A 56,994-nucleotide genomic window follows, 5' to 3' on the forward strand; every position below is an offset into this window, starting at 1 on the left:
CGTGCGCGAGGGTTCCGAACGGACTCGACGGATAGAGCGGAATCGCCCCGTAGGTGGGCTTCATACCGACGATTCCCGAGAAGGCGGCGGGGATCCGCACGGACCCGCCGCCGTCCGTGCCGACCGACAACTGTCCCATCCCGAGCGCGACGGCGCTGGCTGATCCGCCACTCGACCCGCCGCTCGTTCGGGTCTCGTTCCATGCGTTCGTCGTGGCGCCGGTGAGCGGATTGTCAGTGACGCCCTTCCAGCCGAATTCGGGCGTCGTCGTCTTGCCGATCAGCACGGCTCCGGCCTCGCGGAGCCGCGCCACAGACGGGGCATCCTCATTCCAGTCCTGGTCGGGGTTCGACAACCGCGAGCCGCGGAGCGTCGGCCAGCCCTGCGTCAACAACAGGTCTTTGATGCTGGTCGGCACCCCATCGAGCGCGCCGGCCGGAGTGCCGCGATTCCACCGCGACTCGGAGTCACGCGCCTGCCGCAGTGCCTCTTCCTCATCGATCAGGCAGAACGCGTTGACCTCTGCGTCGAAGCGGGCGATGCGATCGAAGGCCGCTTCGGTGGCCTCGACCGGCGACACCGCCTTCGATCGGTAGGCGGCTACGAGGTCGGTCGCGGGCAGGTCTGCGAGATCATCCACGCCCTCAGTGTGAAGTCCACATGTTTGGATTGTCAACAATATGCATTGCTTGTCGTCGGGGCGGGCACGTAGAATGTCTAATTGTTGACAATCTGTTTCGGTGAGGAAACTCGATATGACCACTCTCAGCTCGACCGCGCAGCCCATCGGCGTCCACGAAGCCACCGCCCCGGAAGCCACGCTCAGCCCACTGCTGAAGCAAGCCACTCCCGTCGTGGTCGAGCGGGCACTCGGCAGTTGGATCTACGGCGCGGACGGAGCGGAGTACCTCGATTTCACCACGGGGATCGGTGTGACGAGCACCGGTCACTGCCACCCGCGTGTCGTGGCGGCCGCTCGGGAGCAGACCGGCCTGATCATCCACGCCCAATACACGACGGTGATGCACAAGCCGTTGCTCGTCCTCACCGAGAAGCTCGGTGAGGTGCTTCCCGAGGGTCTCGACAGCGTGTTCTACGCCAACTCGGGATCCGAAGCCGTCGAGGCCTCCATCCGCCTCGCGCGGATGGCCACCGGGCGGCCGAACATCATCGCGTTCCACGGCGGGTTCCACGGCCGTACCGTGGCCGCCGCGTCGCTCACGACGGCCGGCACCAAGTTCCGCGCCGGCTTCAGCCCGATCATGGGCGGCGTGCACATCGCGCCGTTCCCCCACGCCTTCCGCTACGGCTGGGATCTCGATACCGCGATCGACTTCGCGCTCACTGAGCTCGACTACCTGCTCCAGACGATCTCGAGTCCAGCTGACACTGCCGGATTCATCATCGAACCGGTGCTCGGCGACGGTGGGTACCTCCCGACGCCCCCGCGCTTCCTCGAAGGTCTCCGCGAGCGCGCGGATCGTCACGGCATCGTGTTGATCCTCGACGAGGTGCAGGCCGGCGTCGGGCGAACGGGTCGGTTCTGGGGGCACCAGCACAGCTCGATCGTCCCCGACGTGGTGATCACGGCGAAGGGGCTCGCGAGCGGGTTCCCGATTTCCGCGATCGCGGCGTCGACCGAGCTGATGTCGAAGGCATGGCCGGGTTCCCAGGGCGGAACGTACGGTGGCAACGCCGTGGCTGCTGCGGCGGCCGTGGCGACGTTGGACGTCGTCAGAGACGAGGGGCTGGTCGAGAACGCGAGGGAGCGGGGCGACCAATTACAGAAGGGACTGAAGGCGCTGACCGAGGCGAACCCGCTCGCGGGCGACGTTCGAGGTCTCGGCCTCATGCAGGCCGTCGAGTTCGTCAGCGAGACGGGAGCGCCGAACGCGGTGCTCGCAGGCGCGGTGCAGCAGGCGGCCATCGCCGAGAACCTGCTGCTGTTGACGTGCGGCGCCGCCGGCAATGTGGTCCGCGTCATCCCAGCCCTCACCGTCTCAGCCGACGAGATCGAGACCGGCCTCGGTCGATTCGGCGCCGCTCTGCGTGTTGCGCAACGGTCATGACGATCACCGCCGACGGCGGCCTGATCCGGCAGGTGGGGGCGCTCGGCATCGAACTCGACACGGCACCGCGCCGCGTGGCCGAGTACGCCTACGACGCCTCGAACTACCGCATCGAGCCACTCGGAGTCGCCTTCCCGCGCACCGCGTCCGAAGTCGCCGAGCTGCTGGCACTCTGTCACCGGCTTCGGGTGCCGGTCGTGAGCAGAGGCGGCGGCACGTCGATGGCCGGAGGCGCGATCGGCGCCGGCATCGTGCTCGACTTCTCGCGCCACATGAACGCCGTGCTGCGGGTCGATGCGGCAGCCGAAGAGGCCACCGCACAGCCGGGCATCGTGCTGACGACCCTGCAGCGGGAGGTGGCGCAGGCGACCGGCGACGCCATGACCTTCGCGCCTGACCCGTCCAGCAGATCCAGGGCCACCCTCGGCGGCGCCATCGCGAACGACGCGTGCGGCAACCACTCGGTGCGATACGGTCGCACCTCCGATCACGTCATTGCGCTCGACATCGTCACGGCAGACGGACTCATGCTCACCGCCACTCGCTCCGGTCTCGAGCCGACCATCGCCGGAGACCAACTCGCCGAACAGCGCGCCGCCGACCTGAACGACGAGCTGCGAGGCCTCGCCGCCGCCAACCTCAGTGCGTTCCGTCTCGAACTCGGGCGCATCCCGCGTCAGGTTTCGGGGTTCCACCTCGCTCACCTGCTGCCTGAGCACGACTTCGATGTGGTGCGAGCGCTGGTCGGCAGCGAGGGCACCTGTGCGGTCATCGTTGCGGCGACGGTGCGCCTCGTGCCGACGCCGGCCGCCGCGCTGCTGCTGACCCTCGGGTACGACGATGTCGTCGAAGCGGCCCGCGACGTCATGACCATCCTCGAGTTCTCTCCTGCAGCCGTCGAAGGCATCGACGAGGCCATCGTCGACACCATGCGGCACCTGCGCGGCGATGACTCCGTGCTGGGTCTGCCTGACGGCCGCGCCTGGCTGTATGTGGATCTCGACGGCGACGATCCCGCCGATGTCGCGGCCGAGGCCGGTGAACTGCTCGCGCGGCTCCGTGAGAACGGCAGGATGCGCGCCGGCCGGGTGGTCGAGGACCTCGTCGAGCGGGCATCGCTCTGGCGGGTGCGTGAAGACGGCGCCGGGCTCTCCGCGCGGCTGCACACCGGCGGCGAGTCGTGGCCAGGCTGGGAGGACTCCGCCGTGGCGCCCGAGCACCTGGCCGCATATCTGTCCGAATTCCGCGAGCTGCTCGAGCGATTCGAGCTGCACGGCGTGATGTACGGCCACTTCGGCGCGGGCTGCATGCACGTGCGCATCACCTTCGACCTACGCACCGACGCAGGGCGTGCGGTGATGGAGGCGTTCTGCTTGGCTGCCGCCGAACTCGTGGTCGAGCACGGCGGGTCGCTCTCGGGCGAGCACGGCGACGGCAGATCACGGAGTGAACTGCTGTCGGTCATGTACTCGCCGGCGATGCTCGAGGCCTTCGCCGCCTTCAAGTCCGCCTGGGATCCGGCCGGCATTCTGAATCCCGGCATTCTGGTCGATGCCGACGCACTCGCCGACAATCTCGCGCTCGACGGCGTTCCCGAGCGCGAATGGCGAACGAGCTTCGACCTGACCCCGCACACCGCGTCGCCGCATCAACGGGCGGTGGACCCGTTCGTGCATGCCGTGCAGGGCTGCGTCGGCATCGGTCGCTGCCGGTCGGAGGTCGGCGGCGTCATGTGCCCGAGTTACCGGGCGACCGGCGACGAGAAGGACTCGACCAGGGGCAGGTCGCGAGTCCTGCAGGAGATGGTACGTGGCGCGCGCAGCGTCGAGATGGGATGGCGGTCGGAAGATGTGCGCGAGGCCCTCGATCTCTGCCTGTCGTGCAAGGCGTGCTCGACCGATTGCCCGGTCGGCGTCGACATGGCCAGCTACAAGTCGGAGTTCTTCGATCATTACTACGAGCGGCGATTGCGCCCCCGCTCTCACTACTCGCTCGGGTGGTTGCCGGTCTGGTTGCGGTTCACGCCGCACGTGGCGCCGCTCTTGAACGTCATTCTCGCCTCGCCGCTCGGCAAGGTGGTCGCTGCGCTGGGCGGGCTGACCACCAAGCGCAGCCTGCCCCGCTTCGCCGGCGCGCGGCAGCTCCGGCGCGCGCTCGACCGCACGCAACACGTGGCCGACCCCGAGATCGTGCTCGTCATCGACAGCTTCACGAAGGGGTTCCGGCCAGAGGTGGCCGGAGCCGCCCGACGGGTGCTGAACAGCAGCGGCAACACGGTCGAGTGCAACGCCGAGGTGTGCTGCGGCCTCACGATGATCTCCACCGGCCAACTCGACGCAGCCAAGCAGCGATTGGCGAAGGCAGCGCAGGCCCTCGACGACGACACCGACCGACCCATCGTGGTGATCGAGCCGAGCTGCGCCGCGGCCTTCCGCAAAGACCTTCCCGAGCTGGTGCACACCGACGCCGCCCGTCGCGTCGCTCGTCGCATCCGCAGCTTCGCCGGCATGATGGCCGAGCTCGTCGAAGCGGGATGGCAGCCCGACTGGCGTGACGGCCGGGCCCCGAAGGAGGTGACAGTGCAGACCCACTGCCACGAGTACGCGGTGTTCGGGGCGAAGAGTCAGGTCACGGCGCTGCACGCGATCGGTGTGGAGAGCGTTCGAGAAGCGACCGGATGCTGCGGGGTTGCCGGCAACTTCGGATTCGAGCCGGAGCACTTCGACATCAGCATGCAGATCGCCGAACAGGCGCTCATCCCCGCACTGCGCCGAACCGCCGCCGAGACGCCGGTGCTCGCCGACGGATTCAGCTGCCAGATGCAGCTCATGCAGGTTGCGAAAGAGCAAACCGGCATGCACCTCGCGGAACTCGTCGATGCCGGCACGATGCCCACCACGGCGGCGCCTTCGGCACCGTCGACCCCACCATCACGACCCCCCTTCGACAAAGGACGATCATGACCCTGTTGACAGCTCCGACCGACGCCCGCTCGGTCATCGATGCCCTGCACACCGGCCTCTTCCTGAACGGTGAGTGGGTCGACGCCGAGCACGGCAAGACCTTCTCCGTCGAGAATCCGGCGACGGGAGAAGTGCTCACCCGGGTCGCCGACGGTTCGGTTGCCGATGCCGGTCGGGCGATTCAGGCGGCCGGCGATGCCCAAGCCGATTGGGCGAGGACGGCGCCACGCGCCCGGAGTGAGATCCTGCGGCGGGCATACGAACTCATCATCGAACGCAGCGAGGAGCTCGCGGCCATCATGACCGCCGAAATGGGTAAGCCTCTCGCGGAGGCCCGCGGCGAGGTGGCGTACGGCGCCGAGTTCTTCCGCTGGTTCTCAGAAGAGGCGGTGCGGATCAACGGCGACTACACGACCACCGGCGACGGCAGGAATCGCATCCTGGTCTCACGCGTTCCCGTCGGACCCTGCGTGCTCGTCACGCCGTGGAACTTCCCGTTGGCCATGGGTACTCGCAAGATCGGGCCGGCCGTCGCCGCGGGATGCACGATGGTGTTCAAGCCCGCGGCGCAGACGCCGCTGACCTCGCTCGCACTCGTGCAGATCCTGCTGGAGGCCGGCCTGCCGGCGGGGGTGCTGAACGTGGTGACGACGTCGAACTCATCCTCCGTGGTCAGCACCTGGATGAGCAGCGGCATCGCTCGCAAGGTGAGCTTCACCGGATCGACCGAGGTGGGGAAGATCCTGCTCAGGCAGGCGGCCGAGAATGTGATGCGGTCGTCGATGGAGCTCGGCGGCAACGCCCCGTTCATCGTCTGCGCGGATGCGGACGTCGATCGCGCTGTGGACGGGGCGATGACGGCCAAGCTGCGCAACATGGGGGAGGCGTGCACGGCGGCGAACCGCTTTCTGGTGCATCGATCGGTCGCCGCAGAGTTCACCGAGAAGCTTGCGAAGCGGATGGCGGTGCTCCGTGTAGGTGATGGCAGCGAACCCGGCACGGACATCGGTCCGCTCGTCGACCAGGCCGGGCTCGACAAGGTGCAGTCGTTCGTCGACGACGCGGTCGAACGTGGCGCGTCGGTCGCCATCGGCGGCAGTCGCCCCGACAGGCCCGGCTACTTCTACCCGCCGACCGTGCTTGCCGACGTCAGCGCCGACGCTGCGCTGATGACGGCGGAGATCTTCGGCCCGGTTGCTCCGGTCATCCCGTTCGATGACGAGGCCGATGCCGTTCGCATCGCCAACGACACCGAGTGGGGGCTTGTCGGTTACCTCTTCACCCAGGACATCGACCGCGCCCTTCGCCTCAGCGACGAACTCGAGGTGGGCATGGTCGGCTTGAATTCCGGCCTTGTCTCGAACCCGGCGGCGCCGTTCGGCGGCATCAAGCAGTCCGGGCTCGGTCGGGAGGGCGGTAGGTCCGGCATCGACGAGTTCCTCGAACAGAAGTACGTGGCGATTCCGCGCTCGCGAACCTGAACCACGCTCAGGAATCTGAAACACTGATGTCGATCCAAGGAGGACATGATGGCGGGTGAAGTAGGACTGTCGGCTCTTGAGGGGCGACCGACCTCTGTCTTGATCGCAGACCAGTTGCGCGAACGAATCATCGATGGCTCGTTCCGGCCCGGCGAGCAGATTCGGGAGTCGGTGCTCGTCGATCAGCTGCAGGTCTCACGTGGTCCGGTGCGGGAGGCGCTGCAGCGGCTGAGCCAAGAGGGCCTGCTGGTCAGCCACCGCAACCGTGGCGTGTTCGTGCTCGACCTGAGTGTGACCGATGTCGCTGAGATCTACGCCGCTCGAGAAGCGATCGAGCTCGCCGCTGCCCGGGGCATCCTCGCCCAGGAGCCGAGTGCAGTGGCAGCGGTGGCCCGACCGCTCAAGAAGATCATCGGACGCATGGTACCGCTGGTCGAAGCGAGCGACTGGCGGCGACTGGCCGAACTCGATCTCGGCTTTCACCTGACCTTCGTCAAGGGGGCGAAGAACTCGCGCCTGTCGCGGATCTATTCGACGCTCGCGGCAGAATCCCGCATCTGCATCGTCAACCTCGAAGGGTCGTACCCGCATGCGCATGACCTCGTCGAAGAGCACCGACAGCTCGTAGACCTGCTCGTCGCAGGAGACGGGCCGCGATTGCGCAAGGCGATCCGAGCCCACATGCGGTCGGCGGTCTCGGACCTGACCAAGTCGATGCTGGCCGATCAACCGAGTAGTGCATAGCTCTCGGTCGTCCCGGACGACGTCGGCGCTTGCGTGCCGGAAACGAGCCGCGATACGCTAATTGTCAACAATCTACAATGACGTAGCCGAGAGGACCGGATCCAGTGAGCATCTCCGAAAGGGAATACCGCGAGCGCCTCGCGCGAGTGCGCGCACGAATGGACAGCCGCGGACTCGACGCCCTGATCGTCTCCGATCCCGCCAATCTCTACTACCTGACCGGGTACAACGCGTGGTCGTTCTATACGCCGCAGTTCCTGTTCGTGCCCGCCACCGGAACGATGCTGCTCTTCACGCGAGCGATGGATGCCAATGGTGCGATCAGAACCGCGGTGTTGCCTCGCGACGTGATCTTCGGCTACCCAGAGGAACTCGTGCACCGGGCGAGCGTGCACCCCTTCGGCTGGGTGGGCGGGAAGCTTCGTGAACTGGGTGCCGTCGCCGAGCTCGGCACGGGCGCCCAGATCGGGCTCGAGCTCGACTCGCACTTCTTCTCACCGAAGGCGTACCTCGCGCTCATCGGCGGACTGCCCGAGTGGGATTTCGTCGACAGTCACGAGCTCGTCAACTGGGTGCGGCTGGTCAAGTCCCCGGCAGAGATCGACCTGATGCGCGCGGCCGCACAGGTGTCGACCGCAGCGATGCGCACCGCAATCGACATGATCCGAGTCGGGGTTCGCCAGTGCGACGCGGCCGCTGCGATCAGCCGGGCGCAGATCGCAGGCACCGAGGAGTTCGGCGGGGACTATCCCGCGATCGTGCCGATGATGCCGACCGGCGAGGCCGCCGACACCCCCCATCTGACGTGGAGCGAGGAACGCTTCGTCGCCGATGAAGGCGTCATCGTCGAACTCGCCGGCGCGTACCGGCGCTACCACGTTCCGCTGGCCAGGACCATCATGCCTGGCAGGCCGTCCGCGCAACTGCTCAGGGTGGCAGGGGCGGCGGGCGAGGGGATCGCGGCCGTGCTCGACGCAGTCGAGCCCGGAGCCCCGGCTCGCGAGCTCTCCGTCGCGTGGGACGCGGTGCTGGCCCGATACGAACTGAGCAAGCCATCGCGCATCGGGTATTCGATCGGGATCGGCTATCCGCCCGATTGGGGGGAGCGCACTGTCAGCCTGCGCAACGAAGACGACACCGTATTGGAGGAGAACATGACCTTCCACCTGATCTGCGGCATGTGGATGGACGGCTACGGATACGAGGTTTCCGAGTCATTCCGAGTCTCGGCCGATGGGGCCGAGACATTCACCGACCTGCCACGTGACCTGATCAGCGTCGGGAGCACAGCATGACCGCGACGCTCCTGCCCTACGCCGCCCGTGTTTCCAGGCTGACCGGCTCGGTGATCGATTCGAGCACGGCATTGCTCGCCTCCCAGCCGCATGACATCGTGCGCTTCGCCATGGGCTCCCCGGCAGACGAGGCCGTTCCTCTGGAGATCTTCAGATCGATCTCGGCGTCGACACTCGACCACAGCAGCTATACGTACGGAGCCACACAGGGGGAGCCCGAGCTGTTGGAAGCGCTCGTGGACTATCTGGGGGGCACATCCGAGCCGACCACCCACGAGCGCGTCACGATCACGTCCGGCGGAATGCAGGGCCTCGATCTGGCCTGCAAGATCTTCGTCGACCCCGACGATCTCGTCATCGTGGAGAGTCCCACCTACACCAACGGCAGTGCGACCGCTGCGAGTTACCGCGCCAAGCTGCTCGAAGCCCCAACGGATGAGAACGGCCTGATCGTCGAAGCGCTGCCGGAGCTCGTCGAGCGGGCCGGCCGAACACCGAAGGCGATCTACGTCATCCCGAACTTCCAGAACCCATCCGGTACGACACTCTCAGCGCCGCGGCGAGAACTCCTGCTCGACCTCGCACACCGCTGGAACAGCGTCATCATCGATGACGACCCCTACGGCCTGCTGCGGTTCGCCGGCGATGACCTGCCGAGCTTTCAGAGCCTCAGTCCGTCGGACCCGCTGCTGTTCTCGGTGCGCACCTTCTCGAAGATCCTGGCCCCGGGGCTGCGGGTCGGCTGGGTCGACACCGACCCGTCCATCCGCCGGCTCGTGATCAACGCCAAGCAATCGATGGACACGTGCGCCAACGTGCCCTCCCAGCAGCTGGTCTCCGAGTTCATCCGGCGCGGCGGTCTCAGCGATCACCTCACGGCTATCAAAGCCCTCTACCGGGAACGGAAGGGCGTGATGACCGAGAGCCTCCGGCGCAACCTCGGAGACCGGATCGCGATGACCGACCCTGAAGGCGGATTCTTCCTCTGGGTCTCGCTGCGCGGTGAGGATGCCGCGACCTCGACGACGGCCCTGTTCGACATCGCGCTCGCCGAAGGTGTCGCGTTCATCCCCGGGCCGGCGCTGTCGGCGAGCGGGAAGTTCGACGACTCCCTGCGGTTGTGCTTCGCCACGTCCGATCCCGAGCGCATCGAAGAGGGCGTGCAGCGCCTGGCTCGGGCGCTCGACATCGCGCGATCGCTGCGGTGAGCGCCGTGCTGAGCCTCCCCGCCGAGGCGGAACGACGAGTTGTCGACAACCTCGATGTCGAGGCGCTGCAGCAGCTCGCCGCCGATCTGGTGGCCGCCGGGGGCGAGAACCCCGGTTCCACCGAAGCCGCGACCGTAGCTGTGCTTCGCGCTGCCTGCGAACAGCACGGCTTCACCGTTGAGGTGACCGATGTCGCGCCCGGCCGTGCGAATCTCACGGCGACCCTCGCGGGAGGCTCCGGCCCCGGCCTGCTCTTTCTCGGTCATTCCGATGTGGTCCCGGCCGGCGACGGCTGGCGCACCGACCCGTTCGAACCCGTGGTCCGTGACGGGCGCCTCTTCGGTCGAGGCTCTGCGGACATGAAGGGCGGTCTGGCCTCGGTCGTGCTGGCGATGTCGGCGATCAACCGCAGCGACGTCGCCCTGCGCGGCCCGGTCCAGCTCGTCTGCACCGTCGATGAGGAAGACCTCGGTTTCGGCATCCGTGCCTACGCGCCCACAGCGCCCCGCGGCGTGTTCGCGGCCTGCGTGGTGGCCGAGCCCACCGACCTCAACACGGTGGTCGGATGCCGCGGCGACAGTTATCTGACGCTCGCGGTGAGCGGCGCGGCCGCCCACTCCGGTCGCCCCGACGACGGACGGAATGCCATTGCCGCCGCTGCTCGCGTGCTCGAGCTGGTCAGGGCGGATCACGACGCACTCAGACTCGCGCCCGACCCCCTTCTCGGCACCGGCACATGGAGCATCGGCACGATCACCGGTGGCACCGGCACCTCGATCGTCGCGGCAGAGTGCACCGTCACGCTCGACCGGCGCCTCATGCCGGATGAGGACGCCGACCTGATCGCCGACCGGCTGCGGGCGCAGATCGGCGCGACCGGCCTCGAAGACGACGGCTTCGTGATCGACCTCGCCATCGAGATGGAGATGCCGGGATTCAGGACGGATGCCGAGCATCCACTCGTCGTCGAAGCCGTCGGCGCGATTGCGGATGCCGGTGGCCGCAGCGAGATCACCGGTTGGACGGCCGCCTGCGACGGCGGCTTCATCGCCAGAGATGTCGGCGTGCCCTGCATCGTGCTCGGCCCGGGCGGGTTGAACGACCAGGCGCACCAGGCCAACGAATCGGTCGGACTCGACGAGTTGCGCGTCGCCGCGCTCGCCTACGCACTCCTCGCACTGCGAATGGTGGGGGAGCGGTGAGCGCCGAACGGCCGGTGCTGGTCGTCCTGTACCGGGATGATCTTCCCGATGTCATGCCTCGCCTCGAGGAACTCGCCGAGGTCCGTTGCACGAAGGCCGACGGGCTCGCCGAAGCGATCAGCGGCGCAGAGATCCTGCTGCTCTGGGACTTCTTCTCCTCGGCGGTCGAAGAGGTATGGGAGCATGCCGACGCCCTGAAGTGGATCCACGTGGCCGCCGCAGGAGTCGACAAGCTGCTCTTCGACGGGCTCGCCGGGTCCGATGTGATCGTGACCAATTCACGCGGAATCTTCGATCGACCGATCGCCGAGTTCGTGCTCGCGAGTATCCTCGCGATGGCCAAGGACATCCCCGGGTCTCTCCGTCGACAGCAGGATGCCCGCTGGGAGCATCGCGAGACGGAACGCATCGACGACGCGAGGGTGCTCATCGTCGGCACAGGATCGATCGGACGCGAGACGGCGCGACTCCTGAGGGCGGTGGGCATGCTCGTCGAAGGCGTCGGACGCACCCGTCGCTCGGGCGATCCCGACTTCGGCACGGTCCATTCCTCCGACCGACTGGTTTCCGTCGTCCACGACAGCGACTACGTCGTGCTGATCGCGCCGCTCACGGAGAGCACCAGGGGAATGGTCGATGCCGACGTGCTCAGCGCCATGAAACCGACCGCCCGGCTCGTCAATGTCGGACGAGGTGAACTCGTCGACGACGATGCTCTGGAGGTCGCGCTCCGCACGCATGCGATCGCCGGCGCTTGTCTCGATGTCTTCAGCGTTGAGCCGCTCCCCGCCACCAGCCCGCTCTGGGGGCTCGAGAACGCCATGATCTCCTCGCACTTGAGCGGCGATGCAGTGGGCTGGCTTCACCGGCTCTCCGCGCTGTTCGCGGCGAATCTCGATCGATACGTGCATGGGGCGGAGTTGGAGAACGTGGTCGACAAGAAGCTCGGATTCGTTCCCTCCCGACGTGACTAACGGAACAGTTCGCCGAGATTCTCCAGGCGCGGCGGATGCCCCGCGATCCTGAGCCCCTCCCAAACCGTGACCTGGTTCGCCGTCAGCACGATCTTGCCCGCAGCGACCTCCAGGTCGTCGATCCACCGCAACGAATGCATGGCGGTGTCGGGGATGAGGATCGCGTCGGCTCCGGGGTGGTCGGCCGCCGATGCCATTGCGATCACGTCGTCTTTGCCGAGCAGTCCGACTTCGCCGGCCGTTGCGATACCGCTGCTGCGGAACGAGACGACATCCACACCGGAATCGGCGAGAAATCGGGTGAAGTGCCGGGCCAGGTCATCGGGGTAGCTCGCCGCAACGGCCACCCGACCGACTCCCAACGATCTGCACGCTTCGGCGAATGCGATCGACGTCGAAGAGACCGGCACGCCCACCGCGGTGCTCACCTCGTTCGCCTGATCGTGCGCACCGCGCCAGCCGTATACGAAGCTGCCCGACGTGCACGCCCACATCACCGATTCCGGCTCATGCACGGCAAGTCGGCGCGCACCGTCGAGCAGGTTCTCCGAACCTCCGACCGCGATGAGTTCATCGACGAGGTGGGCGACATCACCGCCGGCAGTTCGCACGAGGGGCAATCGCAGCGCCTCCGGCGCGACGTGCTCGAGATACTCGAAGTCGTCGTCGGCGCCGAGGCCGGGGTAGAGCAGGCCGACGATGGGGGCTCGCGATTGATCTGTCACTGCTCCTCGATCCGTTCCGAAATCGTCATCGAATTGTAGCCGAAGATTGTTGACAATCCTACATGAAGACAATACATTCCTACCTGAAGCACCGAGCGCTCCACCGCGGTGTCCGCTCCGGCGGGCGCCCCCACACGGCCCAGAGCCGGGCCTCGACGATCGGAATCAACGATGAACCGAATCACCACACGACGCACCACCGTTCTGCGCACGATCGGAGCGACCGCGGCCGGACTGCTCCTCGCCGGCGGCCTTGCCGCCTGCTCCACCGTCACACCGGGCGGGGGCGGAGAGAGCGGCTCCGAGACCGTCAACACCCTCGACCGGGGCATGGAGCAGGGATACCTGCGCGTCGGCATCGCGAACGAACCGCCGTACACCCAGGTCAACGCCGACGGGTCGGTGCACGGCGCGGCGCCCGACGTGCTCCGAGCGGTTCTGCAGACCATGGGCGTGGAGGAGATCCAAGGCGTCGTCACGCCGTACGAAGCGATGATCCCCGGTCTCAACGCAGACCGGTGGGACGTGATCGCGGCCGGGCTGTTCATGAAGCAATCACGGTGCGAAGCAGTTGCGTACTCCGAGCCCGTCATCGTCTCGACGGAGTCCTTCGGCGTCCCCGCGGGCAACCCGAAGGACATCACGACCATCGCAGACATCTCCGCGAACACCGAACTCAAGATCGCGGTGCTCACCGGCGGGTTCGAGGAAGGCATCCTGAAGACCGCGAGCATCCCGGAGGGCCAGATCGTGCTGGTCAAAGACTCGCGAAGTGGCATGGAGGCCGTGACCGCCAACCGGGCCGACGCCTTCCTGCTTCCCACACTGTCGCTGAACGCGTTGGTCGAGCAGGACCCGAGCATCGAGGTGACCGAACCGATCGAAGACGCTCCGCGCACCGGCTCGGGCGCTGCATTCCGCAAGGAAGACACCGAGTTGCTCGAGGCCTACAACACGGCACTGGCCGAGTTCAAGAAGACGCCCGAATTCGCGAAGATCCTGACCGACTGGGGTTTCGATCCGACAGTGGTCGAGGGCGTCACCACCGAGGAACTCTGCAAGACGGAGGGCTGATCCGCCACCACCCTCATCACGCACCGGGGCACGGTGCGCCCGAAGCGCCGTGCCCCGCTCGTGGACCCAGTGAAAGGCTGGTAATGGATTGCTCTCCGTCCTTGATTTCGCCCCCCTCCTGCTGCAGGGACTGCTCGTCACCATTCTGGTCACTGTGCTCGGAGCGCTGCTGACCGTCGTCGTGGCGTTCACCGCCGGGTTGAGCGGGCTGTCGAAGCACTGGTTCCTGCGGTGGCCCTCTTCGATCTTCGTCGAGTTCTTTCGTGGCTCGGGACTGCTCGTGCAGATGTTCTGGTTCTTCTACGCGTTGCCGTTCCTCGGCATCCAACTCGCCCCGTTGCTCGCCGGCGTACTGGCCCTCGGGCTGAACGAGGGCGCCTACGCTGCCGAGGTCGTTCGCGGCACGATCAGGTCGCGCGCGAAAGGCCAGACCGAGGCTGCGATCGCGCTCGGCATGAGCCCGTCGCTCCGGATGCGTCGCATCCTCATCCCGCAATCGATCCCGGCCATGCTTCCGGCATTCGGAAACGTCATGGTCGACCTGCTGAAGAACACTTCGCTGGTCTCGCTCGTCACCGTCGCCGACCTCACCTGGCGCGCGTTCAACGCACGAACGGTGACCGGTCAGACCGTGACGCTCTTCCTGACGATCCTGGTGCTGTACTACATCATGTCGCTCCTGATCGGCTGGCTCACGAGATGGCTCGAGCGGCGCTTCGCCCTCGACCGCAAGTCGCTCGCGAAGGCCAAGCCGTTGAAGAGCCTGGTGGGAGGGATCTCCTCGTGAACATATGGGACAACGCCTTCGCGATCGAGATCATCCCGATCCTGCTGCAGGGTCTCTGGCTGACGGTTCAGATCACCTTCTTCTCCTTCCTGATCAGTCTCGTCGTCGGTCTGCTCGTCGCCATCATCCGATTCTTGAGAATCCCGGTGGTCTCACACATCTTCGACTTCTACGTCTCCTTCATCCGCGGCACCCCACTCCTGGTGCAGGCCTACGTCGCGTACTTCGTGCTCCCGCAGGTGGGGCTGACCTTCGAGGTGCTGGCCACGGGCATCGTGGTACTCGGCCTGAACTACAGCGCCTACACGGCCGAGGTCTACCGGGCGGGCATCGAGCAGCTTCCCAAGGGGCAGTGGGAGGCGGCGCGTGCCTTGAGCCTTCCGCCGCTGCGCACCTGGTTCAGGATCGTCGTCCCACAGGCAGTGCGGCCGATCATTCCAGTGCTCGGCAACTACCTGATCATGATGTTCAAAGACTCGGCGATCCTCTCCTCCATCACGATCATCGAACTGATGGGCACCGCCCTGCAGATCGGCAGCAACTTCTATCGATATCTCGAACCCATCACGATTGCGGGCCTGATGTACCTCATCATCAGCTTCCCGTGTTCGCTACTGATCAGACGACTGGAGCATCGTTTTGTCCCCACACACTGAGACACTCAGAGCCCTGAATTCCGAAGACGGCACTCGAGACGTCGAGATCTCGTTCGACGGCGTGAGCAAGGCCTGGGGTGAGAACCAAGTGCTGCGCGGCCTCGACTTCGACGTGCGTGCGGGCGAGAAGGTCTCCATCATCGGACCGTCCGGGTCGGGCAAGACGACCATCCTGCGCATTCTGATGACCCTCGAGACTCCCGACGTGGGGGTCGTCTGCGTCGGCGGCGACGTGCTCTGGGATGCGAAACCCGGTGTCAAGAACAAGGAGACCAGGCAGACGATCGCGACCCGCCGCAAGGTGGGCATGGTATTCCAGCAGTTCAACCTCTTTCCGCACATGACCGTGCTCGAGAACGTCATCGAAGCCCCGATCCACGTGCTGGGACTCTCGAAGGCGGATGCGACGGAGCGGGCGACCGACCTGCTCGAGCTCGTCGGCCTGCAAGACCACATGAGGCACACACCGCCCGAACTGTCGGGCGGTCAGCAGCAGCGTGTGGCAATCGCCAGAGCGCTCGCGATGCGGCCGAGGGTGATGCTCTTCGACGAACCGACCTCTGCGCTCGACCCCGAACTCATCGGTGAGGTGCTGAACGTCATCAGACGTCTCGCCACCACCACTGACATGACCATGCTCATGGTCACCCACGAGATGCGGTTCGCGCAGGAGATCTCCGACCGCGTGGTGATGTTCGACAAGGGCGTCGTCGTCGAACAGGGGCCACCCGAGCAGTTGTTCAAGAACCCGCAGCACGAGCGCACGCAGCGGTTCCTGAAGGCGGTCAACCCCTATTGATCAGGTGCCACCCGGGTTGATCAGGTGCTGCCCCGGCCCGACCGCGGCGAGGCCGCACTGCGTCAGGACCGCCCACATCGTGGCCTGATTCGCGCTGATGATCGGCTTGCCGAGTTCGTGTTCGAGGGGGGTGATCAGATCGTACGTCGGCAGGTTCGTGCATGAGACGACGATCGCCTCCGCCGCGTCGGAGTTCGCCTCCCTGATCAGGTCGGCGGTACGTGCGTAGGGCACCGTCCACATCCGCGAGTCCAGGTCGAGCTGACGGATGCCGGTCACGGCGACTCCTGCCTCGACCAGGAAGCTCTCCAGCCGGGCCGTGATCGTCGCGTCGTACGGAGTTGCGACGGCGACGCGGCGGATTCGGAGGTGTCCGAGCGCGGCAAGGATCGCGCCCGACGCCGTGATGCCCGGCGCGCCGCCGGCCTCGCTGAGCGCAGCGGCAGCCGCTCGCTCTCCCGCGCGCCCATGCACGAAGCTGCCCGAGGTGCAGGCGAAGGCATAGGCCACCGGCTCGATGGCCTTGAGCTGTTCGGTCGCGCACCTGATACCCGTGATGTCGCCGAGCAGCTCGACCATCTCGAGGGAGACGGCGAGCGGGAGATACGACGTCCTGGCGAAGAACAGGGCAGCCTCGTCGGGCACCCAACGCCAGAGTTCGGCGTCGAGAGCCATGTCGTGCGGGGCGACCACGCCGATCGGCACGCGTCGGGGTGGGCCGGTCGGAATGTCGCCGCGACCCATCGTGCTGCCCATGTTCCCACTCCTGAGGCCGGCGCTGATTGTTGACAATCCTACGTTTCCGAACATACTCTCTGGGGGACAGGATCACCAAGAGCGGAAGGCATTCCATGGCTCGCCACATCACGGTCACGCTCGAATCCCGGGGCGTCAGTGCGCTCGCCTGTCTCCTCGACGAGGAGGCTCCGCGCACCGCGTCCGCCGTCTGGAACGCGTTGCCGCTGTCTTCGCCCGTCTTCCACGGCAAGTACGCGCGCAACGAGATCTACCATCTCGTTCCGGCGTTCGCAGAGACCGAGCCCGGACGCGAGAACTCGACGGTCACGCCGATTCCCGGCGACCTGTGCTACTTCCAGTTCGACGCTGATGTGCTGGCGACACCGTCGCACGCCTACGGCGGCGGCGAAGTCCCGACCGAGAAGCACGGCATCATCGACCTCGCACTGTTCTACGGCCGAAACAACCTGTTGATCAACGGAGATCAGGGTTGGGTCCCCGGCAACGTCTTCGGAACGGTCGTCGAGGGGCTCGACGAGATGGCGGTGGCCTGCCAGGACATCTGGATGGGCGGCGCGCGCGGGGAATCCCTCACGTTCGCACGTTCCGACCGAACCTGACCGCTGCGGCCTCCAGAAACGCCGGCCCGGATGTCGAGCGGGGCGTGCAATCGCGGCGCGTGACTGTAATGATTGCTTACCAACGCAGGCGGAGCTCGCCCCCTCCACCCCCTCGACGAGCACCGCGGCCGACCCGAGCGCCGATCGAGAGTGCTCACCGCCGAGCAATGGAGCACGATGAGCCGACGAAGCGAACGTGAGGAGAGCCGGAAACGCCGTCGCCGGACGAGCAGGATCGTTGCCGCGACGGTCGCAGTGGTGGCGCTCGTCGGCGGGGTCGGCGCCGTCGGCACCGCCTGGGCGACGGGCGGCCTCGGCGAATGGATGGACCCGACCGCCGAGTGCGTGGAGCCCATCGAGCTGACGGTGCTCACCGACCGGGCGATCGCGGCCACGGTACAGGCCGTCGCCGCGGAGTACGACGCGAGCGAGACGGCGTGCTCGCACACCGAGGTGGTCGCGCAGGAGTCCGCGGACACGGCGGCGGTGCTCGCCTCGGGCAACGCCACCGACGTCGACGCATGGATTCCCGACTCCCCGGTCTGGCTCGTGCGCATGGCGAGCATGGCGCGCTCACTCGGACGCCCCGTGCCCGACATCGCGCTCGAGCGGTCGATCGCGACCAGCCCGATCGTCTTCGCGGTGCCCGTCAGCCGGGCCGAGGAGTTCGCGGGCCGGGATCTGAGCTGGAAGGGGCTGCTCACCGACGAGTTCGCGGCGATCCTGCCAGACCCCGAAGCGTCCTCGGCAAGCCTGAACGCGCTCCAGTCGCTCGAGAGCCGGGTCGACATCGCGCAGCCGCGCCAGTTCCAGAACGCGATGATCCGGCTGAACGCCGAGGTGCCCGCGAACGCCGATGCCGCCTTCGCCGCCCTCAGCGTGAGCGATCCGGGAACCGTGGCGATCGCGAGCGAGCAGCAGGTCGCCCTGCACAATCGCAAGACCGGCGCCGACCCGCTGCTCGCCCTCTACCCGAGCGACGGGAGCCTCGCCCTCAGCTACCCGTTCCTGCGCCTGCTCGACGAGAGCGAGCTCGCCAAGAACCTGCCGGGCGCCGACGAGCAGGCGGGCGACGCCGACCCCGAGTCGGCCGAACTCGCTCGCCGCGCTCGCGAACTCGGTGCGCTGAAGATCGCGCTCTGGGAGGCGACCGCCCGCTTCGCGGGCGACGGTTTCCGCGACGGGCTCGGCGGCGGCGAACTCGAACAGGACGGCGTGGTCGAGGACCCCGTCGAGGTCAGTTCGGCGGCGGCATCCGCTCAGGTGGCGATTCTGCGCACGTGGGGCGTCGTGAGCGTGCGCTCGCGCATCCTGACCGTGATCGACCTGTCGGGGTCGATGGAGGAGCCGACCGTGTCGGGGCAGCGGCGCATCGACGTGCTGCAGCAGGCGGCCGCCGCGACGCTCTCGCAGTTCTCGGGGCAGGTCGACCTCGGTGTGTGGGGCTTCTCGACGCTGCGTGCGGGAGCCCAGGACTGGGAGTCGCTCGCGCCGATCGACCAGCTCTCGAGCGACGCGCATCGCCAGCTGCTGAACGAGGTCATCGCCTCGCTGCCCACGCGGCTCGGCGGTGCGACGGGGCTCTACGACACGACGCTCGCGGCGGTGCAGAGCGTGCTCGAGAGCTACGACCCTGCGAAGGTCAACTCGGTGCTGCTCCTCACCGACGGCCGCAACGAAGACGAGAACGGCATCTCCGGAGAGCAGCTCCTCGCCGAACTCGCCGCGCTGCAGGATCCGGAGCGGCCCGTGCCGGTGACGCTCGTCGGCATCGGCCCCGACACCGATCTCGAGTCCATGCGGCGGATCGCCGAGGCGACCGGTGGCGCGGCCTACTCGGCGGCACGCCCCGAGGACCTCACCGTGGTGTTGAACGATGCGCTCTCGCAACGGGCCTGCCGGCCGAACTGCTGAGGGCGCGCACGCTAGCGTGAGGAGCATGCACGAGGCCCAGAGAGCAGATGCCGCGCCCCGCCGTCAGACCGTCGGCGAACTCGGCGAAGACGCCGTGCTGGCGCGCATCCTGCCCCGGCTGCGCCCGGCTTCCGCGGCCCTCCTCGGCCCCGGTGACGATGCCGCGGTGATCGCCGCGGCCGACGGGCGTTTCGTCGTGACCGCGGACCTCATGGTGCACGGGCCCGACTTCCGGCTCGCCTGGTCGACGCCGTTCGACCTCGGCTGGAAGGCGGCCGCCACGAATCTGACGGATGTCGCGGCCATGGGTGCCCGCCCGACCGCGCTCGTCGTGGCGATCGCCGCACCGCCCTCGCTCGACGCCTCGGTGCTCGACGGCATCGCCGACGGGCTTCGTGAGGGCCTCGAGGCGCTCGCGCCCGGTGCCGGCGTGGTCGGCGGCGACCTCTCGGCCTCCTCGGTGCTGACACTCGCGGTGACGGCGTTCGGCGACCTCGAAGGGAGGCCGCCGGTCACTCGCAGCGGCGCGCGCCCGGGCGACGTGGTGGCGCACGCCGGTGCTCGCGGCGACGCAGCACGCGGCCTCGCCCTGCTCTTCGATGAGGCGACGGATGCCTCGGGCGAACCCGACGCCGCGGCAGCCGAGGCGGCGCGCGCCCGGCACCCGGGGCTGATCGCCGCCCAGCTGGCACCCTCGCCGCCCGTCGCCGCAGGAACGGCCGCCGCGATCGCCGGCGCCACGGCCATGCTCGACGTCTCCGACGGTCTCGCGCGGGATGCGCGTCGCATCGCGCAGGCGAGCGGCGTCGGCATCGACTTCTCGGCCGCCGCGCTCGGGCCGGAGTTGCGGCTTGCGCTCGCGGGCGGTGAAGACCACGGCCTGCTCGCGACGTTCCCGGCCGGCGCGGCGCTGCCGGAGCCGTTCGAGGCCATCGGGCGTGTGACGGATGCCGCGGGGCTGCTCTTCGTCGACGGCATCGCGATCGACTCGGCAGGATGGGATCCCTACTCGGGCTGGGACGGCCGGTCGGGCTGAGCCGTGCGGGCGGGCCGAGCGGTGGTCGCCCACCAGAGCGACGTCTCGCCGTAGTCGCGGCGACGCTCGACCTCGATGCCGGCCGGCCACGAGGGCTCGGGGGAGCGGGAGCTGCGCTCGACCATCACGACGGCTTCGGCCGCGAGGAGCGGGGCGAGCAGTTCGAGGTCGCGTGCAAGGGCGCGCTCGCCGAGGTCGTAGGGCGGATCGATGAACGCGAGGTCGACGCCTGCTGCGGCCGTCTCGAGGTACGCCGCCACCGGGCGCACGGCAACGCGGAGATGCGGTCGCGGTCCGCCCCTCGCCGCCTTCAGCAGCGACTCGACGTTGGCCCGGCAGATGTCGGCCGCGGGCCTGGCCCGTTCGACGAGCACGACATCGGTCGCGCCGCGGCTCGCCGCCTCGAGCCCGAGGGCGCCGGAGCCGGCATACAGGTCGAGCACGCGAGCGCCGTCGAGGGCATCGCGAGCCTCGAGTGCGGAGAAGATCGCCTCCCGCACGCGGTCGCTCGTGGGGCGGGTGCCGGAGCGCGGCACCCGGAGGGTGAGGGAGCCGGCGAATCCGGCGATGATGCGGGTCATGCTCAGGGCAGCATAACGGCCGGGCTCTGCGCACTGCCATGATGGACGGGTGGATGACTCGACCGACCAGGTGCCCGCCGAACCGTCCCGACACCGCGGCGCCGAACAGCAGATGATCGACCGGCTCTGGGACTTCGGGGACCCTGCGGCCAGCGAGGAGCGGTTCCGGGAGGCCGCAGACGACGACGACAACTCGGCGCACCTTCGCGCGGTGATGACGACCCAACTCGCCAGGGCGCTCGGCATCCAGGGCCGCTCCGACGAGGCGCTCGCCGCGCTCGAGCGCGTCGCCGTCGGGCCCTCGGCAGGCCTGGTCGGTGCGGATGCCGCGGAGCTGCGAGCACGTGTGGCGATCGAGTGGGGCCGGCTCGCGGCATCCGCTGCCCGCCCGGCCGACGCCGTACCCGAACTCACCCGCGGGGTGCGCGAGGCCGCGCTCGCCGGGTCGACATTCCTCGTGCTCGACGCGCTGCACATGCTGGCACTGAACGACGCCGGCCACGAGGAGGAATGGGCGGCCGAGGGGTTCGACGTGCTCGACGGGGTGCGCGACGCACGCCAGCTTCGCTGGGGCATCGCCCTGCACAACAACCTCGGCTGGACCATGCACGACGCAGGCAGGGCCGAGGCGGCCCTCGCGCACTTCGAGCAGGCCGTCGAGGCCGCCGACCGCTACGGCACGGCCGAGCAGCGCCACGTCGCCCGCTGGTCGGTCGCACGGTGCCTGCGCGGACTCGGGCGCACCGGGGAGGCACTCGCGTTGCAGCGCGAACTCGCAGCCGCCCGACCAGACGACCCGTACGTGCAGGCCGAACTCGCCGCACTGACGGAGGCTGAGTCTACGATCGAGGCATGACCGAGCGGCGCGGCACCGAGCGGCGTGACCATACGGCCGGTGACGAGATCGCTCCCGGGTCGTTCACGCTCGATTCCCGCCTGTCGGGCGCACTCGGCGGCCGAACGGCGAAGGCGTTCGAGCGGGGCTTCGGGCATCGCACGGTCGGCGACCTGCTCGCGCACTACCCGCGGCGCTACGCCATGCGCGGCGAGCTCACCGCCCTGGCGACCTTGCCGCTCGACGAGAACATCACGATCATCGCCGAGGTGATCGAGGTGGGCGAGCGATCGATGCGCGCCCGCCGCGGTTCGATCGTCGAGGCGAAGATCACCGACGGCACCGGCGTGCTGACGCTCACGTTCTTCAACCAGCGCTGGCGCGCCGCCGACCTCCGCCCGGGGCGGCGCGGCATCTTCGCCGGCAAGGTGAGCGACTACAAGGGGCAGCGCCAGCTCGCTCACCCCGACTACGAACTGTTCGATGACGCGACGCCGCTCGAGGCGGGCGACGCCGCGGCCAAACGCTGGGCCGAGTCGCCGATCCCGATCTACCCGGCGACGGCGACGCTCGCGAGCTGGCAGATCGCGAAGGCGATCGCGCTCGTGCTCGATGGGCTCGCCCCCCTCGACGACCCGCTTCCGGCCTCCGTGCGTCAGGCGAAGTCGCTCCTCGCCCATGCCGACGCGCTCGAACTCGTGCACCGGCCTGAACGCGACGGCGATTGGAAGCGTGCGCGCGGCACGCTTCGCTTCACCGAGGCGTTCGTGCTGCAGACAGCGCTGCTCGAGCGCCGTGCCGAACTGCGCACGCACACGACGGCAGCCCGGCAGCCCGTGCCGGGGGGCCTGCTCGAACGATTCGACGCTGCGCTGGCGTTCACCCTCACCGGCGATCAGCTCGAGGTCGGCGGCGAGATCGCCCGCGACCTCGGCGAGCCCGTGCCGATGAACCGGCTCGTGCAGGGCGAGGTGGGCTCCGGCAAGACCGTCGTGGCCCTTCGCGCGATGCTCGCCGTCGCCGACTCCGGCGGTCAGTCGGCGCTGCTGGCACCGACCGAGGTGCTCGCCGGCCAGCACTTGCGATCGATCGCGAAGATGCTCGGCCCCGATCTGGCGGCTGAACTCATGCCGACCCTGCTCACGGGTCAACTGCCCGTCGCAGAACGCAAGAAGGCGCTCCTGCGCGCCGCCGCCGGGCAGTCCCGCATCGTCGTCGGCACGCACGCACTGCTCGGCGACAACGTCTCATTCGCCGACCTCGGGCTCGTCGTCGTCGACGAGCAGCACCGATTCGGCGTCGAGCAGCGCGAGGCGCTGCGACTGAAGGGCCAGAGCCCTCCGCACGTGCTCGTGCTCACGGCCACGCCGATTCCGCGCACCGTGGCGATGACCGTCTTCGGCGACCTCGACGTGTCGACGATCCGCGAACTTCCGGCCGGGCGCGCGGGCATCACCTCGCAGGTCGTTCCGCTCTCGATCAGGCCGGCCTGGCGGCCGCGCGTCTGGGAACGACTCGCCGAAGAGCTCGCGCTCGGCCGGCAGGGGTTCGTCGTGTGTCCGGCCATCGAAGCGAAGGTCGTCGAAGACGAGGGGCCCGGCGCCCCAGACGGCCGGCCCGAAGCGAGCGGCGAGGTCGCCCCGGCGGCGAACGCGGCGCCCGTGGCATCCGTCGCCGTCGTGCTCGCCGAGCTTCGCGCCGACCCGCGATTCGCCGAGGTGCGCATCGCGCCGCTGCACGGCCGCATGCCGGCCGACGAGAAAGACGCGGCGATGCGCGCGTTCTCGGCCGGGCAGATCGACGTGCTCGTCGCGACCACGGTCATCGAGGTCGGCGTCGACGTGCCGAACGCGAGCGCCATGGTCGTCGTCGACGCCGACCGCTTCGGCGTCTCGCAGCTGCACCAACTCCGGGGCAGGGTCGGCCGGGGCTCCGTGCCCGGCCTCTGCCTGCTCGTGACCGCGGCGGTGCCGGGGTCGCTCGCCCTGCAGCGCGTCGAAGCCGTGGCCGCGACGCTCGACGGCTTCGAACTCGCGCAGGCCGACCTCGAGCTGCGGCAGGAGGGCGACGTGCTCGGCGCGACGCAATCGGGGGGTCGGTCGTCGTTGAAGCTGCTGAGGGTGGCCCGCGACGGCGACCTCATCGCCGAAGCGCGCGACATGGCGCAGGAAGTGCTCGCAGAGGGTGGGGGTCTCGCGGCGCAACCCGCGCTCGAGGCTGCGGTGCGCCGCCGGCTCGACGAGGAGGCGAGCGGATACCTGAGCAAGGGCTGAGACTCTCCTCGGCCGGGCCCGCGGTGCCGTGGGCGCAGTACGCTGGGGCGTATGCAGCGGATCGCCGTCGTTCCCGGATCATTCGACCCCGTCACGCTCGGGCACCTCGATGTCATCGAGCGAGCGGCGGGTCTCTACGACGAACTGCACGTCGTCGTCGTGCACAACCCCGACAAGTCGGCGTTGTTGCCGATCGCCCAGCGGGTCTCCCTCATCGAACGCGCGATCACCGACGCCGGCATTCCGGGGCACATCGTCGTGGCGTCGTGGAGCATGGGCCTCCTCGTCGACTACTGCACCGACGTCGGCGCCTCCGTGCTGGTCAAGGGCGTTCGATCACAGCTCGACATCGCGTACGAGACGCCGATGGCGATCGTCAACCGCCACCTCGCGGGGGTCGAGACGGTGTTCCTCCTGCCCGACCCGGCGAACGCCCACGTCTCGAGTTCCCTCGTGCGTCAGGTGTCGGCCCTCGGCGGCGACGTCACTCCCTACGTGCCCGCCGCCGTGTCCGAGTACCTCCAGGCGGCGATGACGCCATGACCGACACCACGGTCGTGGCGGCGACGATGGGCATCGACGAGGTCGGTGCGCGTGCTGCCGCCGTCGTGGCGAACGTCGAGGCGGTCATCGCCGGCAAGCGCGACGCCGTCACGAGCGCGCTCACCGTGCTGCTCGCCGAAGGACACCTCCTCATCGAAGACGTGCCCGGCGTGGGAAAGACCATGCTCGCCAAGACCCTCGCCCGCTCGGTCGACGCCTCGGTCAGCCGCATCCAGTTCACCCCAGACCTCCTGCCGAGCGACGTCACCGGCGTCTCGGTGTTCGATCAGGCGAGTCGCCGGTTCGAGTTCAAGCACGGTCCCGTCTTCGCCAACATCGTGATCGGCGACGAGATCAACCGTGCGAGCCCGAAGACCCAGTCGGCGCTGCTCGAGTGCATGGAGGAGCGCCAGGTCACCGCCGACGGCATGACCTACCGGCTCGACCCGCCGTTCACGGTCGTCGCGACGCAGAACCCGGTCGAGATGGAGGGCACCTACCCGTTGCCCGAGGCGCAGCGCGACCGGTTCATGGCCCGCATCTCGATGGGATATCCCTCGGCGACCGACGAGCTGGCGATGCTCTCGACCCGGGAGACCTCGAGCCCGCTCGACGCACTCGAGCCCGTCGTCACCCTCGCCGAGCTTCGCGGCATGATCGGGGCCGTGCAGCACGTCTTCACGTCGCAGCCGGTCAAGGAGTACGCCGTCGACCTGGCACGGGCGACGCGCGAAGACCGCCAGTTGCGGCTCGGCGCGAGCCCGCGAGCCACCCTGCAGCTCATCCGGGCAGCGAAGGCCCATGCGGCCATGCACGGGCGCGATTTCGTGCTGCCAGACGACGTCGACGCGCTCGCGGTGCCCGTGCTCGCGCACCGTCTCGTGCCGACGAGCCGCGCCGTCGGCGCTCACGACCGCGACAGCGGGCCGCTCATCGACGCCATCGTGCGCCGCATCGTGGGGGAGACGCCGATTCCGGTCGGCAGCGCACGAAGGAACTGACATGTGGCGCCCTCGTCCCGTTCGAGTCGCGATCTGGCCGCGACTGACCCGGCGCGGTGCCACGCTCGTGATCGTCGGGGCGCTGCTCCTCGCGGTCTCCCTGTGGTTCGACTCCCGCGACGTGCTCGTGCTCGCCTTCGTCGGCATCGCCATGCCGGGTGTTGCCGCGCTCTTCGTGGTGCTGCGCAAGCCGAGCCTCGCCGTGACGCGCCGGTTCGCCCCACCCGTCGTCGGCGCCGGCACGTCGACGCAGGTCGCACTCGTCATCAAGAACCGATCGCGACGCACCTTCGACGGCGCGCACTGGCGTGACGGCGTGCCGACGACGCTGACGGCTGCACCCGAGGCGATCCTCCCGGCGATGGGGCCGTATGAATCGATGCTCCCGTCGGGTGACGACACGGTGCGTGTCGAGTACCGGCTCCGTATGCCCCGACGCGGCGTCTACCCGATCGGTCCGCTGCGCGTCGGCATCACCGATCCGTTCGGGCTCGCTCGGGTCGATCGCGACGTCGGCACTGCACACGAGGTCGTGGTCACGCCGCGCGTGACGCCGCTCGACACCGCGCTCGGCACGACCGCGAGCGTCGACGGGGTGCTGAACGGCCTGCAGCTGCGGACCCACCCGAACTCCGACGAGCTCATCGCGCGCGAGTACCGGTACGGCGATCCGATGCGCCGGGTGAACTGGCCGGCGACCGCGCGTCGCGGCGAGCTCATGGTGCGAGAAGAGGAGCAGCGCGGCGACCCTGAGGCGCGCATCCTCCTCGACACGACCCTCGCCGGTCGCGACCGGCAGGCTCACCGCCGCGAGAACGACGATGCACCCCACTTCGGCTTCGAACTCGGCGTCGAGATCACGGCATCGATCGGCGTGCACCTGCTCGAGCGGGGGTACCGGGTGCGGTGCGACCGGGTCGACGACCCCGAGCGAAGCCTCGCCGCCGACGGATCGGGTGCCGGCTATCGGCTGCCAGGCGGCGATCGACTGCTGCTCGAAGATCTGGCCCGCCTGGGAGGCCCGGCGCTTCAGGCGGGTGGCGGTACCGACCGGTCCGCCGCCCCCACCGGCACGGGCACGGGAACGGACGCGGGGCCGAGGCCGCGCGGCCGCGACGCACGCACCCCGGGCTTCGCGGTGCTCGTCGACCCCGACGAGCACGACGCGCATGCCCTCGTGGCACTTCGCTCGAGCTTCGAGCCCGCGGTGGCGTTCGCGACGCAGGGCGTCGCCGGCGGCATCGTCGAGGCCCTCGAGAAGGCCGACTGGCGTGTCGTTCGGGTGCGCAGGGCCGCGGAGATCGACGCCGGATGGTCGGGGACGACCGGGCCGCAGGCGTCACCCGAGCGCACCACCGCCCGCGGGCCGGCAGACGATGGCGCGGTGACCGATGCGTCCTGACCCCGTGCCCCTCTCCCGTGCTCAGCGGCTCCTCCTCGCCGCAGCCTCGTTCCTCCTGCTCGCGACCGCTGCGATGGCGCTCGGCCCGCTCATCGCTGGCAGCGGATGGTGGTGGCTCTGCGCCTTCGTCGCGGGCGGGGTGCTGTTCGCGGGAACTGCGCTCCGGGCACTGCGCACCCCGGCCTCCCTCGTGCCCGTGCTCGAACTCGTCGTGCTGCTGCTGCTGCTCACGCTCGTGTTCGGCGGCACTTCGAGCATCGCCCTCGTCATCCCGACCCAGGGCACCTTCGAGGTGTTCGACGGCCTCCTGTCGGGTGCGCAACGCACGATCGAGCAGCAGTCGGTGCCCGCCATCCCGGTGCCGCCGTTGCTGTTCGCCCTGGCGCTCGGCATCGGGCTGCTCGCGTTCGTCACCGACATCCTCGTGCAGACGCTGCGCGTACCCGCGCTCGCCGCAGTGCCCGCGCTCGTGCCCATCCTCGTGCCGGGCTTCATCATCGAGGCAGGGGCCGAGGGGCCGACGCTCGTGCTCACGGCAGCGGCGTACCTGCTGCTGCTCCGCGTCGACGTTCGCGTGCGACGACGAGCACGTTTCCTCGCCGGTGACGAGGGCGACGACGCCCCGACCGTCGTGCCGCCCAAGCGCGTGCCCATCGTCTCGACGCTCGGTGCGTCGCTCGGGCTCGCCGCCGTCGGCCTCCTGACGGCATCGGTGCTCGCCGCATCGACGCCGAGCGTCTCGACGAGCCTGCTGCTCGGCACACCAGGCCAGGGCACGCTGTTCGCGCGCGGAGTGAGCCCGTTCATCGACCTCGGGAGAGACCTCCGGCGCCCGGAGCCACGGCCGGCGTTCCACTACTTCGCCCGCGATGCCGACCGGCCCTACTTCACCCTGCTCACGCTCGACCGATTCGAGGGCGAGGTCTGGGGAGTGGGCGACCGGGCCGTCGACGGTGACAACACGGTCGACGCGATGCCGCGGCCCGACGGGCTCTCCGAGGAGGTCGAGACCTCGGAGCATCCGATCGAGGTGATCGTCGACGAGGTACGCACCACGTGGTTGCCGGTGCCGTACCCGGCCACGCGCATCGAGGGCCTCAGCGGCTCCTGGTTCTGGGACGCCGGCTCACTCGCGGTGCGCAGCGTCGACACGAACACCGGCGGCCAGCGGTACCAGGTCACCCGGCTCGAGGTGGAACCCACCGTGGCGCAGCTGCGCGGCGCATCCGCCATGGTGCCGCCCGGGCTCGAGGTCAACCTCACGCTGCCCGACGATGCTCCGCCGATCATCGCAGAGACCGCGGCATCCGTCACCGCAGGGACCGCGTCGAAGTACGACGCCGCGGTCGCGATCCAGTCGTACCTGCGTTCGTCGCCGTTCGACTACTCGACCGAGGCACCCGTCACCGACGGTTACGACGGCGGGGGTTTCGACGTCATCGCGCAGTTCCTCGAGACCAAGGCCGGCTACTGCGTGCACTTCGCCTCGACGATGGCGGTGCTCGCGCGAGAGGCCGGCATCCCCTCGCGCATCTCGCTGGGGTACACCCAGGGCTCGCCGTCGCAGGAACGCGTCGACGGCGTGCAGCGGGTCGAGGTCGATTCGCACGACCTGCACGCGTGGCCCGAACTGTACTTCGAGGGCGTCGGGTGGGTGCCGTTCGAGCCGACCCCCGGGCGCGGCAGCGTGCCCGAGTACTCGCGGCCCGGAGCCGGCGACGGCACCGGTGCCGCCGTTCCGAATTCGGCTCCGGCAACTCCGGGGGCGAGCGGCCGACCCGATCGCGAGCTCGACAGCGGGCTCGCCGACCAGTCGGGCGGTGGCGCGACCGTCGACTCGTGGTGGCAGCGCGGTGTCGCTCTCGGAATCGTCGTGGTGCTCGTGCTGCTCCTTCCGGCGGCGCTGCGACTCGGCCAGCGATGGACCCGCCGCCGCCGCATCGCGAGCGGACAACGACCGGCGGATGCCGCGTGGGACGAGGTCATCGCGACGGCACGCGACCTCGGAGCCGGAGGCGACGTCGCCGTGACGCCCCGTGCCTTCGCGGCCGCGGCCGCCGAGCGCGAGGCGTTCGGCGGGGCCGAGCCCCTGTCGTCGCTCCTCGCCCTGCGCGATGCCGTCGAACGCGAGCGGTACGGGCCCGGTGCCGGCCCGGCGCCCCGGGCTTCCGAGCTGGAGGCGAACCTCGCGAATGTGCGCGCGGCGCTCCGCCACGACGCGGCACCGGCAGCGCGCGCACGCGCGGTGCTCGTGCCCAGATCGCTCTTCGACGCCGCGCGACGGCCGTTCGGCGAACGCCCACCTGCCGGCGCGTAGAATCGTCGCTCGTGGACACCAAGCATTCTCCGTTCCGAGTGAACGTGCGAGACCTCGTCAACCGGCCGGGCGAGATGCGCGAGCACGCATTCGCCGTCGCGGCCGGCGACCGGATGGGTGAGGGACTCGTCTCGGTCAAGGCCGGTTCCGAACTCGATCTCGAGGTTCGTCTCGAGTCGGTGCACGAGGGCATCCTCGTCACCGCAGAGGTCGACGCCGTCGCCGAGGGGGAGTGCGGTCGCTGCCTGATCGACATCGCACTGCCGGTCGAAGTCGAGTTCCAGGAACTCTTCGGGTATCATTCTGGGGAAGCCATCGAGTTTGAGGTTCAAGACGACCACGTGGATCTTGAACCGATCATCCGAGATGCGGTAGTGCTGGCACTGCCGTTCCAGCCGGTGTGCCGACCGGACTGCCCGGGTCTCGACCCCGAGACCGGGCTCCGACTGGCCGATCATCCGGAACTCGTCACCCCTGAGCACAGCGATCCACGCTGGTCCGCGCTCGCCGGGTTCCAGGCTTCCGAAGACAACGACGCGGATGACGCATCCGACGCCGACCAGCAGAGAGAAGAGAGATAGTCATGGCTGTTCCGAAGCGGAAGAAGTCACGCTCCAACACCCACGCGCGCCGTTCGCAGTGGAAGGCCGAGGTTCCCACGCTGGTCAAGACCGTGGAGAACGGCAAGGTCACCTACAGCCTCCCGCACCGCGCGAAGGTCGTCGAGGATGCCGCCGGCACCCCGCTCTTCCTCGAGTACAAGGGCCGCAAGGTCGCCGACGTCTAGTCGGCCCCAGGCACCCGAACGACCGGTCGTGACGCGAACGGAGCTCACCGGGGCTGAGGATCGCACGCTCGAGCAACTGCAGCAACGCCTGCAGACCTCGATCGATCCCGCCCTGCTCCTCCTCGCGCTCACGCACCGGTCTTTCGCGTACGAGAACGGCGGTATCCCGACGAACGAGCGCCTGGAGTTCCTCGGCGACTCGATCCTCGGGCAGGCCGTGACGGTCAAGCTCTTCCGCGATCACCCCGATCTCGACGAGGGTGAGCTCGCGAAGCGGCGGGCGAGTCTGGTCTCGAGCGTGGCACTCGCCGAGGTCGGTCGCGAGATCGGCGTCGGACCCTTCATCCGGCTCGGCCGGGGCGAGACGATGACCGGCGGCGCCGACAAGCCGTCGATCCTCGCAGACACCGTCGAGGCCATCATCGGCGCGGTCTATCTCGACGCAGGCGGCGATGCCGCGACCGCGCTCGTGTTGCGCCTCGTGGCACCACTGATGAACGACCCGGCACGGTTCGGTGCCGCCATGGACCCGAAGACGAGCCTGCAGGAGATCGCGGCGCGTCGCGGCGCCACTGCACCCGTCTACGCCGTGGCCGAGAGCGGCCCCGACCACCACAAGCACTTCGTCGCCACCGTGACCGTGGGCGACCTCGTCGAGGCGTCGGGCGAGGGCTCGAGCAAGAAGCAGGCCGAGATGGCCGCGGCGCTCGAAGCCTGGACCGTGCTGAACTCGCACTGACGTGCCCGAACTGCCCGAAGTCGAGGTGGTGCGGGCCGGACTCGCTCCGGCCGTCACCGGCGCCGTCGTGTCGGCGGTCGAGGTGCTCGAACCTCGTTCGCTGAAGCGGCACGACGCGGCATCCGGCGATTTCGAAGCGCTGCTGACGGGTGCGCGCATCGAGGCGGCCGTGCGCCGCGGCAAGTTCCTCTGGCTGCCGCTGTCGGGCGATGAGCGACGTTCGGGCCGTGCGGTCGTCGGACACCTCGGCATGAGCGGTCAGATGCTGCTGCGAACGCCCGACCACCCCAGCACCGATGCCCACGCCCGAGTGCGACTGCACCTCGAGCATGCCGAGCACGGCGAACTGCGCGTCGATTTCGTCGACCAGCGCATCTTCGGTTCGCTCGCGATCGACCGCCTCGTTCCCACGGCCGATGGCGAGGTCGGCGGCTTCTCCGACGGCGTTTCGGGGGAGTGGGCGCGGCAGGTTCCGGCACAGGTCGCTCACATCGCGCGCGACCCGCTCGATCCGGCGTTCTCCGACCGCGCCTTCTTCGCGGCCCTCGCCAAGCGGGGCACGGCGATCAAGCGCGTGCTGCTCGATCAGGGGGTCGTCAGCGGCATCGGCAACATCTACGCCGACGAGTCGCTCTGGGCGGTGCGGCTGCACGGCGGGCAGCCTGCGCGCTCGCTCTCCCGGCGGCGCGCCCGCGACCTGCTCGGTGCGGTGCGCGAGGTGCTCGGCAAGGCGCTCGCCGAGGGCGGCACGAGTTTCGACGCCCAGTACGTGAACGTCAACGGGGCATCCGGTACTTCACAAGCAAACCTCAATGTCTATGGGCGTCAGGGACTGCCATGCAAGCGCTGCGGAGCCCAGATCGTGCGTGAGCGTTTCATGAACCGCTCGAGCCATTTTTGCCGCTCCTGCCAGCGAAAGCGGTAGCGGATACCTGGTACTTGCAACTCCGATCTTCGGTCGGACGGCTCGCCTCGACTCACTGCACGTCAATGCGCAGAGCTTCGAAACGCTGCACGTGACTTCGAGGTGTGTGGGCACGATCGTAGCCCGGCGCTCAGCGAAGGGAACCGGCCCGACGTAGCTGTCGGCCGGAGACTGGAAACTACGGACGATGCCTGAGCTCCCTGAAGTCGAGGTCGTGCGCCGAGGACTCGACGATCATGTCCGTGGCCGGACGATCGCGGCGGCCGTCATTCGACACACGCGGGCCGCGCGTCGGCACGTGGCGGGTCCTGAGGATCTGGCGGCACGGATAGTTGGTGCGACGGTCACGGGGACTGCGCGTCGCGGCAAGTACCTCTGGCTAATGCTGGATGATCGGGACGCGCTGCTTATGCATCTGGGGATGAGCGGGCAGATGCTGATCACGTCGTCTGATACGGCGATCGCTCCGCACGAGCGGGCGCGGTTCACCTTCGAGGATGGTGGCAGCGATCTGCGCTTCGACGATCAACGCACGTTCGGTCACCTGATGTACGACGAGGGCGGTGCGAAGTTGCCGTCGCCGATCGCCCATATCGCGCGGGATCCGTTCGACCCGGAGTTTGATCAAGCGGCGACGGTCGCGCGGCGAAGGGGTCGACCTTGTCCCAGGCGATGATCGACATCGAGATCAGGGGCACCAGGGCGATGCCTCCGAGCAGCCCGGCCGCGCCGACGACCTTCTGCGCAACGCGCCGGGGCCCGGCGGGCACACATCCGCGCGCAAGCCGTCGAACATCGGTCGCCAGCAGCAGGCAGCGTGAGCCCAATGGCAAGCAGCTCGTGCTCGCGCCCTATGCACGGAAGCCCTTTCCTGCCGCCCTCAACCGGCGCCCGGGCGCTTCTTTGCGGACGAGCCCGATGCGTTGGTGGAGGAGCTACGCCGTGACGAAGCGATCCAGACGGCCGATACGCTGCTGTTGACAGTGCTGACACAGCTTGGGGTGAGCTATAACGCTCATCTGTTGGAGGCGCTAGTGACGCATGTAGCGCCTGCCCTCGGCGTGGGGCTGTCGCAGGTCAGTCGGCCATGCCGTGGCATCGACTGCCAAGAACGGTTCGTTGGGAACGGTGCCGGGGGTGACCCCGGCGAAGGCCACGACCTCTCGATGCAGATGCGCCTGGTCGGTGTAGCCACAGTCCGCAGCAACCAGAGCCGGCCGATGCCCGGCTACCAGCCGATGGGCGGCGATATCGAATCGAACCAACCTCGCGGCCTGTTTCGGCGGCAGTCCGATCTGTGACTGGAACCGAGACCAGAGCCGCTTTCGACTCCATCCCAGCTCGGCTGCCAGCCGGTCGACTCGGATATCCCCGCCGCCGAGGCGCATCTGCTCCCAGGCCCATTGCACCTGCGGATCGACCAGCCTCTGCTCGGCCCAGCGATCGGCGAGCGCGGTGTCGGCGATCGCGAACCGCTCTGGCCAGGAGCGGGCATCGGTCAGTCGTTCACCGATCCGGACCGCCTCCGCTCCCCAAAGGTCGTCCAAGGACACCAGGCCACCGGCGATGTCGGCCAGCCTGACGCCCAGCAGAGATTCGGCGACGAGAGGCGAGAGGCGTACCTGTATAGCGTCGATGTTCTCCCCGCGCACTCTCACCGCGCCGCCGAGACCGAGGCCGGCTACCAGACTTCCCCGGTGCCGTCGCCCGGAGGCGTCATCCACGAGCGGCGGTTCCGCACCGAAATCCAACACCAGCGTCACGGTCGGATGCGCGACCAGGCGATGGCCCGTAGGTGGCATGTCTCGATCGGAGAAACCCGCCATCCAGACACCGCGAATCCGACTCGGCTGCTCAGGCCGGGCGACATCCCAAACCATTGTCGGGGTTCCGGAAGCGGTGAACCGCATCACCTGAGTCTACCGAAGGAACATTCGTACAAGCCTGGGTACGCGGGAGTCGCGAGAGTGGTCCCATGACGACTCAGAGAGAAACCTCCGACATCCTTCACGTGATCCAAGACGGATCACCAGACGCCCCCGCGCTCGTGCTGGTCCATGGCACCGGTGCTTCGGGCCGCTCATGGGACGCGCTCGTCCCGAGGCTGGCCGGCGTTCACCGGGTGATCCGGCCGGACCTGCTCGGTCATGGCTGCTCACCGGTCCCCGCCAGCGGTGATTACGGGATCACCGACCAGGCGTGGTGGCTGGCACGGACCCTGGACCACATCGGCATCGAACAGGCGGTCCTGATCGGGCACTCCACCGGAGGGGCCGTGGCCACCGCGCTGGCGGAGTTGCGCCCCGAGATCATCTCCGCGCTGACGCTGATCAACACCGGACCTCATGTGAATGCCTATATCGCTCCTGATCTGGCCATCGACCGGGCGCAGTGGCCGGAGTTGAGCGACGCGCAGATCCGCCAGGCCATGACCTCCGCGTTCAGCCGCCCCGACTTCGAGGTTCCCCAGCAGATGGTGGACGATGTGCGTGCGGTGAGCTTCGACGCCTTCGTCGGGACGACCCGCGCCTCGTTGGCCTATCTCGCCGAACGGCCCCTGCCGGAGCGATTGACCAGGCTCGGCATGTCGCTCATGGTGGTCTTCGGGGCGGAAGACCGACGATGGCGATCCTCCTCGGCTGCCGATTATCGTGCCGTGCCGGGTGCCGAGGTCCGGTTGCTGCCCGGCATCGGGCATACGCCGATTGTTGAGGAACCGGCGGCGATCGAATCGCTCATCCTGCCTTTCGTCGCTGCCCACGCGATGCCGACTGTCAGCGCCGGAGACTGACCTGCCATTTACCAGCTCCGGCGTTTGCGGCTGCAGCGTTCGCCCACCATCATGGCGAGGTCAGGAAGGACTCGTCGGCACCGTGCAACTCCTGCACGTCGCAATAGTCGGTGCTGACCTCGAAGGCCGCCCGCGTGAGCCGACGGAGCGTTCACGCCGGCTCGGACACAATCGTCAACGGACCCTCGTCCGGGGAGGGCGGCTCGAAGTGGTCGATCTACCGCCGGGCCACGTCGGCCGGGAGCGGGAACCCGTCGGGCTGCGCGGCGGATCGCCTCTCGACCCGGGCCAGCGCAGTGCCTGGGTCGGTCGCGACCAGCACGGTCTCGGGCACCACGCGGGTCGGCGCGAGGACCGACCTCCACTCCTCACGCATCCGCCGCGACCAGAACGATAGGTCCAGCACCACGTCGTGGCCGCGGCGCACCAGGTCGAGCAGGCGATCTCGCAGGTCCTCCACGATCGCGGACTCCGCGTCCGGCGGGAGCGGCATCGCTCGGTGCCCACGCTCCCACGCCTCGCGGTCGATCGAGAGCAGCTGGAAGCCCTCTGCCTCGAGCCGGCGAGCGTAAGTCGACTTCCCCGAGCCCGCCGGACCGCACATGAACACCGCTCTGGCCATCCCAGTCATCCCCTCGGGCGAGGGATCGACAGGCTGGCCGGGATCAGCGCGCACACCAGCGCGGTCCAGACGATCATGTAGAGGGTGAACGGGAGCCCGCCGTCTCCGGCGATCACACGCATCCCGAAGAGCAGCGACATGCCGGCCAGGAAGGCCGCCGCCACGATGACCGGCAGCGTACGGAGCCATCGGTTCCAGCGGTGCGTGACGGGCCCCAGCGGCAGCAAGACGAGCACGGCGATCAGGACCGCGACCGCGGCATTGCCCCACTGCGCGGCCGAGATCTCCGCCGCACCGCCGTACTCGGCGGCGTCCTCGGGGGTGACCGCCGGGCCGCCGTGGACGCCGAGCCGGCCCTGCATGGCGTGATGAGCCTTGGAGACGATGTAGGGGAGCGCCCAGCACGCCGCTGCGACCGCGACGACTCTGCCGGGCGTCCGGCTCGTGACGCGTCGCTTGTCGTCGAGGGCGGACATCGGCCGCGCGGTTCGTTCGGGACGCATGAGGTGCCTGCCTTCCTGATTGTCGGAGCATCGAGTCGGGTGATCACCGGGAGCTGCAGGGTGCCGCGAGCGGCACGTACTTCCGGTCTCCGGTGCGGGCCACGGCGTCGAGGAGCGCCCCGGCGCGGGCGAGCCTTCGAGCGCGTGCGGGATGGCCCTGCCTGCGGGCGAGTGCGCGCCCGAGGTCGCGATTAAGGGCCGTGAGGGCTGGAAGCGGCCGAACGGCCAGGGTGATCCTGGCGCTCGCGCCGTCCCCGTCGAGCTCGAGGTGCTGGAACTCGTGGATCTCGACGCCGCCGACCCATGCCCTCGAAGTCAGGAAGGCTTCCCCGTCCCCGCGCAGGTCGCGCTCGTACAGGTAGTCCGACACGACCTCGAACACTGCCTCCAGGAGCTGCCCGATCTCGCCCGGGCCGCGGAACCGGAGCTGGTCGGTCAGCGGCGAGACGAGCTCGCCATGAGGTGCGACAACGGCCACCGCTGCGTCGAAATCACGCGCTGCGCCGGCCTGCTTCCATGCGTCGATCGAGTCCACCGATACTGCCTTCGTGACCGCTGAGCAGAGTTCCAGCAACGCCGCCTCGTCGTCCGGGCCACATCGGCAACCCTTCGCTCGTGAGTGTCACCGAGCCTTGTCTTGCCTCCCGGAACCCGACTTGAAGAAGAAAATACCATACTGTTTCGTATAGAAGCACCGACGGACCATCGCATCCCGAGGGGGATCCCGCGTGATCGAAGGCCCGAGCACACGAATCGACCTGCCGAATGTGGCCGGCCTGCGCAGGCAGGCGGGCACCGTGGGGGCCGTCGCGCTGTTCGGCGTCGGCGTCGTCCACACGGTCACCAACACGGTCGCGTTCGCCCTCGCCGGCTGGGATGGGTCGTGGCCGCTGTTCCTGCTGTTCAATCCCGGCCTGAGCGCCGTGCTCATCGCGATCGCCGTCGTCGTCTGGCGGGATGTCCGTCAGTGCCGCCCGCGCTGGCCGGCACGCGTCGTCATGGGTCCCGGGGCGCTGTTCTGCACCGTCAAGCTCATCAACGTGCTGCGCGTCGACCCAGCGGCGATCTGGATCCCGATCGGGCCCGGCCCCTGGGTGCTGGTCGGCGCACCCGCCCTGCTCGCAGCCGCCCTCCCCGCCGGCGGGAGCCGAACCCACCGCGAGCCGGATCCCGCGACCGCTGACGTCTCCGGCTGATCGCCGATCACGCAGTCCTCGACGACGACACGAAGGAGCACCGAATGCCCACGATCTTCAGCCACAAGCCGACGCTTCGCGGCGACCGCGTCACCCTGCGCCCGATCCGGGCCAGCGACGCCGACCCGCTCGACGCGATCATGCGCCACGACCCCGAGATCGCGATCCTGACCGGATCGGTGCACTCCCTCGACGAACCGGTCACCAATCCGCCGATCGATCGGATGCGCGAGACCTACGGCCAGTGGAGCACAGCGGACGACCGGCTCGTCCTCGCCGTGATCGACAACGACGACGGCGACTGCCGAGTGCTCGGCGAGGTCGTGCTCAACGAATGGGACGAGGAGAACCTGTCCTGCGGCTTCCGCACTCTCATCGGCGCGGCCGGATGCGGGCGCGGACTCGGTACCGAGGCGACCCGGCTGATCGTCGCGTACGGCCTGCAGGAACTCGGTCTGCACCGCATCGCGCTGCAAGTCTACGCCTTCAACCCTCGCGCACGGCACGTGTACGAGAAGGTCGGCTTCCGGCACGAGGGCACCGGCCGCGACGCGCTCCGGTTCGACGGCGGATGGGTCGACGTCGACTACATGGCCGCCCTTTCCACCGACCCTGAGCCCGGACTTGGGATGTGTCTTCGAGCACTCACTGAACGCGTACGGAGGCGCCGGCCGACCCTGCCCGCGATGCGGCACGCCGATGGTGCGCGAGCAGTTCATGAACCGCGGTTCGCATTTCTGCCCCAACTGCCAGCGGGTCAGGACGGCGCGTCAGCGGACTCCGGGCTGATCGTCGACGCGCTGCCAGGTGGCTTCGAGGCCGCATCGGATGAAGCCGAGGGCGATGTTGATCGCGAGCATGTGCTCGTTCTCGTCGGCGTTCCACGTGTAGACGACGGTGCGCTCGGGTGAGGTCGCGGCGAGCCGCTCCAGGTTCGCGAGCTTCACGAGCATGCCGAGTCCGTTGCCGCGGTGCGCACCGACGACGAGGGTGTCGGACTGATACGCGAACCTGCGACCGAGCGGCAGCTCGAGCTCCGTGTATCCCGCGATCTCGCCGCCCTCCGTCACCGCCGCGGCCACGAGCAGCGTCGCGTCGCCGTCGATCGACTCCGACTCGTGTTCGCGAACGCGAGCGGCGTCCCAGCGTTCCTCGTCGATCGTGACGCCGCCAGCGGGCACGTCGAGCACCATGCGTTCGCGAGCGGCGGCATAGGCGTCGACGAGATCGCCCGGAGTGCGATCGGTCCAGCACTCGATGCGGTAGCCGCCGGCGTTCGCACGCGCCGCACGAGACTCGAGCTCTCGGTGGACCTCGCCGAGGCGACCTGCCACGGTGAGACTGCTCACCCGTTCGAGCTGAGCGAGTGCATAGCCGCGGGCAGAGGCGAAGCGCGCCGTGGCGACGGATGCCGCGAGCCCGGCGTCTCCGTCAGGGGCGCGCAGCACGGGCCCGTCGACGGAGCCGCTCTCGGTGTCGGGATGATCCGAGTACCCGACCACGGTCGACCGGCCCAGACGTCGAGCCACGTCTTCTGCTGCGTCGAGCAGCCTCGAACCGATGCCTCGCCTGCGATGCGACGGGAGCACGCCGAGGGTGAGTTCGACCGTGGCGGCCTCCTCGTCACGCTCCCAGCCGAGGCTGGCCCTTCCGACCATCGTGTCGCCGTCCCATGCGCCGAAGAGCGCGTGCCCGCGATGGACGTCGTTGCGGTGCCGCCCGAGCAGCTCGGCGGCGCTCTCTGCGAAGTGGTCGTGACCCCAGTTCGCTCGTTCGAGCTGGAAGCCGAGGGCTGCGCAGGCCTCGAGGTCGGCGGAATCCGGGGCTCCGAGCGACGTGGGCACCAGGATCGGGCGGATATCGACGTTCATCTGCGGGGCTGCACTCTCCGGCCCGCACCGATGCGGGCAGCCGATCAGGCTATCGGCGCGCCGATTCGGCCGCAACCGTGATTGCCCCTCGGCGGCGAGGGCGACACGCCGCGAGCCATGCGCTCGGGTACGATTTCCGAGGTATCCGCACCATTCTGAGTCGCACGGGGGGCCATGTACCTGAAGAGCCTGACGCTCAAGGGCTTCAAGTCCTTCGCGCAGCCGACGACGTTCGCGTTCGAACCGGGCGTCACCTGCATCGTCGGCCCCAACGGCTCCGGCAAGTCCAACGTCGTCGACGCCCTCGCCTGGGTCATGGGCGAGCAGGGGGCGAAGACCCTGCGCGGCGGCAAGATGGAGGACGTCATCTTCGCCGGCACCTCGACGCGCGGCCCACTCGGCCGCGCCGAGGTCAGCCTCACGATCGACAACGGCGACGGCGCGCTGCCGATCGAGTACAGCGAGGTCACGATCTCGCGCACCCTGTTCCGCAACGGCACGAGCGAGTATGCGATCAACGGCGAGAACTGCCGCCTGCTCGACGTGCAGGAGTTGCTGAGCGACTCCGGTCTCGGCCGGGAGATGCACGTGATCGTCGGGCAGGGCCAGCTCGACCAGGTGCTGCGGGCGACGCCTGAAGACCGTCGCGGATTCATCGAAGAGGCGGCGGGCATCCTGAAGCACCGCCGCCGCAAAGAGAAGACGCTGCGCAAGCTCGACGCCATGCAGGCGAACCTCACCCGGCTCTCCGACCTCGCCGGCGAGATCCGGCGTCAGTTGAAGCCGCTCGGCCGCCAGGCCGAGGTCGCCCGTGAGGCCGCCACGATCGCGGCCGTCGTGCGTGATGCGAAAGCGCGCCTGCTCGCCGACGAAGTCGTCGGCCTTCGCCGCGCCCTCGACGAGCACGGCAAGAGCGAGCACGAACGGCATGCCGAACGCCTCGTGCTGCAAGACCAGCTCGAGGCGCACCAGGCCAAGCTGACCCGGCTCGAGCAGGAGCAGGGCGGTGACGCCGTCGACCGGGCCCGATCGACGACCTTCGCGCTCGAGCAGGCTCAGGGCGGCTTGCGTTCGCTCGACTCGCTCGCACGGCAGCGCATCGCGCTGCTCGGCAGCGCGGCCGAGCAGGCGGATGTCGCGCCGAGCGTCACCCGAACCATGATCGACGAGGCCGTCGCCGAACTCACGGGTATCCGCGACAGCGTCGGCTCCGCGGCATCCGCTCTCGACGACGCGCACGAGGCGACCATGCGCCGCCGTGCCGAGCTCGACACGGTCGACGAGGGCATCGCCCGGCAGAGCGCGCTCGTCTCGGCCTACGACCTCGATCTCTCGAAGCTGACCGGGCAGGCCGACACCGCGGCCTCGCAGCTCGCCGCCGTTCGCGGCGAGGTGCTGCGTCATGAGCACGCCCTCGCGGCGTCGGCAGAGCGGCGCGCCTCGGCGGCGTCGGCGCTCGCCGCAGCCGAGATGGAAGCCGAGACCGGCGAGACCGCCGAGACCGATCTCGACGAGGCCTTCGAGCTCGCCCAAGCGGCGGTGTTCGAGGCTGAGGCCGAGATCGAACGCATCCGCGAAGCGCTGCACGATCGTGAGCGCGAACACGGCGCCCTCGGCGCTCGCACGCAGGCACTCTCGCTCGCCCTCGACCAGAAAGACGGCTCGGCGGCCCTCGTCGGCGCCGGCGTCGCCGGCGTTCGCGGGCTGCTCGCCGAGGCGCTGCAGGTCGAGCCCGGCTACGAACCCGCGATCGCCGCAGCGCTCGGCTCCCTGAGCGATGCCGTGCTCGTCGATGACCGTGCCGCAGCGTTCCGCGCCCTCGAGCACGCCGAGCGCGGCGAACTCGGTCGCGTCGCCCTGGCACTCGCCGAAGCGGGTGCTGCGCCGGCGGCGGCGGCACCGGTCGCGGGGCTCACCGCGGCATCCGAGGTCGTCACGGCGCCCGCCGGCATGCTCGGCCTGCTCGCCGAGGTGCTCATCGCCGACGATCTCGCCGCCGCCCGTGACGCCGAGGCGGCGCTCGCGACGCGATCGACCCCGGCCACGGTCATCACGAAAGACGGCACGGTCGTCGGCCGCTACGTGCTGCGCGGCGGCTCGGGCCGCAAGCAGAGCCGCATCGAGCTCATCGCCGAACGCGACCGCGCCGCCGTCCGCCTCGAGGAGGTGCGCGGCGACATCGAGCGCGCCCGCTTCGAGCTCACCGAGCAGCGCCGGATCGTCGAGCAGTCGAAGGAGCAGTCGAAGCGCGCACTCGCGGCGCTCCGCGAGTTCGACGCGCAGCTCGCCCAGCGCACCGAACGCCTGAACCGCGCCCGTGTGCAGGCTGAGGCTGCCGACGCGGACTCCGACCGACTCCGGCAGGCCGCCGCACTCGCCGAGGAACGAGTCGCCGAGGCGGCCCAGTCCGCCGCCGATGCGAAGGTCGCACTCGAGGCCGCTCGCACCGAGCCTCGGCCGGTGCTCGAGACCGATGCCCGCGACGGCGCCCTCGCCGCGCTCGAGACGGCACGCGAGGCCGAGGTCGAGGCGAAGCTGCGGCTCGAGACGGCGAAGGAGCGTGTACGTGCCGAAGAGGCCCGCATCCGCGCCATGGAGGCGCAGTTCGAGGCGGAGCGACAGGCCGCTGCGGATGCCGCGCGGCGCGCCGTGATCCGCCGCGCACAGCTCGAGGCGGCCACGCGAGTCGCCGAGGCGCTGCCCGGCGCGCTCGCCTCCGTCGATGCCTCGGTGGCCGAGGCCCGCGTCGCGCTCGGCCGTGCGGAGGCCGAACGCGCGAGCCGCAACGAAGAGCTGCAGGCGGTGCGCCGGCAGGAGGCCGGGGTGCGCGAGCGCCTGCAGTCGGTCACCGAAGACGTGCACGGTCTCGAGCTGCGCATCTACGAGAAGAAGCTCCACGTGGCCGGTCTCGTCGAGCGTGCGGAGTCCGAGCTGGGCCTCACCGAGGAGGTGCTCGTCGACGAATACGGACCGGAGCAGGAGATCCCGGCCGACGACGAGGAGGGCGAGCCCCGCCGATTCCGGCGTGAAGACGAGCAACGCCGGCTCGCGCAGGCCGAGCGCAAGATCGCGCAGCTCGGTCGCGTGAATCCGCTCGCGCTCGAGGAGTTCGCGGCCCTCGAGCAGCGCCACCAGTTCCTCACCGAGCAGCTCACCGATCTTGCGAACACCCGCAAGGACCTGCTGACGATCATCGAGGAGATCGACGGCAAGATGGAGTCGATCTTCGCCAGCGCCTTCGAAGACACCCGAGCGGCATTCGCCGAGGTCTTCCCGGTGCTCTTCCCGGGTGGCGCGGGCAGCATCTCGCTCACCGATCCCGAGAATCTGCTCACCACCGGCATCGAGGTGAGCGTCAAGCCTGCGGGCAAGAAGATCGAGCGGCTGTCGCTGCTCTCGGGCGGGGAGCGTTCGCTCGCCGCCGTCGCGTTGCTCATCGCGATCTTCAAGGCCCGCCCCAGCCCGTTCTACATCATGGACGAGGTCGAGGCCGCGCTCGACGATGCGAATCTCGGGCGCCTGCTCACGACCATGGAGTCCCTGCGCGACGATTCCCAGCTCATCGTCATCACGCACCAGAAGCGCACGATGGAGATCGCCGACGCGCTCTACGGCGTCTCGATGCGGCACGACGGGGTCTCTGCCGTCGTCGGCCAGCGTGTGCGTGAAGAGCGCGAGGCGAAGGCGAGCTGAGTCGAGGGCTCCTGCCGTCGAAGACGGCGAGCCGCTGCATCCGCTGCCCGTAGGCTGGTGACATGGCAGAACGTGCATCCTGGTCGCTCGGAGCGGCCCTTCGCGGGGTCTTCGGAGCGAAGACGATCGACGAGGACACGTGGGACGACCTCGAGTCGGCGCTCATCCGGGCCGATTTCGGCCCTGCCGTCACCGAAGAGATCGTCGAACAGATCCGCTCGCAGGTCGATCGGTACAAGACCACCGACCCCAAAGACGTGCAGCGGATGCTCCGTGAGATCGTCGAGGAGCGGCTGGCGAAGTACGATCCCACGTTGAAGCTCACCGAGCGGCCCGCCGTCGTGCTCGTCGTCGGCGTCAACGGGGTCGGCAAGACCACGACGATCGGCAAGTTCGCCCGGTTCCTGCGCACCTTCGACCGCAGCGTCGTGGTGGGGGCGGCAGACACGTTCCGTGCCGCTGCCGTCGACCAGCTCGCGACGTGGGCCGAACGCGCGGGCGTCGGCATCGTGCGCCCCGAGCGCGAGGGTCAGGACCCGGCATCCGTGGCATTCCAGACCGTCGAGCAGGCCAGGCGCGACGGCACCGAGATCGTCATCATCGACACGGCCGGGCGCCTCCACACCAAGGGCGGGCTCATGGACGAGCTCGGCAAGATCAAGCGGGTCGTCGAGAAGCAGGCGCCGATCAGCGAGGTGCTGCTCGTGCTCGATGCGACCACCGGTCAGAACGGCCTCGCGCAGGCCGAGGCGTTCATCGAGCACGGCGGGGTCACGGGCCTCGTGCTCACGAAGCTCGACGGCAGCGCCAAGGGCGGCTTCGTGCTCGCCGTGCAGGAGAAGACGGGCCTGCCGATCAAGCTCATCGGGCAGGGCGAGGGCATCGGCGACCTCACGGGATTCACCCCGCACGTCTTCGCGCAGAAACTCGTGGGCTGAGAAGGAGACCGGCATGGCGATCGAACACGACTACTTCGGCCTCATCGGCGACTACTGGTCCGAGCGCAAGGAGTACGGCGATCAAGACGTCGAGGTCGTGCTCGATGCCGACTCCGACGAGGTGTCGAGCGCATCGCTCGACGCGGCGGCCACGATGGTCGGCGAACTCGAGCTCATCGACGACGAACTGCGCGGCGTCTTCGTCGGTCAGCTCGACTCGGGCGGCAGCGCGGTCTCGCACTTCCTCGTCGCGGTGCTCGACGGCGACGACGCAGAGGCCGCAGGCGACGCGATCACCCGCGATTCGGGCGATCGCCACATCGACGCCCTCCGTTCGCTGAGCCTCGTGCGGGTCGACCTCCGGCCCGACGCAGACGGCGACGGCGAGACGTTCGCCGAGTTCGAATTCGGCCTCGCGCCCGAAGACGTCGAGCAGCGGCTCGTCGCGTCGATCGACATCCACCGCGATCTGGTCGACCTGCGCTTCGACGCCTGAGCCCGTTCGAACGGTCTGAGCGGCCGGGGCCCGCGCGCAGTCGAGGCATCCGACCTCAATTAGACTTGGCGAACCATGGCTACCTTCGGAAACCTGTCTGACCGCCTCGCCGAGACCTTCAAGAATCTCCGCACCAAGGGCAAGCTCTCCGCGTCCGACGTCGACGGCACCGTCCGCGAGATCCGTCGCGCGTTGCTCGACGCCGACGTCTCGCTCGACGTCGTCAAGGAGTTCACGGCGCACGTGCGCGAGCGCGCGCTGGGCGACGAGGTCAACAAGGCGCTGAACCCGGCCCAGCAGGTCGTGCAGATCGTCAACGACGAGCTCATCGCGATCCTCGGCGGCGAGCAGCGACGCCTGGTGTTCGCGAAGAACCCGCCGACCGTCATCATGCTCGCCGGCCTCCAGGGCGCCGGCAAGACGACCCTCGCGGGCAAGCTCGCGAAGTGGCTCGTGAACGACGGCCACACCCCGATCCTCGTGGCGGCAGACCTCCAGCGTCCGAACGCCGTGAACCAGCTGCAGGTCGTCGGCGGTCAGGCCGGCGTGCCCGTCTTCGCCCCAGAGCCCGGCAACGGCACCGGCGACCCCGTGAAGGTCGCGAAAGACGCGGTGAAGCACGCCGAGCGTGCGCAACACGATGTCGTCATCATCGACACTGCCGGTCGACTCGGCGTGGACGCCGAACTCATGAAGCAGGCGTCGAACATCCGCAAGGCGACGAACCCCGACGAGGTGCTCTTCGTCATCGACGCGATGATCGGCCAAGACGCCGTGACGACCGCGAAGGCCTTCCAGGAGGGCGTCGACTTCACCGGCGTCGTGCTCTCCAAGCTCGACGGCGACGCGCGAGGCGGTGCCGCCCTCAGCGTGGCGTCCGTCACCGGTCGCCCGATCATCTTCGCCTCGACCGGTGAAGGGCTGGGCGACTTCGAGCCGTTCCACCCCGACCGCATGGCGAGCCGCATCCTCGACCTCGGCGACATCCTCACCCTCATCGAACAGGCGCAGTCGGCCTTCGACGAAGAAGAGGCGCTGAAGGTCGCCGAGAAGTTCGCGACCGACCAGTTCACCCTCAACGACTTCCTCGGCCAGATGCAGCAGCTCCGCGGCGCGGGATCGATCAAGAAGATGCTCGGCATGCTGCCGGGTGCCGGTGGCATGAAGCAGCAGCTCGAGAACTTCGACGAGCGCGAGATCGTGCGCACCGAGGCGATCATCCAGTCGATGACCCCCGCCGAGCGCGAGAACACGAAGCTCCTGAACGGTTCGCGGCGCCTGCGCATCGCGAAGGGCGCCGGCATGACCGTCACCGACGTCAACCAGCTCGTCTCGCGCTTCGAGCAGGCCGCGAAGATGATGAAGACCGTCGCTCGCGGCGGTACGCCGCAGATTCCCGGCATGGGGCCGATCCCCGGTGGCGGGGGCCACGGCAGCGGCAAGCGTCAGTCGGGCAAGGGCAAGAAGTCGAACGCCTCGAGGTCGGGCAACCCCGCGAAGCGCGCCGCCGAGAACGCGGCGATCGCTTCTGGGGCCGCTCCGGGCGGGTCGAGTGCGCCGTCCGGCTCGGGATTCGGCCTGGGCGGCGGCGCGGCGAAGGCCGCTCCGAGCGAAGAGGAGCTCGCGGCCCTGCAGAAGATGCTGCGCGGCTAGTCGTGCCGCGGGGTTCCGGCGAACTCCTCGAGCCGCGGACCGTCGACGACGGTCGCGCCCGTCGCGACCGAGAAGGGGTCGATCGCAAGCCACTGCGCGATCGATTCGGCATCGAGCGGATGCCGCGACCCCACGATGATCGTGTTGCCGGGCGACACCCGGCTGAGCACGGCCTCGGAGCTGATCACGAGCACGTGGGGGAGCAGGTCGAGCATCGCGGCGAGGGTGTCACCCGTCACCCGCGGCTCGGCTCCGTTCAGGCAGTTGACGACGACGACGCCGCCGGGAGCCAGAAGCGAGGCGAGTTCGGCGAAGAACTCGACCGTCGTGACGTGGCGCGGGGCAGTGCCTCCGGCGAAGACGTCGACGACCACGAGATCCCACCGGGCGTCGCCGTCGCCTGAGAGCCGCCGCACCTCTGCGCGCGCATCGCCGATCGCGAGCTCGATCGGCGCGCCATCGGGCAGCGGCAGGTGGCGGGTCACGTAGTCGAGCAGTTCGGGGTGGAGCTCGACGACGCGCTGACGGCTCGAGGGGTGCAGCGCGTGCAGGTAGCGGGGGAGGGTGAGCGCACCGGCGCCGAGGTGCAGGGCGGAGGGCGCCTCGCCAGGCACGACTGCGAGCACGGCAGCGATGCGGCGCACGTACGGCAGCTGCAGGTCCATCGGATCGTCGGGGTTCACGTGCGACTGGGTGATGTCGTCGATGACGAGCGAGTAGCCGCCGTTCGTGCCCCGATCGGGCTGGAGCTCAGCCCTGAACGCTGCGGTCTCGAGGATCGGCGGAGTCTCCATGCTCATCGACCCTAGGTGATGCGCCCGCACCGGGCGGCGCGACCTCGATGCCGTCGCGGAGTTCGCGGGCGAGATGGGCGACGACGGCCCTGAGATCGCCGCCGGCGGCCTCGGCGACCCGCAGTTGGCGCGCGTAGCTCGCTCCGGAGTCGAGCATTGCGCGTACCTGCTGCAGCTCGGCCGCGCAGCCGAGACGATCGGCGACGGGTGAGAGCGTCACGAGGAGCTCGCGGAGGTCGTCGGCGACGGGTCGCTCGGTGCCCGCGACATCCGTGATCACCTCGGCAGCAAGCCCGTACCGCGCAGCCCGCCATTTGTTCTCGCGCACGAACCAGGGCTGCAGCACGGTGAGCGATTCACCGTCGTCGAGCCGCGTGCTCATCCACTCCACGAGGCACTGCACGAGCGCGCCGATGGCCGCGATCTCAGCGGACGTCGAGAGCCCGTCGCAGACGCGCACCTCGACCGTGCCCCACCTCGGAGACGGGCGGATGTCCCAGCGCACCTCGCTGTGCTCCTCGATGACGCCCGTGCGCACGAGATCGCCGACGTACCGTTCGTACGCCGGCCAGTCGGCGAGCGGGTAGGGGAGTCCGGCCGTCGGCAGCTGCTGGAACATGAGTGCGCGGTTCGAGGCGTAGCCCGTGTCGACGCCGGCCCAGAACGGGCTCGAGGCCGACAGCGCCTGCAGGTGCGGGAGATAGGCGAGGAGGCCGTCGAGGATGGGCAGCGCCTTGTCGCGCTCCTCGATGCCGACGTGCACGTGCACGCCCCAGATCATCATGTTGCGACCCCACCAGCGTGTGCGCTCGATGAGCTTGTGATACCTGGGCTTGTCGGTGAGGTGCTGGTCGTACCACTGGCTGAACGGGTGGGAGCCCGCGCAGATCAGGTCGTAGTCGCCGAGCTCGTCGATCACGGCGCGCACCTCGGCGAGCTGGCCCTCGAGGTCGGCGACGGCGCCGGCGACGGTCTCGTGCACCGCGGTCACGAGCTCGACGGTGTTCGTCAGCAGCTCGGAGGTGATGAACGGATGATGCTCGCCGGAGCTTTCCGCGTCGAGCGCGTCGAGCACCGCGCCGGCGACCGACGCGAGTTCACCCGTCGCGCGATCGACGATGGCGATCTCCCACTCGAGGCCCACGGTGGATCGCGCCGATCGTGCGAACTCGATCGTCATGCGTGCGCCCCCGTTCCCTGCCGCCGCGCGTTCCGGCGTGGAGACATCATGACACGCGCCGCTCGAGCGACGATGGTGGACAGGTCACAGCGTTCCGATTCTCGTTTCGGCGCGGAATCTGCAAGAATGGTCTGTCGAGTTCTGTATCGCCCGACCCTCTATCCGGCGCGCAGAACCTCATTGAGCTTCCGCCGAGTGTGCACCCCACGCTCACGGCTGTCAGTTCGCCAACTCACAACATTTTTCAGGAGAATTGTGGCTGTCAAGATCCGTCTCAAGCGCCTCGGCAAGATCCGTGCGCCGTACTACCGCATCGTCGTGGCCGACTCGCGCACCAAGCGCGACGGTCGTGTGATCGAGGAGATCGGCAAGTACCACCCCACCGAGAGCCCCTCGTTCATCGAGGTCGACTCCGACCGCGCGCAGTACTGGCTCTCCGTCGGCGCACAGCCGACCGAGCAGGTCGCGGCGATCCTCAAGCTCACGGGCGACTGGGGCAGGTTCAAGGGCGACGAGAACGCCGCCTCGACCGTGCAGGTCGCTGAGCCGAAGGCCGCCTTCGTGGCCGACGAGAAGAAGAAGCCGGTGCTGAAGCCCAAGGCCGACAAGCCCGCAGCCAAGGCTGCAGAGGCCGAGGCCGAAGCTCCCGCCGAGACCGCGACGGACGAGGCGTAAAGCCTTGCTCCAGTCCGCGCTCGAACACCTCGTCAAGGGGATCGTCGATCACCCCGACGAGGTGAAGGTCGTCTCCGCGTCGAGCGCACGTGGCGAGGTCCTCGAGGTTCATGTGAACCCCGAGGACCTCGGTCGCGTGATCGGCCGTGCCGGCCGCACCGCGAAGGCGCTCCGCACGCTCGTCACCGCCCTCGCCGACGGTCGTCGCGTTCGCGTCGACGTCGTCGACACCGACGACTGACGTGGCCGACACTTCAGGCACACAGCTGCGGGTCGGTCGCCTGCTGAAGGCGCACGGCCTGAAGGGCGCCATCAAGATCGAGCTCTACACCGACGACCCCGACCGGCGATTCACTCCCGGCGCCGAATTCTCGCTGCAGGTGCCAGGCGATTCGCCGTGGCATGGCAAGAGCCTCACGCTTCGCGAGCTCCGCTGGTACAACGGGCACGCGGTCGGGTTCTTCGAGGGCGTCGACGACCGCACCGGCGCAGAGGGGCTCGCGAAGGCGATCCTCTGGGTCTCGCACGTCGAAGAAGAGGCGCAGGAAGACGACGCCTGGTACGACCACCAGCTGATCGGTCTCGCGGTCATCCGCGAGGGCGAGAAGATCGGCGAGGTCTCGCACGTCGACCACCTGCCCGCCCAAGACCTGCTGATCGTCAAGACCGGCGGCGGCGAGGTCATGGTGCCGTTCGTCGCGGCCATCGTGCCCGAGGTCGATCTCGCTGCGGGCACGGTCACCGTGACGCCGCCTCCGGGGCTCTTCGAAGAACTGCCCGAGGCCGAGGCTGCGGCCCCGACCGCAGCGGCGCCCGTCGACGCAGTCGATTCGGATGACGCGGCACCCGCCGATCGCGACGAGTAGGCCGTCGATGCGCATCGACATCGTCACGATCTTCCCCGAGTTCTTCTCGGTGCTCGATCTGTCGTTGCTCGGCCGGGCGCGCCAGTCGGGCCTCATCGAGGTGACGGCGCACGACTTGCGCGACGCCACCCATGACCGCCACCGCACGGTCGACGACACACCGTACGGCGGCGGCGCCGGCATGGTCATGAAGCCCGAGCCGTGGGGTGAGGCCGTTGACCGCATCGTGGGCGACGGGGCATCCGACGCCCTGCTCGTCGTGCCGTCACCGGCCGGCGAGCCCTTCACCCAGCAGATCGCCCGCGAACTCGCCGCCGAAGCGCACCTCGTGTTCGCCTGCGGGCGCTACGAGGGCATCGACCAGCGCGTCGTCGACCACTACGCGACGCGCATGCGCGTGCGGCTCATCAGCCTCGGCGACTACGTGCTGAACGGCGGCGAGGTCGCCGTGATGGCGATGATCGAGGCCGCCGGGCGGCTCGTGCCGGGTGTCGTGGGCAACCCCGAGAGCCTCGTCGAAGAGTCACACGAAGACGGTCTGCTCGAATACCCGAGCTACACGAAGCCGGCCACGTGGCGGGGGCTCGAGGTGCCGCCGGTGCTGCTCTCGGGCAACCACGGGGCGATCGCCGACTGGCGCCGCGAGCAGCAGCTCGAGCGCACACGGCGGGTGCGCCCGGAACTGCTGGGCGAGTAGGCCTCGCCTGAGGCGACTCAGGCGGTGACGCTCGGCGTTCCGTCGGGCTCCGCGGCGCGGGCGAGGAGCTCCTCGATGCGGCCCCTGCACCCCCCGCACCCCGTGCCCGCTCGGGTCTCGCGACCGACAGCCTCGACCGTCGTGGCGCCGCACGCCGCGGACTCCTCGATGCGGCCGACCGTCACCCCGTTGCACCAGCACACGGTCGAGGCCGGGGCGAAGGCGTCGGCGTCGGCGCTCGGATCGTAGTCGGGGCCGTCGAATCGGAGCAGCACCGATCGATCGGCGGGCAGCTCGCCGCGCCGCTCGAACAGCAGCGTGAGCTCGGCCGCCGTGCGCGGCATCCCGACGCTCACGAACCCGGTGAGCGCGCCGTCTTCGGTGACCATCTTCACGTAGCGGAGATGCTCGGGATCGGCCCATTGCGACACCCGTCGTCGCGGGTGCACGGCATCGTCGTCCCACGCGTCGGCCGAGACGTCGCCGACCGCGACGACGTCGATGTGCTCGGCCTTGAGCATCACGATCGCATCGCGTTCGGCGGGCGCTGCGGCATCCGCTCGCTCATCACCCGTCGTCGTCGCGATGAATGCCCCGGCGAGCCATTCGGCCTGCCGCCAACCCGGCCCGACGAGACCTGATGGCACGCCGGGGAGCACGCGCTGCCCGGCGAGCTCGTCGGTGCGTTCGACGACCTGGGCGCAGTCGCCGATCGCGTACACATCGGGGTCCGTCCAGCTCGCGAGCCCGGCGCCGACGACGACCCCGACCGCCGTGCGAAGACCGGCCAGGGTGGCGAGTTCGTTGCGAGGGCTCACGCCGCAGGAGAGCACGAGCAGATCGCCGCGCAGTTGCTTGCCGTCGGCGGTGATGACCGTGTCGAAACGGCGAGCGCCGCCGTCGCCGGTTCGAAACGCCACGGCCTCGGCACGGCTGTGCGCGACCACGGTGACTCCCGCCCTTCGCAGAGCGGCGCGCAGTACCTGCCCGCCGCCGCGGTCGAGGTTGCGCGGCATCGGGTGCGGACCGTGGTGCACGACGCACACCTGGGCGCCGGCGTGGGCGGCGGCGAGTGCGAGTTCGAGGCCGAGCACGCCGGCACCCAGCACGATGATGCGCCTGCGGGCCTGCACTGCGGAGAGGACGCGTTCCGCGTCGGTGAGGTCTCGAAGGGCGGTGATGCCCTCGGGCAGCAGGTCGTCGCGGGCGATGAGCTGCTTCGGGTACTTCTGGAGCGAGGCGAGATCGCGGCGATGCCGTTCGACGCCGTCGAGGGTCGGCACGTTCGCTCGCGATCCGGTCGCGAGCACGAGCCGGTCGTACTCGAGTCGCTCACCCGAGTCGAGCTGCACGAGCCGCGCCGTTCGATCGATCGAGGTCGCGGCGACGCCGAGCAGCACGCGTGCGCCGGCCGCCTCTGCGGCGGCCCGATCGCCGACGAGCATTGCTTCGAGCTCGGTGTTGCCGACGGCGTACTCGGCGACGAGCACGCGGTTGTAGGCCTCGACGTCTTCACCCGCGACGACCGTGAGGGCGATCGACCCGACTTCGACGGCCGGCAGCAACTCCTCGACGAACCTGGCGCCGACCGTGCCGTAGCCGATGAGCACGATCCTGAGCGGGGTCATGCCGTCGCCTCCATGTCGACGATGCGTGCGAGGTGCACGACGTTGGTCTTGAACTCGGGCATGGCCGAGACCGGGTCGACCGCGTCAGAGGTGAGGAGGTTCGCGGCCTGCTCATCGCCGTAGTGGAACGGCAGGAAGACGGCGTCGGGGCGGATGTCGGTGGTCAGGCGTGCGCGGCATCGCACGGTTCCCAGCGCATTCGAGAGTTCGACGGGTTCGCCGTCGGCGACGCCCAGCCGCTCCGCCGTCGACGGATGCAGCGCGGCACGGGCCTCGGGCTGAGCTTCGGCGAGTTCGGGCACCCGCCGCGTCTGCGCGCCGCTCTGGTAGTGCTCGAGCAGTCGTCCGGTGACGAGCGTGAGCCGCCCGGGCAGCGGGGCGGGGTGGGCCGACGCCCGCACCGAGACGGGCACGAGTCGAGCGAGACCGTCGGGGTGGGCGAAACGTTCGGAGAAGAGCCTCGGAGTGCCCGTGCTGCCGCGGGGGTAGGGCCAGTAGGCGGCCTCACCCCGGTCGAGCATGGCGTAGTCGATGCCCGAATAGTCGGCGATGCCGCCCTCCGATGCCAGGCGCAGTTCTGCGAAGGCGAGCTCGGGGTCGACGTCGAACGTCGCGGTGCATCCGAGGCGCCGGGCGAGTTCGGCGAGGATCCAGAGTTCGTCGCGCACACCGCCGGGCGGGGTGATCGCCCGGCGGCGACGGATGACGCGGCCCTCGAGCGAGGTCATCGTGCCCTCCTCCTCGGCCCACTGCGTGATCGGCAGCACCACATCGGCGAGCGCGGCCGTCTCGGAGAGGAAGAAGTCGCACACGACGAGGAGATCGAGCGCGGTGATGCGCTCGCGCACGTTCGTGACATTCGGCGACGAGACGACGAGGTTCGAGCCGTGCACCATGAGTGCACGCACGCCGCCGGGCTCGCCGAGCGACGCCAGGAGCTCGACGGCAGGTACGCCCGGTCCGGGGATGTCGCCCGGCGCGACGCCCCACACCCGCGCGACGTGCGCTCGCGCCTCGGGGTCGGTGATCTTGCGATACCCGGGCAGCTGATCGCACTTCTGGCCGTGCTCGCGGCCACCCTGCCCGTTGCCCTGCCCGGTGAGCGTGCCGTAGCCGCTGCCGACCCGCCCCGGCAGGCCGAGGAGCAGCGCGAGGTTGATCGCCGCGGTCGCCGTGTCGGTGCCGTCGACGTGCTGTTCGACGCCTCGCCCGGTGAGGATGTAGGCGTTGCCGCTCGAGGCGAGTCGTCGTGCGAGCCGGCGCAGCGTCAGTGCCGGAACCCCGGTGGCCGACTGCACTCGTTCGGGCCACCATGACGCGACGCTGCGCCGGATCGCCTCGTAGCCGACGGTGCGAGCCGCGACGTAGTCGAGGTCGACGAGACGCTCGGCGATGACGATGTGGATGAGCCCGAGCAGCAGGGCGAGGTCGGTGCCCGGCATCGGCTGCAGGTGCATCCCTCGGCCGTCGTCGGTGAGCCGGGCGGTCGCCGTGCGCCGTGGGTCGACGACGACGAGGCCGCCCTCGGCCTGTGCTCCGGCGAGGTGGCCGATGAACGGCGGCATCGTCTCGGCGACGTTCGTGGCGAGCAGCAGGATCGTGTCTGCCCCGTCGAGATCCTCGAGTGGGAACGGCAGGCCGCGGTCGAGCCCGAAGGCGCGGTTGCCGGCTGCGGCGGCCGACGACATGCAGTACCGGCCGTTGTAGTCGATGCGGCTCGTGCCGAGGGCGAGCCGCGCGAACTTGCCGAGGAGGTACGCCTTCTCGTTGGTGAGGCCGCCGCCGCCGAAGACGCCGACCGCGTCGGCGCCGTGCGCCTGACGGATGCCGCCGAGCGCGGCCGCCACGTGATCGAGCGCCTCTTCCCATCCCGCCTCGTGCAGCACGCCGTCGGAGCCCCGCACGAGCGGGGCGTCGAGCCGTGACGGTGCACGGAGCAGTTCGGCCGATGTCCAGCCTTTCTTGCAGAGCCCGCCGCGGTTGGTCGGGAAGTCGCGGCCGCTGACGGTCACCGGGGTCGCCGCGGCATCCGTCGCGTCGTTCTCGGTCAGGGTCATGGCGCATTGCAGCGCGCAGTACGGGCAGTGCGTGTCGGCGGAGCGGCTCATCCGGTCTCGATTCAGATCTTGTGCTCGCGAAGGCGGCGGGAGCGCACGTAGACGGTGTAGACGAGCACGAGAAGTGCGACGTCGGCGGCGATGAAGCCGAGGAACGCGCCGGCGTAGCCGCCCGTGGCCTGAGACGAGATGTTCAGCACCTGCGGAATGAGGAATCCGCCGTATGCGCCGATGGCCGAGATGAGACCGAGTGCAGCGGCGGCCCGGCGCTGCGTCGAGACATCGCCCGCACCGGCACGCACAGCGAAGACGACGGGCACCATTCGATAGGTCGAGCCGTTGCCGATGCCGGCCGCTGCGAACAGGAACAGGAAGCATCCGAGGAAGAGCCAGAAGTCGCCGAGCGGGAGGACGAGCAGCACGCCGGTCGTGATCACGCCCATCGCGGCGAACGCGAGCATCGTGATGCGCGCCCCGCCGAAGCGGTCGGAGAGCCGCCCGCCGTACGGCCGCGCGAGCGAGCCGACGAGTGCGCCGAGGAAGGCCAGCGAGATCGAGGCTCCTCCGACCCCGATCGCGGAGAACTCGGGGAACTGGTCGGCGATGAGCTTCGGGAAGACGCTCGCGAAGCCGATGAACGAGCCGAACGTGCCGATGTAGAGCAGTGACAGCACCCAGAGGTGCGGTTCGCGCAGCGCCGCCGCCGAAGCCGCGAAATCAGCCTTCGCGCTCGAGATGTTGTCCATTCGGCGGTACGCGCCGATCATGGCGACGAGAATCAGTGGCACCCAGATCCAGCCGGCGAGCGGCAGGTTCAGTGTGGCGCCGGCGCCGATCGTCACGACGACGGGCACCGCGAACTGGGCGACGGATGCCCCGAGGTTGCCGCCCGCGGCGTTCAGTCCGAGTGCCCAGCCCTTCTCGCGCTGCGGGAAGAAGTACGTGATGTTCGACATCGAGCTCGCGAAGTTGCCGCCGCCGAAGCCCGCGAGCGCTGCCACGAGCAGCAGCACGCCGAACGGTGTCTCGGGGTTGCCGACGACGACGGCGAGGAGGATCGCAGGGATGAGGAGGAGGCCGGCCGAGACGATCGTCCAGTTGCGGCCGCCGAATCTCGGCACCAGGAATGAGTACGGGATGCGGAGTGTCGCGCCGACGAGGCTCGGAATCGAGATGAGCCAGAAGGTCTCGCCCGTGGTCAGATCGAAGCCCGCGGCCGGCAGCGTGACGGCGACGATCGACCAGAGCTGCCACACGACGAAACCGAGGAACTCGGCGAAGATCGACCAGCGGAGGTTCCGGCGGGCGATCGCCCGGCCCGCGGTCGCCCACTGTACGGCGTCCTCCGGATTCCAGTTGTCGATCCACCGGCCGGGCCGGGCCGCGAGGGCCGGTGCGGCCCCGGCGGCGACGAACGGGGGAGTTGCGTTCACGGTGTCGGTCATCGTGCCTCCAGGAAAGGTCGGTCGCGGTCGATCCGGTGTGATGCCGACGTTATTCGCGACGTGTTTCGGCGGCAGGCGCCGGTCGTGAACGCTGCGTCTCGACCTGCTCACCCGGAGTCGTCGGCGGTGTGAGGCCGGGGTCAGACATCGATCCGGTATCCGCGTTTGACGACCGTGGCGATGAGGCCGGTCACGCCGAGCGTCTGCCGCAGGCGGCTGAGGGCGACCTCGAGGGCGTGTTCGTCGTCGGTGCCGGGCAACGCGGAGATGAGCCGGTCGCGAGCCACGACGGAGCCGCGAGCCGCGATGAGCGTGCGGAGGAGCATGAGGGCGACGGGCGCGAGCGCGATCCGGCGATCGTCGACCTCGACGACGGCACCGCGGAGCTCGAGCGGACCGTGACGCGTGTCGAGCCGCAGCACGCGCTCTGATTCGAGGTGCTCGCAGACCAGCCGGATGAGCGCCCCCATGCGGAATCGCTCGGGCCGGATCGGCTCGATGCCTGCCGCCACGAGCGGCCCCGCCGTGACCGGGCCGACGGCCGCAGCCACGACCGGTCCGCACATCGCATCGATGAGGTCGTCGAGCCTGCCCTGCAGCTCGGCCGCGGCGAAGAGCGCGTGCACCGCGGGCGCGCTCGTGAAGGTGATGCAGTCGAGTCCGCCGGTGCAGGCTGCCTCGATGAGGCGGTCGACCCGTTCGTCGGTCTCGTCGGGCGGAGTCCAGCGATACGGTTCGACGGTCAGCACGCGGTCGTGGGCGTCGCGCAGGCGGTCGAGCTGCGACGGGTTCAGGAACCCGTGCAGCTGCACGGCGACCGTGAGCCCGGAGGGCATCGTGGCGAGCACCTCGTCGATGAGCGACTCGGTGGTCTCCTCGGCGCTCATGCCGATGTCGTTCAGGCCGGCGGCGCGGATGCCGCCGCGCGCCTTCGGCCCGCGCACGAGGATCGACGTGTCGGAGAGCGCGTCGACGAGCTGTTCGCCGAGTCCGGCGGCATCGGCGACTTCGAACCACCGGCGTACGCCGTAGGCGGTCGTGGCGAGGAGCACTTCGGGCCGAGCCCGGATGATCGCACGGGTGTCGGCGATCACGGGGTCGTCGGAGACGGCGTTCGCCATGCGGACCGTCGGTGCGTGCAGCACCGACGCTCCGCGGCGCTCGAGTGCATCGATGAGGTCGCCCGAACGTCGATCGCTCGTCACGCCGATGCGGAAACCCTCGAGCTGGTCGTGCCGAAACCCGGGTGGGAGCTCGGTGACGTCGGTCATGCGCCGACCGCCGTGAATCCCGCCGCGCGCCGCATGAGCTCTGTCGCGCCGGCCTCGCCGTCGTGGGCGAGTCGCACGACCTCGCCGATCACGACGACGGCGGGCGAGGCGACGCGTGCTCGGCCGGCGGCGGTGACGATATCGGCGAGGTCGCCGATCGTCGTGCGCTGGTCGGCGGTGAATCCCCGTTCGATGATCGCGACGGGCATCTGCGCCGACATGCCGTGCCGAGCCAGACCGGCGGTCAACGCGGGCAGCGAGTTCACGCCCATGAGCACGACGATCGTGCCGCCGAGGCCCGACAGGTGCTCCAGCTCGTTCTCGGAGAGCGGCGTGTGGCCGGAGACGACGGTGAAGAGGTGGCTGATGCCGCGATGCGTGAGCGGGATCCCCGCGGCGCCGGGAACGGCGACGGCGCTCGTCACGCCGGGGATCACTTCGACGTGTACGCCCGCTGCATGGCAGGCGAGCAGCTCCTCGCCCCCGCGACCGAGCACGTACGGATCCCCGCCCTTCAGCCGCACGACGCGCCGGCCGGCGTGTGCATGCTCGACCATGAGTGCTTCGATCTCCTGCTGCGGTACGGCGTGATGGCCCGGTCGCTTGCCGACGTCGACGAGTTCGGCGCCGGGCGCGAGTTCCTGCAGCCGCTCGTGCGGCGCCAGCCGGTCGTAGAGCACGACGTCGGCGCGCGCGAGTGCACGTGCGGCAGCGAGGGTCAGCAGATCCTCCCTGCCGGGGCCGCCGCCGACGAGGGTCACCAGGCCGGTCATGCGCCGCGCACCGGGATGTTCGGGCCGGAGACGACGACGGCATCGCCGGGCGCGTTCACGAACGGGCGGAAGCGCCGGAGCCGTTCCGGGTCGGCGAGGGTTGCGGCCCATTCGTCCTCGTAGGTGTCGACGTGCGCCGCCATCGCCTGCTCCAGTT

General features: G+C 69.3%; 52 protein-coding genes and 3 pseudogenes (2 of these 55 only partly in view). 38 read left to right on the top strand and 17 right to left on the bottom strand.

Annotation, left to right across the window (positions count from 1 at the left end):
* Nucleotides 1–640, bottom strand: partial view of an amidase gene (locus FHG54_RS08245; protein WP_198169704.1) — the beginning only. 788 nt of this gene lie to the left of the window's left edge; 640 of the gene's 1,428 nt are visible here — the first part of the coding sequence; its start codon is at nucleotides 638–640; its stop codon lies off the left edge, out of view.
* Between the two features lie 115 nt (nucleotides 641–755).
* Between FHG54_RS08245 and FHG54_RS08250 the strand changes: the two genes are divergently transcribed.
* The 8 genes from FHG54_RS08250 (at nucleotide 756) to FHG54_RS08285 (ending at nucleotide 11,936) form a co-directional block, all read left to right on the top strand.
* On the top strand, nucleotides 756–2,069 hold the full coding sequence (locus tag FHG54_RS08250; protein WP_139416846.1) for an aspartate aminotransferase family protein: 1,314 nt from the start codon (nucleotides 756–758) through the stop codon (nucleotides 2,067–2,069).
* Nucleotides 1,952–5,032, top strand: a complete 3,081-nt coding sequence (locus tag FHG54_RS08255; protein WP_420837410.1) for an FAD-binding and (Fe-S)-binding domain-containing protein — start codon at nucleotides 1,952–1,954, stop codon at nucleotides 5,030–5,032. Before FHG54_RS08250 ends, FHG54_RS08255 begins: the two co-directional genes overlap by 118 nt.
* On the top strand, nucleotides 5,029–6,513 hold the full coding sequence (locus FHG54_RS08260; RefSeq protein WP_139416847.1) for an NAD-dependent succinate-semialdehyde dehydrogenase: 1,485 nt from the start codon (nucleotides 5,029–5,031) through the stop codon (nucleotides 6,511–6,513). The genes FHG54_RS08255 and FHG54_RS08260 overlap by 4 nt, the downstream gene beginning before the upstream one ends.
* 114 nt (nucleotides 6,514–6,627) lie before the next feature.
* On the top strand, nucleotides 6,628–7,257 hold the full coding sequence (locus tag FHG54_RS08265) for a GntR family transcriptional regulator (RefSeq protein WP_233437731.1): 630 nt from the start codon (nucleotides 6,628–6,630) through the stop codon (nucleotides 7,255–7,257).
* A gap of 104 nt (nucleotides 7,258–7,361) precedes the next feature.
* Nucleotides 7,362–8,552 carry a M24 family metallopeptidase gene (locus tag FHG54_RS08270; RefSeq protein WP_139416849.1) on the top strand — a complete coding sequence of 397 codons (1,191 nt, stop codon included), beginning with the start codon at nucleotides 7,362–7,364 and terminating at the stop codon, nucleotides 8,550–8,552.
* Nucleotides 8,549–9,760: an aminotransferase-like domain-containing protein gene (locus FHG54_RS08275; RefSeq protein ID WP_139416850.1), complete on the top strand. Its 1,212-nt coding sequence runs from the start codon at nucleotides 8,549–8,551 to the stop codon at nucleotides 9,758–9,760. The genes FHG54_RS08270 and FHG54_RS08275 overlap by 4 nt, the downstream gene beginning before the upstream one ends.
* The gene (locus tag FHG54_RS08280; protein WP_139416851.1) at nucleotides 9,757–10,962 is read left to right on the top strand and encodes a M20 family metallopeptidase; all 1,206 of its coding nucleotides are present in this window, start codon (nucleotides 9,757–9,759) and stop codon (nucleotides 10,960–10,962) included. Before FHG54_RS08275 ends, FHG54_RS08280 begins: the two co-directional genes overlap by 4 nt.
* Before the next feature lie 53 nt (nucleotides 10,963–11,015).
* Nucleotides 11,016–11,936 carry a D-2-hydroxyacid dehydrogenase gene (locus tag FHG54_RS08285; protein ID WP_139416852.1) on the top strand — a complete coding sequence of 307 codons (921 nt, stop codon included), beginning with the start codon at nucleotides 11,016–11,018 and terminating at the stop codon, nucleotides 11,934–11,936.
* On the opposite strand, the gene FHG54_RS08290 is transcribed toward FHG54_RS08285, so the two are convergent.
* Nucleotides 11,933–12,661, bottom strand: a complete 729-nt coding sequence (locus FHG54_RS08290) for a maleate cis-trans isomerase family protein (RefSeq protein WP_139416853.1) — start codon at nucleotides 12,659–12,661, stop codon at nucleotides 11,933–11,935. The two genes, FHG54_RS08285 and FHG54_RS08290, sit on opposite strands and share 4 nt — an antisense overlap.
* A 171-nt stretch (nucleotides 12,662–12,832) precedes the next feature.
* On the opposite strand from FHG54_RS08290, the gene ehuB reads away from it, so the two are divergent.
* The 4 genes from ehuB to ehuA all read left to right on the top strand — a co-directional run bounded on the left by ehuB (nucleotide 12,833) and on the right by ehuA (nucleotide 15,977).
* Entirely contained in the window at nucleotides 12,833–13,735 is a 903-nt protein-coding gene (gene ehuB, locus FHG54_RS08295; RefSeq protein ID WP_139416854.1) for an ectoine/hydroxyectoine ABC transporter substrate-binding protein EhuB, read from the top strand.
* An 88-nt stretch (nucleotides 13,736–13,823) separates the two neighbouring features.
* Nucleotides 13,824–14,522, top strand: a complete 699-nt coding sequence (gene ehuC / locus FHG54_RS08300; RefSeq protein WP_139416855.1) for an ectoine/hydroxyectoine ABC transporter permease subunit EhuC — start codon at nucleotides 13,824–13,826, stop codon at nucleotides 14,520–14,522.
* Complete coding sequence (ehuD, locus tag FHG54_RS08305; RefSeq protein ID WP_232333623.1) at nucleotides 14,519–15,178, top strand: ectoine/hydroxyectoine ABC transporter permease subunit EhuD; 660 nt, start codon at nucleotides 14,519–14,521, stop codon at nucleotides 15,176–15,178. Before ehuC ends, ehuD begins: the two co-directional genes overlap by 4 nt.
* A gap of 13 nt (nucleotides 15,179–15,191) precedes the next feature.
* Entirely contained in the window at nucleotides 15,192–15,977 is a 786-nt protein-coding gene (ehuA, locus tag FHG54_RS08310) for an ectoine/hydroxyectoine ABC transporter ATP-binding protein EhuA (RefSeq protein WP_269748006.1), read from the top strand.
* On the opposite strand, the gene FHG54_RS08315 is transcribed toward ehuA, so the two are convergent.
* Nucleotides 15,978–16,733 (bottom strand): maleate cis-trans isomerase family protein, encoded by a 756-nt coding sequence (locus FHG54_RS08315; protein ID WP_233437732.1) that lies wholly within the window; start codon nucleotides 16,731–16,733, stop codon nucleotides 15,978–15,980.
* A gap of 95 nt (nucleotides 16,734–16,828) precedes the next feature.
* Between FHG54_RS08315 and FHG54_RS08320 the strand changes: the two genes are divergently transcribed.
* The 3 genes from FHG54_RS08320 to thiL all read left to right on the top strand — a co-directional run bounded on the left by FHG54_RS08320 (nucleotide 16,829) and on the right by thiL (nucleotide 20,285).
* The gene (locus FHG54_RS08320; protein WP_139416857.1) at nucleotides 16,829–17,335 is read left to right on the top strand and encodes a DUF3830 family protein; all 507 of its coding nucleotides are present in this window, start codon (nucleotides 16,829–16,831) and stop codon (nucleotides 17,333–17,335) included.
* Nucleotides 17,336–17,512: 177 nt separating this feature from the next.
* Nucleotides 17,513–19,249: a substrate-binding domain-containing protein gene (locus FHG54_RS08325; protein ID WP_139416858.1), complete on the top strand. Its 1,737-nt coding sequence runs from the start codon at nucleotides 17,513–17,515 to the stop codon at nucleotides 19,247–19,249.
* 25 nt (nucleotides 19,250–19,274) lie between these two features.
* Nucleotides 19,275–20,285 carry a thiamine-phosphate kinase gene (gene thiL, locus FHG54_RS08330; RefSeq protein WP_139416859.1) on the top strand — a complete coding sequence of 337 codons (1,011 nt, stop codon included), beginning with the start codon at nucleotides 19,275–19,277 and terminating at the stop codon, nucleotides 20,283–20,285.
* Here the strand turns inward: thiL and FHG54_RS08335 are convergent.
* Nucleotides 20,255–20,866 carry an RsmD family RNA methyltransferase gene (locus tag FHG54_RS08335; RefSeq protein ID WP_139416860.1) on the bottom strand — a complete coding sequence of 204 codons (612 nt, stop codon included), beginning with the start codon at nucleotides 20,864–20,866 and terminating at the stop codon, nucleotides 20,255–20,257. The genes thiL and FHG54_RS08335 overlap by 31 nt on opposite strands.
* Nucleotides 20,867–20,915: 49 nt before the next feature.
* On the opposite strand from FHG54_RS08335, the gene FHG54_RS08340 reads away from it, so the two are divergent.
* The 11 genes from FHG54_RS08340 to FHG54_RS08390 all read left to right on the top strand — a co-directional run bounded on the left by FHG54_RS08340 (nucleotide 20,916) and on the right by FHG54_RS08390 (nucleotide 32,364).
* Complete coding sequence (locus tag FHG54_RS08340) at nucleotides 20,916–21,722, top strand: tetratricopeptide repeat protein (RefSeq protein ID WP_198169703.1); 807 nt, start codon at nucleotides 20,916–20,918, stop codon at nucleotides 21,720–21,722.
* Nucleotides 21,719–23,974: an ATP-dependent DNA helicase RecG gene (locus FHG54_RS08345; protein WP_139416861.1), complete on the top strand. Its 2,256-nt coding sequence runs from the start codon at nucleotides 21,719–21,721 to the stop codon at nucleotides 23,972–23,974. The genes FHG54_RS08340 and FHG54_RS08345 overlap by 4 nt, the downstream gene beginning before the upstream one ends.
* A 51-nt stretch (nucleotides 23,975–24,025) precedes the next feature.
* A complete protein-coding gene (gene coaD, locus FHG54_RS08350) occupies nucleotides 24,026–24,517 on the top strand; it encodes a pantetheine-phosphate adenylyltransferase (protein WP_139416862.1) in 492 nt (163 codons plus the stop codon).
* Nucleotides 24,518–24,543: 26 nt separating this feature from the next.
* Nucleotides 24,544–25,518 carry an AAA family ATPase gene (locus FHG54_RS08355; RefSeq protein ID WP_139418369.1) on the top strand — a complete coding sequence of 325 codons (975 nt, stop codon included), beginning with the start codon at nucleotides 24,544–24,546 and terminating at the stop codon, nucleotides 25,516–25,518.
* A 1-nt stretch (nucleotide 25,519) separates the two neighbouring features.
* Nucleotides 25,520–26,920 carry a DUF58 domain-containing protein gene (locus tag FHG54_RS08360; RefSeq protein WP_139416863.1) on the top strand — a complete coding sequence of 467 codons (1,401 nt, stop codon included), beginning with the start codon at nucleotides 25,520–25,522 and terminating at the stop codon, nucleotides 26,918–26,920.
* Entirely contained in the window at nucleotides 26,910–29,237 is a 2,328-nt protein-coding gene (locus FHG54_RS08365; RefSeq protein WP_139416864.1) for a transglutaminase TgpA family protein, read from the top strand. Before FHG54_RS08360 ends, FHG54_RS08365 begins: the two co-directional genes overlap by 11 nt.
* Nucleotides 29,238–29,248: 11 nt before the next feature.
* On the top strand, nucleotides 29,249–29,818 hold the full coding sequence (locus FHG54_RS08370) for a YceD family protein (RefSeq protein WP_232333621.1): 570 nt from the start codon (nucleotides 29,249–29,251) through the stop codon (nucleotides 29,816–29,818).
* 2 nt (nucleotides 29,819–29,820) lie between these two features.
* Nucleotides 29,821–30,024 (top strand): 50S ribosomal protein L32, encoded by a 204-nt coding sequence (gene rpmF / locus FHG54_RS08375; protein ID WP_139416865.1) that lies wholly within the window; start codon nucleotides 29,821–29,823, stop codon nucleotides 30,022–30,024.
* A 28-nt stretch (nucleotides 30,025–30,052) separates the two neighbouring features.
* Nucleotides 30,053–30,763, top strand: coding sequence for a ribonuclease III (rnc, locus tag FHG54_RS08380; protein ID WP_232331275.1), 711 nt, complete (start codon nucleotides 30,053–30,055; stop codon nucleotides 30,761–30,763).
* Nucleotide 30,764: 1 nt separating this feature from the next.
* Complete coding sequence (gene mutM, locus FHG54_RS08385; RefSeq protein ID WP_139416867.1) at nucleotides 30,765–31,688, top strand: bifunctional DNA-formamidopyrimidine glycosylase/DNA-(apurinic or apyrimidinic site) lyase; 924 nt, start codon at nucleotides 30,765–30,767, stop codon at nucleotides 31,686–31,688.
* A gap of 187 nt (nucleotides 31,689–31,875) precedes the next feature.
* A complete protein-coding gene (locus FHG54_RS08390; RefSeq protein ID WP_232333620.1) occupies nucleotides 31,876–32,364 on the top strand; it encodes a DNA-formamidopyrimidine glycosylase family protein in 489 nt (162 codons plus the stop codon).
* A 355-nt stretch (nucleotides 32,365–32,719) separates the two neighbouring features.
* Here FHG54_RS08390 and FHG54_RS16945 read toward each other — a convergent pair whose 3' ends face one another.
* Nucleotides 32,720–33,598 (bottom strand): helix-turn-helix domain-containing protein, encoded by an 879-nt coding sequence (locus tag FHG54_RS16945; RefSeq protein ID WP_139416868.1) that lies wholly within the window; start codon nucleotides 33,596–33,598, stop codon nucleotides 32,720–32,722.
* Between the two features lie 65 nt (nucleotides 33,599–33,663).
* Between FHG54_RS16945 and FHG54_RS08405 the strand changes: the two genes are divergently transcribed.
* Entirely contained in the window at nucleotides 33,664–34,479 is an 816-nt protein-coding gene (locus FHG54_RS08405; RefSeq protein ID WP_139416869.1) for an alpha/beta fold hydrolase, read from the top strand.
* A 217-nt stretch (nucleotides 34,480–34,696) separates the two neighbouring features.
* On the opposite strand, the gene FHG54_RS08410 is transcribed toward FHG54_RS08405, so the two are convergent.
* The 3 genes from FHG54_RS08410 to FHG54_RS08420 are packed head-to-tail and all read right to left on the bottom strand — an operon-like array spanning nucleotide 34,697 to nucleotide 36,139.
* Nucleotides 34,697–35,101 (bottom strand): P-loop nucleotide/nucleoside kinase family protein, encoded by a 405-nt coding sequence (locus FHG54_RS08410; RefSeq protein WP_198169701.1) that lies wholly within the window; start codon nucleotides 35,099–35,101, stop codon nucleotides 34,697–34,699.
* Between the two features lie 5 nt (nucleotides 35,102–35,106).
* Nucleotides 35,107–35,604: a hypothetical protein gene (locus FHG54_RS08415; RefSeq protein WP_139416870.1), complete on the bottom strand. Its 498-nt coding sequence runs from the start codon at nucleotides 35,602–35,604 to the stop codon at nucleotides 35,107–35,109.
* A gap of 43 nt (nucleotides 35,605–35,647) precedes the next feature.
* Nucleotides 35,648–36,139, bottom strand: a complete 492-nt coding sequence (locus tag FHG54_RS08420) for a nuclear transport factor 2 family protein (protein WP_139416871.1) — start codon at nucleotides 36,137–36,139, stop codon at nucleotides 35,648–35,650.
* A 193-nt stretch (nucleotides 36,140–36,332) separates the two neighbouring features.
* Here FHG54_RS08420 and FHG54_RS08425 point away from each other — a divergent pair, with 193 nt between their 5' ends.
* The 3 genes and pseudogenes from FHG54_RS08425 to FHG54_RS16355 all read left to right on the top strand — a co-directional run.
* Entirely contained in the window at nucleotides 36,333–36,800 is a 468-nt protein-coding gene (locus FHG54_RS08425) for a hypothetical protein (protein WP_139416872.1), read from the top strand.
* A 140-nt stretch (nucleotides 36,801–36,940) separates the two neighbouring features.
* Nucleotides 36,941–37,270: pseudogene (locus tag FHG54_RS16770) on the top strand (GNAT family N-acetyltransferase); the annotation flags it as partial.
* Between the two features lie 166 nt (nucleotides 37,271–37,436).
* A pseudogene (locus FHG54_RS16355) lies at nucleotides 37,437–37,589 on the top strand (zinc finger domain-containing protein); the annotation flags it as partial.
* Here FHG54_RS16355 and FHG54_RS08435 read toward each other — a convergent pair.
* On the bottom strand, nucleotides 37,571–38,671 hold the full coding sequence (locus tag FHG54_RS08435) for a GNAT family N-acetyltransferase (protein ID WP_139416874.1): 1,101 nt from the start codon (nucleotides 38,669–38,671) through the stop codon (nucleotides 37,571–37,573). The pseudogene FHG54_RS16355 and the gene FHG54_RS08435 overlap by 19 nt on opposite strands.
* Nucleotides 38,672–38,845: 174 nt before the next feature.
* On the opposite strand from FHG54_RS08435, the gene smc reads away from it, so the two are divergent.
* From smc to ffh, 4 genes are all read left to right on the top strand, one after another.
* Entirely contained in the window at nucleotides 38,846–42,364 is a 3,519-nt protein-coding gene (gene smc / locus FHG54_RS08440) for a chromosome segregation protein SMC (protein ID WP_139416875.1), read from the top strand.
* 62 nt (nucleotides 42,365–42,426) lie between these two features.
* Complete coding sequence (ftsY, locus tag FHG54_RS08445; RefSeq protein WP_139416876.1) at nucleotides 42,427–43,302, top strand: signal recognition particle-docking protein FtsY; 876 nt, start codon at nucleotides 42,427–42,429, stop codon at nucleotides 43,300–43,302.
* Between the two features lie 13 nt (nucleotides 43,303–43,315).
* Nucleotides 43,316–43,798 (top strand): hypothetical protein, encoded by a 483-nt coding sequence (locus tag FHG54_RS08450; RefSeq protein WP_139416877.1) that lies wholly within the window; start codon nucleotides 43,316–43,318, stop codon nucleotides 43,796–43,798.
* A gap of 75 nt (nucleotides 43,799–43,873) precedes the next feature.
* Entirely contained in the window at nucleotides 43,874–45,451 is a 1,578-nt protein-coding gene (ffh, locus tag FHG54_RS08455) for a signal recognition particle protein (RefSeq protein ID WP_139416878.1), read from the top strand.
* Here the strand turns inward: ffh and FHG54_RS08460 are convergent.
* Together FHG54_RS08460 and FHG54_RS08465 are read right to left on the bottom strand one after the other, a co-directional pair.
* Nucleotides 45,448–46,245 (bottom strand): spermidine synthase, encoded by a 798-nt coding sequence (locus FHG54_RS08460; protein WP_139416879.1) that lies wholly within the window; start codon nucleotides 46,243–46,245, stop codon nucleotides 45,448–45,450. The genes ffh and FHG54_RS08460 overlap by 4 nt on opposite strands.
* Nucleotides 46,202–47,425, bottom strand: coding sequence for a glutamate--cysteine ligase (locus tag FHG54_RS08465; RefSeq protein WP_139416880.1), 1,224 nt, complete (start codon nucleotides 47,423–47,425; stop codon nucleotides 46,202–46,204). Before FHG54_RS08465 ends, FHG54_RS08460 begins: the two co-directional genes overlap by 44 nt.
* A gap of 255 nt (nucleotides 47,426–47,680) precedes the next feature.
* Between FHG54_RS08465 and rpsP the strand changes: the two genes are divergently transcribed.
* The 4 genes from rpsP to trmD are packed head-to-tail and all read left to right on the top strand — an operon-like array spanning nucleotide 47,681 to nucleotide 49,663.
* Nucleotides 47,681–48,100, top strand: coding sequence for a 30S ribosomal protein S16 (gene rpsP, locus FHG54_RS08470; RefSeq protein WP_139416881.1), 420 nt, complete (start codon nucleotides 47,681–47,683; stop codon nucleotides 48,098–48,100).
* A 4-nt stretch (nucleotides 48,101–48,104) separates the two neighbouring features.
* Entirely contained in the window at nucleotides 48,105–48,341 is a 237-nt protein-coding gene (locus FHG54_RS08475; RefSeq protein WP_022891825.1) for an RNA-binding protein, read from the top strand.
* Between the two features lies 1 nt (nucleotide 48,342).
* Nucleotides 48,343–48,966, top strand: coding sequence for a ribosome maturation factor RimM (gene rimM, locus FHG54_RS08480; protein ID WP_139416882.1), 624 nt, complete (start codon nucleotides 48,343–48,345; stop codon nucleotides 48,964–48,966).
* A 7-nt stretch (nucleotides 48,967–48,973) separates the two neighbouring features.
* Entirely contained in the window at nucleotides 48,974–49,663 is a 690-nt protein-coding gene (trmD, locus tag FHG54_RS08485; protein ID WP_139416883.1) for a tRNA (guanosine(37)-N1)-methyltransferase TrmD, read from the top strand.
* A gap of 17 nt (nucleotides 49,664–49,680) precedes the next feature.
* Here the strand turns inward: trmD and FHG54_RS08490 are convergent, their stop codons facing one another.
* The 6 genes and pseudogenes from FHG54_RS08490 to nirB all read right to left on the bottom strand — a co-directional run.
* On the bottom strand, nucleotides 49,681–51,291 hold the full coding sequence (locus tag FHG54_RS08490) for an FAD-dependent oxidoreductase (protein ID WP_139416884.1): 1,611 nt from the start codon (nucleotides 51,289–51,291) through the stop codon (nucleotides 49,681–49,683).
* Nucleotides 51,288–53,399: a molybdopterin oxidoreductase family protein gene (locus tag FHG54_RS08495; protein ID WP_139416885.1), complete on the bottom strand. Its 2,112-nt coding sequence runs from the start codon at nucleotides 53,397–53,399 to the stop codon at nucleotides 51,288–51,290. Before FHG54_RS08495 ends, FHG54_RS08490 begins: the two co-directional genes overlap by 4 nt.
* Nucleotides 53,400–53,410: 11 nt before the next feature.
* Nucleotides 53,411–54,793, bottom strand: a complete 1,383-nt coding sequence (locus tag FHG54_RS08500; protein WP_139416886.1) for an MFS transporter — start codon at nucleotides 54,791–54,793, stop codon at nucleotides 53,411–53,413.
* Between the two features lie 140 nt (nucleotides 54,794–54,933).
* Complete coding sequence (locus FHG54_RS08505; RefSeq protein WP_139416887.1) at nucleotides 54,934–56,064, bottom strand: uroporphyrinogen-III synthase; 1,131 nt, start codon at nucleotides 56,062–56,064, stop codon at nucleotides 54,934–54,936.
* On the bottom strand, nucleotides 56,061–56,837 hold the full coding sequence (cobA, locus tag FHG54_RS08510; protein WP_233437733.1) for a uroporphyrinogen-III C-methyltransferase: 777 nt from the start codon (nucleotides 56,835–56,837) through the stop codon (nucleotides 56,061–56,063). The genes FHG54_RS08505 and cobA overlap by 4 nt, the downstream gene beginning before the upstream one ends.
* Nucleotides 56,834–56,994: pseudogene (gene nirB, locus FHG54_RS08515) on the bottom strand (nitrite reductase large subunit NirB) (it continues 2,366 nt past the right edge of the window). The gene cobA and the pseudogene nirB overlap by 4 nt, the downstream one beginning before the upstream one ends.

Origin of the sequence: Agromyces laixinhei, assembly GCF_006337065.1 — a bacterium.
GTDB classification, from domain to species: domain Bacteria; phylum Actinomycetota; class Actinomycetes; order Actinomycetales; family Microbacteriaceae; genus Agromyces; species Agromyces laixinhei.

Coding starts and splice junctions, on each gene's coding strand:
- ffh (WP_139416878.1), top strand. CDS start 43,874: ATGGCTACCTTCGGAAACCTGTCTGACCGCCTCGCCGAGACCTTCAAG.
- FHG54_RS08355 (WP_139418369.1), top strand. CDS start 24,544: ATGGGCATCGACGAGGTCGGTGCGCGTGCTGCCGCCGTCGTGGCGAAC.
- FHG54_RS08250 (WP_139416846.1), top strand. CDS start 756: ATGACCACTCTCAGCTCGACCGCGCAGCCCATCGGCGTCCACGAAGCC.
- FHG54_RS16945 (WP_139416868.1), bottom strand. CDS start 33,598: ATGCGGTTCACCGCTTCCGGAACCCCGACAATGGTTTGGGATGTCGCC.
- FHG54_RS08360 (WP_139416863.1), top strand. CDS start 25,520: ATGTGGCGCCCTCGTCCCGTTCGAGTCGCGATCTGGCCGCGACTGACC.
- FHG54_RS08405 (WP_139416869.1), top strand. CDS start 33,664: ATGACGACTCAGAGAGAAACCTCCGACATCCTTCACGTGATCCAAGAC.
- FHG54_RS08500 (WP_139416886.1), bottom strand. CDS start 54,793: ATGACCGACACCGTGAACGCAACTCCCCCGTTCGTCGCCGCCGGGGCC.
- FHG54_RS08450 (WP_139416877.1), top strand. CDS start 43,316: ATGGCGATCGAACACGACTACTTCGGCCTCATCGGCGACTACTGGTCC.
- smc (WP_139416875.1), top strand. CDS start 38,846: ATGTACCTGAAGAGCCTGACGCTCAAGGGCTTCAAGTCCTTCGCGCAG.
- ftsY (WP_139416876.1), top strand. CDS start 42,427: ATGGCAGAACGTGCATCCTGGTCGCTCGGAGCGGCCCTTCGCGGGGTC.
- FHG54_RS08505 (WP_139416887.1), bottom strand. CDS start 56,064: ATGACCGACGTCACCGAGCTCCCACCCGGGTTTCGGCACGACCAGCTC.
- ehuB (WP_139416854.1), top strand. CDS start 12,833: ATGAACCGAATCACCACACGACGCACCACCGTTCTGCGCACGATCGGA.
- FHG54_RS08320 (WP_139416857.1), top strand. CDS start 16,829: ATGGCTCGCCACATCACGGTCACGCTCGAATCCCGGGGCGTCAGTGCG.
- FHG54_RS08495 (WP_139416885.1), bottom strand. CDS start 53,399: ATGAGCCGCTCCGCCGACACGCACTGCCCGTACTGCGCGCTGCAATGC.
- FHG54_RS08335 (WP_139416860.1), bottom strand. CDS start 20,866: ATGACCCGCATCATCGCCGGATTCGCCGGCTCCCTCACCCTCCGGGTG.
- FHG54_RS08390 (WP_232333620.1), top strand. CDS start 31,876: ATGCCTGAGCTCCCTGAAGTCGAGGTCGTGCGCCGAGGACTCGACGAT.
- FHG54_RS08275 (WP_139416850.1), top strand. CDS start 8,549: ATGACCGCGACGCTCCTGCCCTACGCCGCCCGTGTTTCCAGGCTGACC.
- FHG54_RS08415 (WP_139416870.1), bottom strand. CDS start 35,604: ATGCGTCCCGAACGAACCGCGCGGCCGATGTCCGCCCTCGACGACAAG.
- thiL (WP_139416859.1), top strand. CDS start 19,275: ATGCACGAGGCCCAGAGAGCAGATGCCGCGCCCCGCCGTCAGACCGTC.
- FHG54_RS08465 (WP_139416880.1), bottom strand. CDS start 47,425: ATGACGATCGAGTTCGCACGATCGGCGCGATCCACCGTGGGCCTCGAG.
- FHG54_RS08435 (WP_139416874.1), bottom strand. CDS start 38,671: ATGAACGTCGATATCCGCCCGATCCTGGTGCCCACGTCGCTCGGAGCC.
- FHG54_RS08410 (WP_198169701.1), bottom strand. CDS start 35,101: ATGGCCAGAGCGGTGTTCATGTGCGGTCCGGCGGGCTCGGGGAAGTCG.
- FHG54_RS08315 (WP_233437732.1), bottom strand. CDS start 16,733: ATGGGCAGCACGATGGGTCGCGGCGACATTCCGACCGGCCCACCCCGA.
- FHG54_RS08460 (WP_139416879.1), bottom strand. CDS start 46,245: ATGGAGACTCCGCCGATCCTCGAGACCGCAGCGTTCAGGGCTGAGCTC.
- FHG54_RS08345 (WP_139416861.1), top strand. CDS start 21,719: ATGACCGAGCGGCGCGGCACCGAGCGGCGTGACCATACGGCCGGTGAC.
- rpmF (WP_139416865.1), top strand. CDS start 29,821: ATGGCTGTTCCGAAGCGGAAGAAGTCACGCTCCAACACCCACGCGCGC.
- FHG54_RS08260 (WP_139416847.1), top strand. CDS start 5,029: ATGACCCTGTTGACAGCTCCGACCGACGCCCGCTCGGTCATCGATGCC.
- FHG54_RS08325 (WP_139416858.1), top strand. CDS start 17,513: ATGAGCCGACGAAGCGAACGTGAGGAGAGCCGGAAACGCCGTCGCCGG.
- cobA (WP_233437733.1), bottom strand. CDS start 56,837: ATGACCGGCCTGGTGACCCTCGTCGGCGGCGGCCCCGGCAGGGAGGAT.
- FHG54_RS08365 (WP_139416864.1), top strand. CDS start 26,910: ATGCGTCCTGACCCCGTGCCCCTCTCCCGTGCTCAGCGGCTCCTCCTC.
- FHG54_RS08285 (WP_139416852.1), top strand. CDS start 11,016: ATGCCTCGCCTCGAGGAACTCGCCGAGGTCCGTTGCACGAAGGCCGAC.
- FHG54_RS08490 (WP_139416884.1), bottom strand. CDS start 51,291: ATGACCCCGCTCAGGATCGTGCTCATCGGCTACGGCACGGTCGGCGCC.
- trmD (WP_139416883.1), top strand. CDS start 48,974: ATGCGCATCGACATCGTCACGATCTTCCCCGAGTTCTTCTCGGTGCTC.
- coaD (WP_139416862.1), top strand. CDS start 24,026: ATGCAGCGGATCGCCGTCGTTCCCGGATCATTCGACCCCGTCACGCTC.